The sequence below is a fragment of the Saccharothrix stipae genome, from assembly GCF_054781895.1.
The window spans coordinates 230,687-288,357 of sequence record NZ_BAAGTN010000002.1 but is presented as its reverse complement, the minus strand read 5'-3'; the positions used below and the strand labels follow the sequence as shown (position 1 = coordinate 288,357).

General features: G+C 72.0%; 45 protein-coding genes (2 of these 45 running past the window's edge). 22 read left to right on the top strand and 23 right to left on the bottom strand.

The window, feature by feature from the left end:
* The 3 genes in view from ACYVLT_RS04285 to ACYVLT_RS04275 are tightly spaced (at most 50 nt apart) and all read right to left on the bottom strand, a layout consistent with a single transcriptional unit that may run on beyond the window.
* A protein-coding gene (locus ACYVLT_RS04285) for an ABC transporter substrate-binding protein (RefSeq protein WP_461118769.1) crosses the window boundary here: on the bottom strand, positions 1-127 show its 5' portion. It extends 1,211 nt beyond the left edge of the window; the window shows 127 of its 1,338 coding nt (coding positions 1-127); its start codon is at positions 125-127; its stop codon lies beyond the left edge, outside the window.
* 50 nt (positions 128-177) lie between these two features.
* Complete coding sequence (locus ACYVLT_RS04280) at positions 178-1,098, bottom strand: carbohydrate ABC transporter permease (protein ID WP_461118768.1); 921 nt, start codon at positions 1,096-1,098, stop codon at positions 178-180.
* Positions 1,095-2,063 (bottom strand): carbohydrate ABC transporter permease, encoded by a 969-nt coding sequence (locus ACYVLT_RS04275; RefSeq protein ID WP_461118767.1) that lies wholly within the window; start codon positions 2,061-2,063, stop codon positions 1,095-1,097. The genes ACYVLT_RS04280 and ACYVLT_RS04275 overlap by 4 nt, the downstream gene beginning before the upstream one ends.
* Before the next feature lie 205 nt (positions 2,064-2,268).
* Between ACYVLT_RS04275 and ACYVLT_RS04270 the strand changes: the two genes are divergently transcribed.
* Together ACYVLT_RS04270 and ACYVLT_RS04265 are read left to right on the top strand one after the other, a co-directional pair.
* Complete coding sequence (locus ACYVLT_RS04270; protein ID WP_461118766.1) at positions 2,269-3,324, top strand: LacI family DNA-binding transcriptional regulator; 1,056 nt, start codon at positions 2,269-2,271, stop codon at positions 3,322-3,324.
* Positions 3,325-3,517: 193 nt separating this feature from the next.
* Complete coding sequence (locus ACYVLT_RS04265) at positions 3,518-4,822, top strand: MFS transporter (RefSeq protein WP_461118765.1); 1,305 nt, start codon at positions 3,518-3,520, stop codon at positions 4,820-4,822.
* A 119-nt stretch (positions 4,823-4,941) separates the two neighbouring features.
* On the opposite strand, the gene ACYVLT_RS04260 is transcribed toward ACYVLT_RS04265, so the two are convergent.
* Entirely contained in the window at positions 4,942-5,730 is a 789-nt protein-coding gene (locus tag ACYVLT_RS04260; RefSeq protein ID WP_461118764.1) for an IclR family transcriptional regulator, read from the bottom strand.
* A 185-nt stretch (positions 5,731-5,915) separates the two neighbouring features.
* Between ACYVLT_RS04260 and ACYVLT_RS04255 the strand changes: the two genes are divergently transcribed.
* Together ACYVLT_RS04255 and ACYVLT_RS04250 are read left to right on the top strand one after the other, a co-directional pair.
* A complete protein-coding gene (locus ACYVLT_RS04255) occupies positions 5,916-7,091 on the top strand; it encodes a 4-hydroxybenzoate 3-monooxygenase (protein ID WP_461118763.1) in 1,176 nt (391 codons plus the stop codon).
* Positions 7,092-7,648: 557 nt separating this feature from the next.
* Complete coding sequence (locus tag ACYVLT_RS04250; RefSeq protein WP_461118762.1) at positions 7,649-9,046, top strand: endo-1,4-beta-xylanase; 1,398 nt, start codon at positions 7,649-7,651, stop codon at positions 9,044-9,046.
* Between the two features lie 57 nt (positions 9,047-9,103).
* On the opposite strand, the gene ACYVLT_RS04245 is transcribed toward ACYVLT_RS04250, so the two are convergent.
* Entirely contained in the window at positions 9,104-9,349 is a 246-nt protein-coding gene (locus ACYVLT_RS04245) for a hypothetical protein (RefSeq protein ID WP_461118761.1), read from the bottom strand.
* Between the two features lies 1 nt (position 9,350).
* Entirely contained in the window at positions 9,351-9,770 is a 420-nt protein-coding gene (locus ACYVLT_RS04240) for a hypothetical protein (protein WP_461118760.1), read from the bottom strand.
* An 87-nt stretch (positions 9,771-9,857) separates the two neighbouring features.
* Here ACYVLT_RS04240 and ACYVLT_RS04235 point away from each other — a divergent pair, with 87 nt between their 5' ends.
* The 4 genes from ACYVLT_RS04235 to ACYVLT_RS04220 all read left to right on the top strand — a co-directional run bounded on the left by ACYVLT_RS04235 (position 9,858) and on the right by ACYVLT_RS04220 (position 13,248).
* Positions 9,858-10,199 carry a PadR family transcriptional regulator gene (locus tag ACYVLT_RS04235; protein WP_461118759.1) on the top strand — a complete coding sequence of 114 codons (342 nt, stop codon included), beginning with the start codon at positions 9,858-9,860 and terminating at the stop codon, positions 10,197-10,199.
* Positions 10,196-10,858, top strand: coding sequence for a permease prefix domain 1-containing protein (locus tag ACYVLT_RS04230; RefSeq protein ID WP_461118758.1), 663 nt, complete (start codon positions 10,196-10,198; stop codon positions 10,856-10,858). Before ACYVLT_RS04235 ends, ACYVLT_RS04230 begins: the two co-directional genes overlap by 4 nt.
* Before the next feature lie 243 nt (positions 10,859-11,101).
* Positions 11,102-12,508 (top strand): cellulase family glycosylhydrolase, encoded by a 1,407-nt coding sequence (locus tag ACYVLT_RS04225; protein ID WP_461118757.1) that lies wholly within the window; start codon positions 11,102-11,104, stop codon positions 12,506-12,508.
* Between the two features lie 362 nt (positions 12,509-12,870).
* Positions 12,871-13,248 (top strand): hypothetical protein, encoded by a 378-nt coding sequence (locus ACYVLT_RS04220; protein ID WP_461118756.1) that lies wholly within the window; start codon positions 12,871-12,873, stop codon positions 13,246-13,248.
* Between the two features lie 225 nt (positions 13,249-13,473).
* Here ACYVLT_RS04220 and ACYVLT_RS04215 read toward each other — a convergent pair whose 3' ends face one another.
* From ACYVLT_RS04215 to ACYVLT_RS04205, 3 genes are all read right to left on the bottom strand, one after another.
* Positions 13,474-13,776, bottom strand: a complete 303-nt coding sequence (locus tag ACYVLT_RS04215) for an Rdx family protein (protein WP_461118755.1) — start codon at positions 13,774-13,776, stop codon at positions 13,474-13,476.
* Between the two features lie 224 nt (positions 13,777-14,000).
* The gene (locus tag ACYVLT_RS04210; RefSeq protein WP_461118754.1) at positions 14,001-14,330 is read right to left on the bottom strand and encodes a hypothetical protein; all 330 of its coding nucleotides are present in this window, start codon (positions 14,328-14,330) and stop codon (positions 14,001-14,003) included.
* A gap of 57 nt (positions 14,331-14,387) precedes the next feature.
* Complete coding sequence (locus ACYVLT_RS04205) at positions 14,388-17,174, bottom strand: AAA family ATPase (protein WP_461118753.1); 2,787 nt, start codon at positions 17,172-17,174, stop codon at positions 14,388-14,390.
* Positions 17,175-17,266: 92 nt separating this feature from the next.
* On the opposite strand from ACYVLT_RS04205, the gene ACYVLT_RS04200 reads away from it, so the two are divergent.
* Entirely contained in the window at positions 17,267-17,872 is a 606-nt protein-coding gene (locus ACYVLT_RS04200; protein WP_461118752.1) for a phosphoribosylanthranilate isomerase, read from the top strand.
* A 94-nt stretch (positions 17,873-17,966) separates the two neighbouring features.
* On the top strand, positions 17,967-18,878 hold the full coding sequence (mmuM, locus tag ACYVLT_RS04195) for a homocysteine S-methyltransferase (RefSeq protein ID WP_461118751.1): 912 nt from the start codon (positions 17,967-17,969) through the stop codon (positions 18,876-18,878).
* Between the two features lie 4 nt (positions 18,879-18,882).
* Here mmuM and ACYVLT_RS04190 read toward each other — a convergent pair whose 3' ends face one another.
* Together ACYVLT_RS04190 and ACYVLT_RS04185 are read right to left on the bottom strand one after the other, a co-directional pair.
* The gene (locus ACYVLT_RS04190) at positions 18,883-19,632 is read right to left on the bottom strand and encodes an SDR family oxidoreductase (RefSeq protein WP_461118750.1); all 750 of its coding nucleotides are present in this window, start codon (positions 19,630-19,632) and stop codon (positions 18,883-18,885) included.
* A gap of 70 nt (positions 19,633-19,702) precedes the next feature.
* Complete coding sequence (locus ACYVLT_RS04185) at positions 19,703-20,542, bottom strand: alpha/beta hydrolase (RefSeq protein WP_461118749.1); 840 nt, start codon at positions 20,540-20,542, stop codon at positions 19,703-19,705.
* Positions 20,543-20,964: 422 nt separating this feature from the next.
* Between ACYVLT_RS04185 and ACYVLT_RS04180 the strand changes: the two genes are divergently transcribed.
* Positions 20,965-21,924: a cellulase family glycosylhydrolase gene (locus tag ACYVLT_RS04180; RefSeq protein ID WP_461119240.1), complete on the top strand. Its 960-nt coding sequence runs from the start codon at positions 20,965-20,967 to the stop codon at positions 21,922-21,924.
* Positions 21,925-21,974: 50 nt separating this feature from the next.
* On the opposite strand, the gene ACYVLT_RS04175 is transcribed toward ACYVLT_RS04180, so the two are convergent.
* Positions 21,975-23,402, bottom strand: a complete 1,428-nt coding sequence (locus ACYVLT_RS04175; protein WP_461118748.1) for a M14 family zinc carboxypeptidase — start codon at positions 23,400-23,402, stop codon at positions 21,975-21,977.
* Positions 23,403-23,507: 105 nt separating this feature from the next.
* On the bottom strand, positions 23,508-25,637 hold the full coding sequence (locus tag ACYVLT_RS04170; RefSeq protein WP_461118747.1) for an ATP-binding protein: 2,130 nt from the start codon (positions 25,635-25,637) through the stop codon (positions 23,508-23,510).
* 153 nt (positions 25,638-25,790) lie between these two features.
* Between ACYVLT_RS04170 and ACYVLT_RS04165 the strand changes: the two genes are divergently transcribed.
* Genes ACYVLT_RS04165 through ACYVLT_RS04155 form a run of 3 tightly spaced genes read left to right on the top strand, consistent with a single transcriptional unit; the run spans position 25,791 to position 28,594 of the window.
* Positions 25,791-26,708 (top strand): DUF6807 domain-containing protein, encoded by a 918-nt coding sequence (locus tag ACYVLT_RS04165; RefSeq protein ID WP_461118746.1) that lies wholly within the window; start codon positions 25,791-25,793, stop codon positions 26,706-26,708.
* Positions 26,705-27,472: a cupin domain-containing protein gene (locus tag ACYVLT_RS04160; RefSeq protein ID WP_461118745.1), complete on the top strand. Its 768-nt coding sequence runs from the start codon at positions 26,705-26,707 to the stop codon at positions 27,470-27,472. Before ACYVLT_RS04165 ends, ACYVLT_RS04160 begins: the two co-directional genes overlap by 4 nt.
* A gap of 15 nt (positions 27,473-27,487) precedes the next feature.
* Positions 27,488-28,594 (top strand): Gfo/Idh/MocA family protein, encoded by a 1,107-nt coding sequence (locus tag ACYVLT_RS04155; protein WP_461118744.1) that lies wholly within the window; start codon positions 27,488-27,490, stop codon positions 28,592-28,594.
* Positions 28,595-28,630: 36 nt separating this feature from the next.
* Here ACYVLT_RS04155 and ACYVLT_RS04150 read toward each other — a convergent pair whose 3' ends face one another.
* Together ACYVLT_RS04150 and ACYVLT_RS04145 are read right to left on the bottom strand one after the other, a co-directional pair.
* Entirely contained in the window at positions 28,631-29,149 is a 519-nt protein-coding gene (locus ACYVLT_RS04150; protein ID WP_461118743.1) for a hypothetical protein, read from the bottom strand.
* Positions 29,150-29,262: 113 nt separating this feature from the next.
* A complete protein-coding gene (locus tag ACYVLT_RS04145) occupies positions 29,263-30,090 on the bottom strand; it encodes an NPP1 family protein (protein ID WP_461118742.1) in 828 nt (275 codons plus the stop codon).
* Positions 30,091-30,356: 266 nt separating this feature from the next.
* On the opposite strand from ACYVLT_RS04145, the gene ACYVLT_RS04140 reads away from it, so the two are divergent.
* Genes ACYVLT_RS04140 through ACYVLT_RS04125 form a run of 4 tightly spaced genes read left to right on the top strand, consistent with a single transcriptional unit; the run spans position 30,357 to position 36,578 of the window.
* On the top strand, positions 30,357-30,803 hold the full coding sequence (locus ACYVLT_RS04140) for a YbaB/EbfC family nucleoid-associated protein (RefSeq protein ID WP_461118741.1): 447 nt from the start codon (positions 30,357-30,359) through the stop codon (positions 30,801-30,803).
* Positions 30,800-31,114, top strand: a complete 315-nt coding sequence (locus tag ACYVLT_RS04135; RefSeq protein WP_461118740.1) for a type VII secretion target — start codon at positions 30,800-30,802, stop codon at positions 31,112-31,114. The genes ACYVLT_RS04140 and ACYVLT_RS04135 overlap by 4 nt, the downstream gene beginning before the upstream one ends.
* Positions 31,111-35,673, top strand: coding sequence for a DUF6531 domain-containing protein (locus ACYVLT_RS04130; RefSeq protein ID WP_461118739.1), 4,563 nt, complete (start codon positions 31,111-31,113; stop codon positions 35,671-35,673). Before ACYVLT_RS04135 ends, ACYVLT_RS04130 begins: the two co-directional genes overlap by 4 nt.
* Positions 35,664-36,578, top strand: a complete 915-nt coding sequence (locus ACYVLT_RS04125; protein ID WP_461118738.1) for a hypothetical protein — start codon at positions 35,664-35,666, stop codon at positions 36,576-36,578. The genes ACYVLT_RS04130 and ACYVLT_RS04125 overlap by 10 nt, the downstream gene beginning before the upstream one ends.
* Before the next feature lie 111 nt (positions 36,579-36,689).
* Here the strand turns inward: ACYVLT_RS04125 and asnB are convergent, their stop codons facing one another.
* Complete coding sequence (gene asnB / locus ACYVLT_RS04120) at positions 36,690-38,525, bottom strand: asparagine synthase (glutamine-hydrolyzing) (protein WP_461118737.1); 1,836 nt, start codon at positions 38,523-38,525, stop codon at positions 36,690-36,692.
* Between the two features lie 564 nt (positions 38,526-39,089).
* On the opposite strand from asnB, the gene ACYVLT_RS04115 reads away from it, so the two are divergent.
* Genes ACYVLT_RS04115 through ACYVLT_RS04105 form a run of 3 tightly spaced genes read left to right on the top strand, consistent with a single transcriptional unit; the run spans position 39,090 to position 45,151 of the window.
* Positions 39,090-42,581: a DUF7379 domain-containing protein gene (locus ACYVLT_RS04115; protein ID WP_461118736.1), complete on the top strand. Its 3,492-nt coding sequence runs from the start codon at positions 39,090-39,092 to the stop codon at positions 42,579-42,581.
* Positions 42,582-42,614: 33 nt separating this feature from the next.
* Positions 42,615-44,057 carry a hypothetical protein gene (locus ACYVLT_RS04110; RefSeq protein ID WP_461118735.1) on the top strand — a complete coding sequence of 481 codons (1,443 nt, stop codon included), beginning with the start codon at positions 42,615-42,617 and terminating at the stop codon, positions 44,055-44,057.
* Positions 44,054-45,151 (top strand): hypothetical protein, encoded by a 1,098-nt coding sequence (locus ACYVLT_RS04105; RefSeq protein WP_461118734.1) that lies wholly within the window; start codon positions 44,054-44,056, stop codon positions 45,149-45,151. The genes ACYVLT_RS04110 and ACYVLT_RS04105 overlap by 4 nt, the downstream gene beginning before the upstream one ends.
* A gap of 18 nt (positions 45,152-45,169) precedes the next feature.
* Here the strand turns inward: ACYVLT_RS04105 and ACYVLT_RS04100 are convergent, their stop codons facing one another.
* Positions 45,170-46,462 carry a LacI family DNA-binding transcriptional regulator gene (locus tag ACYVLT_RS04100; protein ID WP_461118733.1) on the bottom strand — a complete coding sequence of 431 codons (1,293 nt, stop codon included), beginning with the start codon at positions 46,460-46,462 and terminating at the stop codon, positions 45,170-45,172.
* Positions 46,463-46,611: 149 nt separating this feature from the next.
* Between ACYVLT_RS04100 and ACYVLT_RS04095 the strand changes: the two genes are divergently transcribed.
* Positions 46,612-47,040, top strand: a complete 429-nt coding sequence (locus ACYVLT_RS04095) for a DUF4342 domain-containing protein (protein WP_461118732.1) — start codon at positions 46,612-46,614, stop codon at positions 47,038-47,040.
* A gap of 53 nt (positions 47,041-47,093) precedes the next feature.
* Here ACYVLT_RS04095 and ACYVLT_RS04090 read toward each other — a convergent pair whose 3' ends face one another.
* The 6 genes from ACYVLT_RS04090 to ACYVLT_RS04065 all read right to left on the bottom strand — a co-directional run.
* Positions 47,094-52,472, bottom strand: coding sequence for a LamG-like jellyroll fold domain-containing protein (locus ACYVLT_RS04090; RefSeq protein ID WP_461118731.1), 5,379 nt, complete (start codon positions 52,470-52,472; stop codon positions 47,094-47,096).
* A 301-nt stretch (positions 52,473-52,773) separates the two neighbouring features.
* Entirely contained in the window at positions 52,774-53,475 is a 702-nt protein-coding gene (locus ACYVLT_RS04085; protein ID WP_461118730.1) for a DUF899 domain-containing protein, read from the bottom strand.
* Positions 53,476-53,602: 127 nt separating this feature from the next.
* Complete coding sequence (locus ACYVLT_RS04080) at positions 53,603-54,127, bottom strand: hypothetical protein (protein ID WP_461118729.1); 525 nt, start codon at positions 54,125-54,127, stop codon at positions 53,603-53,605.
* A 163-nt stretch (positions 54,128-54,290) separates the two neighbouring features.
* Entirely contained in the window at positions 54,291-55,346 is a 1,056-nt protein-coding gene (locus tag ACYVLT_RS04075) for a branched-chain amino acid aminotransferase (protein WP_461118728.1), read from the bottom strand.
* A 32-nt stretch (positions 55,347-55,378) separates the two neighbouring features.
* Positions 55,379-55,747: a nuclear transport factor 2 family protein gene (locus ACYVLT_RS04070; protein WP_461118727.1), complete on the bottom strand. Its 369-nt coding sequence runs from the start codon at positions 55,745-55,747 to the stop codon at positions 55,379-55,381.
* A 102-nt stretch (positions 55,748-55,849) separates the two neighbouring features.
* A protein-coding gene (locus ACYVLT_RS04065) for a non-ribosomal peptide synthetase (protein WP_461118726.1) crosses the window boundary here: on the bottom strand, positions 55,850-57,671 show its 3' end. The gene runs 8,303 nt beyond the window's last position; 1,822 of the gene's 10,125 nt are visible here — the last part of the coding sequence; the start codon falls outside the window, past its right edge; the stop codon is at positions 55,850-55,852.

Sequence of the window (57,671 nt, the reverse complement as noted above, 5' to 3'; positions counted from 1 at the left end):
GCACGTCCTGCGGCGAGACCCGGTCCGGCGACCCGCTGTCGTCACCACCCGAACCGCAGGCGGCCAGGACGAGCGCGAGGGCGCCCGCGAGGGCGGTGAACACGGAACGACGGCGTTGTCTGATCACGGTGGGACCTTTTCCGGTGGCGGGACGGGTGAGCGGTGTGGCGGGACGGGTCATCCCTTCACCCCGCCCGCGGCCAGGCCCGACTGCCAGTACCTCTGGAGCAGCAGGAAGGCCGCGATGAGCGGGACGATGGTCAGCAGCGAGCCGGTGATCACGAGGTCGAACACGACGTCGCCGCCCGCCGTGATGGCCTGGGCGCTCCACGCGTTCAGGCCCACGGTCAGCGGGTACCAGTCCGGGTCCTTCAACATGATCAACGGCAGGAAGTAGTTGTTCCACGTCGCCACGGACGTGAACAGCAGCACGGTGACCAGGCCGGGCGCGAGCAGCGGCAGGCAGACCCGGAAGAAGATGCGGAACTCGCCCGCGCCGTCCAGGCGGGCCGCTTCCAGCAGCTCGTCCGGGATCGCGTCGGCGGCGAACGTCCACATCAGGTAGAGGCCGAACGGGGAGATCAGGCTGGGCACGATCACGGCCCACGGCGTGTTCGTCAGCTCCATCTGGCTGAACATGAGGAACGTGGGCACGGCCAGCGCCGTCCCCGGCACCGCCACCGCGCCGATGACCACGGCGAACACCGCGCGCTTGCCGGGGAAGTCGAACTTGGCCAGCCCGTAGCCGCCGATCGCGGCCAGCAGCGTGGCGCCGCCCGCGCCCACCACGACGTACAGGACGGTGTTGGACAGCCAGCGGACGAAGATGCCGTCGTCGTAGGAGAGCGTGCGGGTGATGTTGTCCCACAACGCGAAGTCGTCGCCGAACCACAGGCCGAACGACGACAGCAGGTCCGGCTGCGTCTTGGTGGCGTTGATGAACAGCCACGCCAGCGGCACCAGGGAGTAGAGGGCGACGAGCCCGGTCAGGGCGGTGAGCGGCAGGCTGCGCCGCGGCCTGCCCGCGGTGTGCGGCCGCGCCCGGCGCAGTGGCGCGACCCGGTGGCCGGCCGGCCGGGTGCGGGTGGGTGCGGTCATCGTGAGCCGTCCTTCCGCATGCCGCGCAACTGCACGAGGTAGGCCACGACCATCGTGATCACACCCATGACGATCGCCACGGTCGCCGAGTTGTTGTACTGCTGGCCCGAGAACGACAGCGAGTAGGCGTAGAGGTTGGGCGTGAAGTAGGTGGTGATCGAGTTCGGCACGAGCTTCTGGAGGATGGCCGGCTCGTTGAACAGCTGGAAGCTGCCGATGATCGAGAAGATCGTGGCGATCAGCAGGGCGCCGCGCAACGCGGGCAGTTTGATCGACAGGATCACCCGCAGCTGGCTCGCGCCGTCGATCTCGGCCGACTCGTACAGCGACCTGGGCACGACCTGCAGCGCCGCGTAGAGGATCAGCATGTTGTAGCCGATGAACTCCCACGTCACGATGTTGCCGATGGCCGCGAGGACCCACTCCGGCGACAGCGGGTCCGGCAGGGTGATGCCGAACGCCTCGTTGACGTTGCCGACCAGGCCGAACCGCGTGCCGTACATGAAGCCCCACATCAGGGTGGCGACCACCGCGGGCACCGCGTACGGCAGGAACACCGCGAGCCGGAAGAAGTTGCGCCCGTAGAGCCGTCCACTGTCGACGGCCAGCGCGACCAGCAGCGCCAGGAAGAGCATGAGCGGGACCTGGACGACGAGGAACAGCGACACCCGGCCGACCGCGGCCCAGAACTGCGGGTCCGCCAGCACCTGCCCGTAGTTGTCCAGCCCGACGAACGAGTTGCCGCCGACCAGGCGGTTGCGGAACAGGCTCAGGTAGATCGAGTAGGCGATCGGCGCGAGGAACACCAGCGCGAACACCACCAGGAACGGGCCGACGAACCGCCAGCCGACCCAGGAGCGACGCCGTCGCGCCGGCGTGGACCGCGTCGGGCCCGGCGAGGTCGACCCCGCCGGTGCCGTCCCGATGTCGTCGGGCACGAGCGTGGCGGGCTGAGGTGGTGCCACGGTGCTCCTCACTTCCCGCCGCGTCGTCGCGGACGGCTCGCAATGATGATGTTTGCGCAAACATCGACGGCTGTGCCGGTGTGCGTCTCGGGGTGGAGCGCGGGAGGTGGATTTCCTGCGATGCATGTTTACGCAAACATTTCGGCGCTATAGTGACAGCGCGGTGCCGTGGCGTCAAGGCTCGGCGCGGGAGGGAGTTGCTGGCGTGAGCCTGACCAGGTCGGCCGCCGACGTGCCACCGGATCCGCCCGCGCGGCCGACCCGACGGGTGTCCATGGCGGACGTCGCCCGCCGTGCCGGTGTGTCGGCGCAGACCGTGTCGCGGGTGTCCAACGGCCACCCCGGTGTCGTCGAGTCCACCCGGGAACAGGTGCTCGCGGCCATGCAGGAGTTGGGTTACCGGCCCAACAGCGCGGCGCGCGCGTTGAAGTACGGCCAGTTCCGCACCATCGGCGTCATCCTGTTCACGCTGTCGACCGTCGGCAACAGCCGGACGCTGGAGGCGATCGTCGACCACGCCGCCGAAGAGGGTTACGCGATCACGCTGATCCCGGTCGCCGTGCCCACCCGGGACGGCGTGCTCGGCGCGTTCACCCGGCTCGGCGAGCTCGCGGTCGACGCGGTGATCGTGATCATGGAGATCCACCTGCTCGACGCGGCGACGGTCAGCCTCCCGTCGGGTGTGCCGGTCGTGGTCGTGGACTCCGACGCCGACGACCGCTACAGCGTGGTGGACACCGACCAGGTCGACGGCGCCCGCCAGGCCGTGCGCCACCTGCTCGGCCTCGGTCACCGCACGGTGTGGCACGTGGCCGGGCCGGAGGAGTCGTTCGCGGCCGAACGGCGTGCGACGGCGTGGCGGACCGAGCTCGAACGGGCCGGGCGGCCGGTGCCCCCGCTCGCGCGCGGCGACTGGTCCGCCGAGTCCGGCTACCGCGCGGGGCTGCTCCTGGCCGACGAGCCGGACTGCACGGCGGTGTTCGCCGCGAACGACCAGATGGCGTTGGGGCTGCTGCGGGCGTTCCACGACCGGGGCAAGGTGGTGCCGGCGGACGTCAGCGTGGTCGGCTTCGACGACATCCCGGACTCCGGCTCGTTCGTCCCGCCCCTGACCACCGTGCACCAGGACTTCACCGAGGTCGGCCGGCGCTGCGTGGAACGCGTCCTGCGCCAGGTGCGCAGCGAACCCGTCGAGCCGGGCACGACGCTCGTGCCCACCCGGCTGGTCCTGCGAAACAGCACCTCCGCGCCGCCGGCCTGACCGACCCGGCGCTCCTCCTCCCCGTGGCACGGCGGTTCCGCGCTGCCCGGAAAACGATATTGGGCAGACTCTGGACGGCCGTCACGAAACTGCCGTATGTTCCCCGTCACGGGCTTGCGAGGCGAGGTTGCCGTCACCGGCGGTCGGGCCGAGCCGGCCGTCTACCGGCACTACACGTGAACCGGGGGCCACCATGTCGACCACGTCGAACGCATCGAACGTGCAACTCCGCCGCGCCGTCGCGTCGAGCTTCCTCGGCAGCGTGATCGAGTACTACGACTTCCTGCTCTACGCCACCGCGTCCGCCGTGGTGTTCAACAAGGTCTTCTTCTCCTCGCTCGACCCCGTGGTGGCCACCATCGCCAGCTTCGGCACGTTCGCCACCGGTTACCTGGCCCGGCCCCTGGGTGGTGTCCTGTTCGGGCACTTCGGCGACCTGCTGGGGCGCAAGCGGGTGCTGGTGCTGACCATGACGCTGATGGGTGTGGCCAGCTTCCTCATCGGGTTGCTGCCGACCTACGCCCAGGTGGGCGGGCTCGCGCCGGTCGGCCTGGTCCTCCTGCGCGTGGTGCAGGGCATCGCGGTCGGCGGCGAGTGGGGCGGCGCGGTGCTGATGTCCGCCGAGCACGCCACCCGCAGGCGCGGCCTGTGGGCCGGGTTCACCAACGCGGGCGCGCCGTGCGGGATGGTGCTGTCGACGCTGGCGCTCACCGGGACCGCCGCGCTGGTGGGCGAGCGGGCGTTCCTCTCCTGGGGGTGGCGGATCCCGTTCCTGATCAGCATCGTGCTGCTCGGCGTGGGGCTGTTCGTGCGGCACCGGGTGGAGGAGACGCCGGCGTTCCGCGCGGTGCGCGAGGTCGGCGTCAAGCGCCGGGTGCCGGTGCTGGAGGTGTTGCGCGACCACCCGCGCGTGCTGCTGCTGGGCATCGGGGTCGGGCTGGCCGCGTTCGTCGCGCAGTCCACGTTGACCACGTTCGTGCTGGCGCACGGCGTGGCGGCGGGTCACGCCCGCCAGACGGTGCTCAACGCGCTGACGCTGTCCTCCGCCTGCGCCGTGGTGGGCATCCTCGGGTGGTCGGCGGCGTCGGACCGGTTCGGCAGGCGGCCGGTGGTGGTGGCGGGCGCGATCGCGATGGCGGCGTTCGCGTTCGTCCTGTTCCCCTTGGTGGACAGCCGGAACACGGTGCTGCTGACCGTCGCGCTGGTGCTCGGCCAGGGCGTGATCCACCCGATGATGTACGGGCCGCTCGCGGCTCTCTACAGCGAGCTGTTCCGCACGGAGAACCGCTACACGGGTGCGTCGCTGGGCTACCAGGTGGCCGGACTGGGCGCGGGCGTCGCCCCGGTGCTGTTCGCCGCGATCCAACGGGCGAGCGGTGGCCAGGGGCTGACCCTCATCTCCCTCGTGATCGCCGGCTTCTGCCTGCTGACCGTCGTGTGCGTGCTCGCGTTGCAGGAAACCAACAAGCGCGAACTCCAACACCTCCCGACCCCCTGACCCCCACCCCTCACCTCCAGCCCGCGAGAGTCCTACCTCCAGCCCGCGCGTGTCCTACGTTCAGCCCGCGCGTGTCCTACGTTCAGAACGCGCGTGTCCTACGTCCGCGTACCCCGAGTTCAACGCTCGGGTGCGCGGACGGTGCGTTCCGCCTCGTCGTCCAGCCGTCGGGCGATCGCCTCGGCGGCGGCGCGCAGGTCCGGGACCAGCCGGTGCAGGTCCGGGCGCACCGAGCGGACCACGATGCCCAGCGCGCCCGCGGGCCGGTGGCCTTCGGCCGGGATGGCGACGGCCACCGAGCACGAGCCGAGCGTCATCTCCTCGTTGGTCAACGCGTACCCGCGATCGGCCGTCGTACGCAGATCGCGCAGCAACCGCGCGCGCTCGGTGATCGTGTACCGGGTGAAGCGACGCAGGGGACGTTCGACGTAGCTGCGCACGAACTCGCCGTCGGCACGGGCGAGCAGGGCCTTGCCGACCCCCGTCGGGTGCAACGGCAGCCGTGCGCCGATCCGCGAGACGACGGGCACCGAGCGGTGCCCGGACAGCTTCTCCACGTACAGCGCGTCGAAGCCGTCGTGCACGGCGAGGTGGATGTTCTCGCGGGTCGCCTCGTACAGGTCCTGCATGAACGGCAGGGCGATCTCGCGCAGCCGACCGGCCACCGGCGCCAACGTCGCGGCCTCCCACAACCGCAGGCCGATGGTGTAGTGCCCGGTGGTGTCACGTTCCAGCGCACCCCACGACACCAGTTCGGCGGTCAACCGGTGGACGGTGGCCAGCGGCAGGTCCGTGCGCCGGGCCAGTTCGGTGAGCCGGAGCCGCGGGTTCGCGGCGTCGAACACGCCGAGCAGCGCCAGCGCCCGCCCGGCCATCGAACGCCTGGGTGTGTCGCCGTTGACCGCCATGCCGGTTCTCCTAGACGTCGAACGCCGAACATCGAACGCCGAAAGTCAAACGCCAACGCGAGCAACGCGGCACCACGCCACGCCGGGCACCGAACGTAACCGCACCGCCGGCGGAAGTCGCCGCCACTTCCACCCAGTGGAAGTCGATCCTGGCGAACGGACCCGGGTCGCCCTTGGGTTGACCCATGCGAACGAGAGTCGGGATCCTCGGTGCCGGTCCGGCCGGACTGGTGCTGTCCCACCTGCTGGCCGAACGCGGCATCGAGTCGGTGGTCGTCGAGACGCGCGGCCGCGAGGCGATCGAGCAGACCATCCGCGCCGGTGTCCTGGAGCAGAACACGGTGGAGTTGCTGACCGCCATGGGCGTCGGCGCGCGGGCGTTGAGCGAGGGCGCGCGGCACGAGGGCGTGGAACTGCGGTTCGGCGGCCGCGGCCACCGGATCGACTTCACCGGGCTCGCCGGTCGCGCGGTCTGGCTCTACCCGCAGCACGAGGTGCTCAAGGACCTGATCGCCGCACGCCTGGCCGCCGGCGCCGACATCCGGTTCGGCGCGACCGACGTGGCGCTGCACGGCCTCACCTCCGACGACCCGGTCATCTCGTTCACCGACGCCGACGGCACCCCCGTCGAGCTGAGGTGCGACGTGATCGCCGGCTGCGACGGCTCCTCGGGCATCAGCAGGCGCTCGATCCCCGAGGCCGACCGCACCGACTACTTCCGGGCTTACCCGTTCGGGTGGTTCGGCATCCTGGCCGAGGCGCCACCGTCCTCGAAGGAGCTGATCTACGCCCACTCGGCCTGCGGGTTCGCGCTCATCAGCACGCGGACGCCGCAGGTGCAGCGGATGTACTTCCAGTGCGACCCCGACGAACGCGCCGAGGACTGGAGCGACGACCGGATCTGGGCCGAGCTGAACGCCCGGGTCGCCGGCGACGGCTTCAGCCTGGCCGAGGGCCGCATCTTCGACCGGGGCGTGATCCCGATGCGCAGCTACGTGTGCGAGCCGATGCGCCACGGCCGGCTCTTCCTGGCCGGGGACGCCGCGCACGTCGTGCCGCCCACCGGCGCGAAGGGGCTCAACCTCGCCGTGGCGGACGTCGCCGTGCTGGCCCGCGCGCTGGAGGTCCACTTCGCCACCGGGTCCACCGAGCCGCTGGACGCCTACGGTCCGACCGCGTCGCGCCGGGTGTGGCGGGCGCAGCACTTCTCGTGGTGGATGACCTCGATGCTGCACACCGACCCGGCCGGCTCGCCGTTCGACCTCAAGCGGCAGCTCGGCGAGCTGGAGCTGGTCACCTCCAGCACGGCCGCCGCCACGCACCTCGCCGAGGCCTACACGGGCTGGCCGATCGAGTTCTGAACGCACGTCCACGGGTGCGAATGGCGGATCGTCCTGCCGGTAACCGGAGCACACGATAACAGAAACTTGCGAATCTTATTTCGAAGAGTTTCGAAGCTTGCGTGGTATCGATCTTCTCGTCACGAGCGGTGTACCGGTATCGGTTCAGAGGCCGGAGAAAGGCATCTCAACAGGTCTTATGGTCTATCTCGCCGGCTGGTGGGCGATCGATTCAGGCCCGGTCTCACGCCTCCCGAACGACGTGTGGGCTGCTGTGCGTCAGCACTGCCCGATAGTTTCAGTGCTTGCCAGGCCTATCTGTTTCGGTTAATACTTCTAAAAGTTTCAGGCCGGACGCGGTCGGGTGCCGCCCCCGACGGTTTCCCCCTGCGCTGCGCACTCTCCGAGATCGAACCCACCGGCTGACAACCGTCGTTGGCGGGGAGGAATCCCGTGGCACCGGGCCCTCCTCGGCCAAGTGATCGGGTCCGGACCACCCCGCCCGGCGGTTCGGATCGCCCGACAACCAACCACCAACCACCTGCCGAACCCGCAGGTGCTCTCAGAAGGTGCGAAACATGAAGCTGACATCGAGGTCAGTGTTGCGAGCGGCTCTCGTGTCGACGTTGGTGACCGCCACCACGGGTGCCGCGGTGCTCCTGGCGACGTCGGCCAACGCCGGGACCACGCTCGGCGCCTCGGCGGCCGAGTCGGGTCGCTACTTCGGCACGGCCGTCGCCGCGGGCAGGATGGGCGACTCCACGTACATGGGGATCCTGAACCGCGAGTTCAACATGGTCACCGCCGAGAACGAAATGAAGATGGACGCGACGGAGCCGAACCAGAACCAGTTCAGCTACGCCAGCGGTGACCGGATCGTCAACCACGCCCGATCCCAGGGCATGCGGGTGCGCGGGCACGCCCTGGCGTGGCACTCGCAGCAGCCGGGCTGGATGCAGAACATGTCCGGCACCGCGTTGCGCAACGCGATGCTCAACCACGTGACGCAGGTGGCCACCTACTACCGGGGCAAGATCTACGCGTGGGACGTGGTGAATGAGGCGTTCCAGGACGGTAGTTCGGGTGCGCGTCGTGACTCGAACCTCCAGCGCACGGGCAACGACTGGATCGAGGCGGCGTTCCGCGCGGCGCGCGCGGCGGACCCGGGCGCGAAGCTCTGCTACAACGACTACAACACCGACGACTGGACCCACGCCAAGACCCAGGCCGTCTACCGACTGGTCCAGGACTTCAAGCAGCGCGGCGTGCCGATCGACTGCGTCGGCCTCCAGTCCCACTTCAACCCGCAGAGCCCGGTGCCCGGCAACTACCAGACCACGTTGTCGAGCTTCGCGGCCCTGGGCGTGGACGTGCAGATCACCGAGCTCGACATCGAGGGCTCCGGCTCCGCACAGGCGGCCAACTACGAGCGCGTCGTGAAGGCCTGCCTGGCGGTCGCGCGCTGCACCGGCATCACCGTGTGGGGCATCCGCGACACCGACTCCTGGCGCGCGTCGGGCACCCCGCTGCTGTTCGACGGCTCGGGCAACAAGAAGGCCGCCTACACCTCGACCCTGAACGCCCTCAACGGCGGCGGCTCCACCGTGCCCACGTCGACCACGACGTCCACGTCCACGTCGACCACCACCTCCACGACGACCACGACGACCACGACCAACGGTCCGGGTGGCTGCACCGCCACGGTGTCGCTCAACTCCTGGACCGGTGGCTTCGTCGCCACGGTGAAGGTCACCGCCGGCTCGTCGGCGATCAACGGGTGGACGGTCACGACCAACCTGCCGTCCGGCGTGTCGGTCACCAACGCGTGGAGCGCCGACCGCAGCGGCAACTCCGGTGCCGTCCAGTGGCGCAACGTCAGCTACAACGGCCGCGTCGCGGCCGGGATGTCGACCGAGTTCGGCTTCCAGGGCACGGGTTCGGCGTCGGGCATCACGCCGACCTGCGCCGCCAGCTGATCAGGTAGCGCACAGCCCGGTGCGGTGACCACGCGGTCACCGCACCGGGCTGTCGGCTCAGCCGGCCCGGCGGATCCGGCGCAGCACGAGCAGCCCGCCCACACCCGGGACGACCGAGCGCCACCGGACGCCGGCGGGCACGCCCGGGAGCAGCGCGGTGAGCGCGATCACGACGAGGTAGGCGGTGCCGTGCACCGGACCCGTCAGCGACGTCACCGGCTTCGCGTGCACGGTCACCAGGTTGACCAGCAGGGCCGCCAGGGACAGCAGCTCGACCCCGGCCGCGATCCGCAACGCGCGCACGTCACGCCCCCGTCGTCGAACCGGGGCGCACGATCATCAGCACCACCACGGTCGCCCACAGCAGGTTGAACACGCCGGTCGTCATGGCGAGCCGCTTCGCCACCCCGGTCACGCCGTCGAGCATCCGCCGCTGGGCGGGCAGGATCGCCAACGCCAGCAGGGCCGCCGCGATCGCTGTCAACACCACCGACACCAGCAGCCACGCGTCGCCGAGCACGCCCAGGCTCGCGCCGGTGGCGACGCCGAAGACCGGCACGGCGACGCCGACGACGGTGTAGGTGCGGCACGTCCGGTGCAGGAACACCGCCGTCCCGGTCGGCGACTCGCGCGCGAGGCGGGGGAACAGCGAGGCGGCCACGGCGATCGGCCCGACGGCGAGGATCGCGGCGATGACGTGGACCGAGAGCAGCAGCTTGGTCACCAGGGCTCCTTGGTACGTAGGCAGACAACATATGTCGGCTGCCAATAGGTACCACATCTACCTAACCGGTGTGTAGGCTGCCAACCCATGAAGGCGGACGCGGTGCGCGGGCACCTGGACGCGATGTTGCTGGCGGTGCTCGAACCGGGGCCGCTGCACGGCTACGCGGTGATCACGGCGGTGCAGCGACGCAGCGGTGGCGCGTTGGAACTGCGCACCGGCACCGTCTACCCGGCGCTGAACCGGCTGGAGCGGCTGGGGCTGCTGCGCAGCCGCTGGCAACCCGTGTCCGACCGGCCGCGGCGCTGCTACGAGCTCACCGACGCGGGACGGCGCAGCCTGTCCGCCGCGCGCTCGACCTGGCAGGAGTTCACCGCCGCGATCGGCGCCGTCCTCGACCTGACCGCGTCCGCGAGGCCGGTCACGTGAGCATCGCGGAGCGCGTCGACCCGGTCGAGGACTACGTGGCGGCGCTGACCACGTCCCTGCACGGTCCGGCGCGGGCGAAGGCCGCCATGATGCGCGAGGTCCGCGACGGCCTCGCGGACGCGGTGGAGGCGCAGACGCGTTCCGGTGTGCCCCACGACCGGGCGGCCCGCCGCGCGGTGCGGGACTTCGGTGCGGCGGACGAGATCGCGCCGTCGTTCCAGCGCGAGCTGACCATCGCGCAGACCCGTCGCACCGCCCGCGTCGCCGCCGTCGCCGTGCCGGTCCTGGTGGTGTGCCAACTCCTGGTGCACACCGCCGCCGGCGACCCGGACTGGCGCCTGGGCGCGCTCGCCGCGCACCTGGCGGCGGTGGCGACCGCCGCCGGCCTGCTCGCCGTGACGGCGTTGACGGCGACCGGTCCGCTGACCCGCCGGCTGCCCACCCCGCACCGGCTGCCGTCGGTCGTCGCGTGGACGGCGTCCGCCGCCGCCGTGGGCATGGCGCTCGCCGCCGTCGCGCTCGTGGTCACCTCGGCCCTGTCGACCGAGTGGCTCCTGACGGCGTTCGCCGGCGTGCTCGCGATCGCGGCGCACGGTGTGGTCGCCGCGTCGGCTCGCGCGTGCCGTCAGTGCGCGAGGGCGGGGGAGGGGCGCGTGTGACCTGCGCCCTTGGTGACCGGACCGGATCGGTCGCCTGACCGGCGTCGAGCCGGCCGTCGCCACCGCGTGTCAGGTGGACCGTCGCCGCTTCAGGGGTGCAAGCAGGCGTTCGGCGATTACAGTCGGTTACCACGCTGTGCCACTCTGCGAGACGGGGTCTATACGTCCGCTCATGTTCCGGTGTACGTTCCCGGCGGGTCTGGGAGCGCTCCCAGACGGTCGAACGAGATGAGGAGGGGCTCAGTGAAGCGCTCCACCGCAGTGCTTGCGGCTTGCGCGGTCGCCTTCGGTGCCGCGGCGACGACGTTGCTGCCGAACGCCGTCGCCGCCGCCCAGGGTTGCAAGGTCGACTACACCGTCACCAGCCAGTGGAACGGCGGGTTCCAGGCCAGCGTCAAGGTCACCAACCTGGGTGACGTCGTCACCGGGTGGTCGCTCGGCGTCACCTTCCCGAACAGCTCCCAGCGGGTCACCCAGGGCTGGAACGCCACGTGGACCCAGTCGGGCTCCACCGCCACCGCCACCAACGTGGACTGGAACCGGACGCTGGGCACGGGCGCCTCGACGGACCTCGGGTTCGTCGGCGCGTGGTCGGGCAGCAACCCGACGCCCACGTCGTTCACGCTCAACGGCGTGGCCTGCACGGGATCGACCACGTCGACGTCGACCACGAGCACGACCACCACGACGACCACCAACCCGCCGGTCGGCCGCACGCCGGTCGAGATCAACGGTCAGCTGCGGGTCTGCGGCGTGAACCTGTGCAACCAGTACAACCGCCCGATCCAGCTACGCGGCATGAGCACGCACGGCATCCAGTGGTTCGACAAGTGCTACAACAACAACTCGTTGAACGCGCTGGCGAACGACTGGAAGTCCGACCTGTTCCGCATCGCGATGTACGTGCAGGAGCAGGGTTACGAGACCAACCCGAGCGGGTTCACCAGCCGCGTCAACAGCCTGGTCGACATGGCCGAGGCGCGCGGGATGTACGCGATGATCGACTTCCACATCCTCACGCCGGGTGACCCGAACTTCAACCTGGAGCGGGCGAAGACCTTCTTCGCCGCCGTGGCGCAGCGCAACGCGGCCAAGAAGAACGTGATCTACGAGATCGCGAACGAGCCGAACGGCGTGAGCTGGGCGTCGATCAAGAGCTACGCCGAGCAGGTCATCCCGGTGATCCGCGCCGCCGACCCGGACGCCGTGGTCATCGTCGGCACCCGGGCGTGGTCGTCGCTGGGCGTGTCCGAGGGCTCCAGCGAGACCGAGGTCATCAACAACCCGGTGAACGCCACCAACATCATGTACGCGTTCCACTTCTACGCCGCCTCGCACAAGGACAACTACCGCGCCGCGGTCAGTCGGGCCGCGTCGCGGCTGCCCCTGTTCGTGACGGAGTTCGGCACCGTCCTGGCCACCGGCGGCGGGACGTTCGACCGGGCCAGCACGGTGGCCTGGCTGGACCTGCTGGACCAGCTCAAGATCGGCTACGCGAACTGGACGTACTCGGACGCGAACGAGAGCAGCGCCGCGCTCCGTCCGGGCACCTGCAACGGCGGCGACTACTCCGGCAGCGGCGTGCTGACCGAGTCGGGTTCGCTGCTCAAGAGCCGGATCAGCACCTCGGACAACTTCCCGACCAGCTGACCGTTCCGACGAAGTGGACGGGGCCCCGCGCACCACCGCGGGGCCCCGTTCGTCGTGCGGTGCCATCCGGACGACGCATACCGCTCAACGGCAAGAAGGGCTTTCGCCGGCCGCATCGGGCCTGCGTCCGCGAATTGCACAACGCGCATAGCTCCGATCTGGTGGACAGAACAGTGCACCCCTGCCGCACTGTGACCCCATTTTTGCGGATCGGAAGAATCCGAGACCGGTCGAAACTGTCACTCGGTTGGAATATTTAGTCGATGTTTAGTCCTACGTCAACGGTCGAGCTTAGTGTCCACCTGCACATCGGATGCCGGTCATGACAGGCAACTACTCGGGTGACATCAAGGGGGAAGTACATGAGCAAGCTCAAGGTCTTGTTGGGTGCGCTGATCGCGATGGTGGCACTCGTTTTCGGGGCTGCACCGGCAAGCGCTTACACGACGCCGGCGACCCACGGAAGCGACTACGCCGAGACGCTCGGCGTCAACGACGACATCATCCAGGTCTGCGACCGCGAGGCCGACGGTCATGGGGTCTACACCGAGTACTACCTGAACAACGGCAGCTACCACAAGCGCGGTGACAGCAACGGCAGTGCGTCGCCGTGCGCCAAGGACGACTGGACCGCCACCGCGTACTGGGTGGCTCGGTACCGGGTGTGCGAAGACACCGTCGGATGCTCCGGCTACAGGTACACCGACGGTCTCGGCGGCAACGCCGTGCGAAAGGGCTGACCCGCTCTCAACCGCGCCTCCGCGCAATTGTCGCTTGCCCGGCGGTCAGGGATTGAATTGTTCACAGGTGCCCCGAATTCGTGCAGTCGGGGCACCTGTGAACCCAAGTCCTCGCTCGCAGGATAATGGTGTTCACATGATCGCCCCGGCTCACACGGTGGTGCCGATCTCCGTCTTGAGGTTGGCGAAGAACGAGGTCGCGGCGTACTTACCGCTGACGACGGCCTACTCCCGAGGTGCCGTGCGGTGGTGGTCGGAGTGGCCGAGGTTGCGGTCGGGGGCGATGTGGTCGCGCACGAGTTGCTTGAGCGCGGCCAGTTCGGGGAAACCGCCCTGCTCCTTGCGCGACCACAGGGTCTCGCCGTCGAGCCGGACGTCGAACACGCCGCCCGTGCCCGGTACCAGCGCGACCTCGCCCAGCTCGGTGGTGAACGTGGTCAGCAGCTCCTGCGCGGTCCAGCCCGCGCGCAGCAACCACCGGCACTGCGTGCAGTACTCGATCTCCAGGCGGGGCTCTCGTGCGGTCACCGGCCCAGTATCGCCGGCGGCGCCGCCCGTCGGCGAGGCGGGCGGCCGAGGTCACACGGGGGAGACCCGATGACGCGGACAAAGGTGTCGCAGGGCCGGTGCCACCCCCCCAGGTGTGACACCGGCCCCAGCCGGCGGAAGAAAAGGCGGGCAGTCCCACCTTCCGCCGGCATGACCGGCGGTGGACCGCGGGCCCCCAGTGCCCACCACCGCCGGGAGCACCGTCATGAGGGGCGTGCCGACTCCAACCCGGGCGTCCCGATGGCCCGGTCCCAGGGCACCGCGGTGGCTTCGACGATGCGCTCGAACGACACCCCCGCCCGGCCGAACACCCGCTCCAGCGCCTCGACGCCGTCCGCGGCGAAGACGCAGAAGTAGCTGTCGTCGCCCGGTACGGCGAGACAGCACCTGATGGTCACGGGCACGGCGCACAGGTCGGCGGCGGCGCGCACCGCCGTCATCGCGGCGGCGACCTCGCGCGGGTTCGCCGCGTACAGGTAGCACTCGGCCAGGAAGAGCCTGGTCGGCTGCCGCTCCACTCCGGTGACGGTCATGGCGCAACCCTGGCCCCCGCACCCCCACCGGCGAATCGGGGAGCGACCCCACAGTTGCTACTCCTCGGGCGGGCGCAGGATGTCCAGCGCGGCCAACTCCCGTCGGGTGCGCACACCGGTCTTGCGGTAGATACGGGTCAGGTGCGCCTCGACCGTCTTCGCGGTCACGTACGCCGCGCCCGCCACCTCCCGGTTGCTCAGCCCGGCGGCCACCAACCGCGCGATGCGCAGCTCCGTGGCGGTCAGCTCGTGCTCGTCGCCGCGCCGCAGGCCGAGCCGGGCCAGCTCCGCGTCGACCTCGTCGACCCACGACACCGCGCCCAGCCGGTCGAACCCGCGCCGCGCCGCCAGCAACGCCTCGCGGGCCGCGAGCTTCATCCGACGCCGCCGCAGCACCCGGCCGCGCACCAGGTCGGTGCGGGCGTGCTCGAACGGCATGGGCAGCCGGTCCAGCGCCGCGGCCGCGGCCGCCAACGCCTCCTCCGCGCCCTCCGCGTCACCCCACGCCATCCGCACGAGCGCCCGCGACCTGGCCGCGACCACCGTGATCCACGGCCGGGGCGCGCGGTCGCGCCGCTGCTCCAGCTCGGCCAGCAGCCGCGTCGCCTCGGCCTGCTCGCCCAGCTCCACCACCGCCTCGACCAGGTCCCCGTACAGCGAGCTGACCGGGAAGTCGGCCATGCCCACCTCCGCGCACAACGCCACCGCCGCGGCCAGGTGCTCACGTGCCGCGGCGGGCTCGTGCCGGGACAGCTCGGTGAACCCGAGCACGGCCAGCTGGTGCGCCGCGACCCACGGGTCGTCCAGCTCGGTGGCCACGTCCAGGCCGCGGCTCGCCGCGTCGCGCGCCTGCTCCCACCGGCCGCGGTGCGCGTCCACGAGCGCCCCGGTGTAGAGGGCGTAGGCGAGCCACGGCCGCTGCCCGGTCTGCTCGGCCCCCTCCACGGCCTCGGCCGCCCGCTGCCCGGCCCGTGCCCAGTCGCCGAGCCAGACGTCCAGCTCCGCCAGGTGGACGAGCTCGTGCACGGCCACCGACTCGTCCTCGCGCTCGACCTCCTCGCGGTGGGCCGCCTCGATCCGCTCCCGCCCCTGCACCGGGTCGAGGTACTTCGCCAGCACCCGCAACGTGCTGCGGGCCATCCGCGCCTCGCGGGTCTGGTTGGTCGGCGACACCATCGCCGCGCCCCGGTGCACGTCGTCCATGAACAGGCCCACCCCCGCCAGCAGCCGGTAGTAGGCGCTGGCGATCAGGATGCACGCCACCAGGTCGGTCGGCGCCTCGTCCTCGTGGCCCTGGATCGCCTCCAGCGCCTGCTCGGTGTTGCGCCACCGCAACCGGGTGTCGTGCTGGCAGAACAACGACCGGCGCAGGTAGGCGGTGGCGCGCAGCACCGGGTCGTCGCCGACCTGCGTCAACGCCCGGTCGGTCAACGCCGTCGCCTCGACCGGACCGTCCTCGAAGAACGCCACGAACGCGAGGTCGAGCAGCACCGCCGCCCGCTCCGGGCCCGCCGGGACGTCCTCGACGTCGAACGCCCCCACCAGCTTGCGCGCGCCCGCCGCGTCACCGGCCAAGTACCGGCACACCACGGCCGACGCCAGCCAGACCGCCCGGCGCCGAGGGTCGGACGCGTGCGCACCGGCCAGCTCCCACAGCCGTGCGGCGGTGTTCGGCGCGTTGCGCGCCTGTGCGTTGCGCGCGGCCGCGTCCAGCGCTTCGGCGACCTCGGCGTCCGGCCCGTCGGTGCTCAACGCCAGGTGCAGCGCACGGGTCTCCGGGTCGTCGACGACCTCGGCCAACCGGCGGTGCACCCGCCTGCGCCTGCCGCCGGACGCGGAGGAGAACAACGTCGAGCTCAGCAACGGGTGGGTGAACCGGATCGCGCCGGACACGATCTCGATCACGCCGTGGTCCTCCGCGTCGGCCAGCGCGGCCTCGGCCAGGTCGGGGTCGTCCAGCGCCCGGCACACCAGGTCCACGGTCGGCTGCGACAGCGCCGCCGCGCACAGCAACGCGTCCCGGCTGTGGTCCGGCAGCGCGGCGAGCCGGTCGGCGAGCAGTTCGCCGACCGCCCGCGTCGTGGGCAGCGGGAGGCCGACCGCGTCCACCGCGCCGGGGTCGGGCAGCGCGCGGGCGATCTCCAAGGCGTAGAACGGGTTGCCGCCGCTGGCCTGCCGCAGGCGGATCAGCGTGGGCCGCGGCAACGGCGTGCCGAGGCGCGAGCGGACCAGCCGGTGCAACGCGCCGATGCTCAGCCCGGTCAGCCTCAGGTGCGCCAGGTCCTCGCGGTCCGCCAGGCCGAGCGGGACGTCGCCGTCGGGGGAGCGGACCGCCAGCACGACCGCGACGTGCTCCTCGACCAGGCGGCGCACCACGTACTCCAGGACGGCGGCGCTCGACTCGTCCAACCACTGCACATCGTCCACGGCCAGCAGCACCGGCGCGGTCGCGGCCATCGCCCGCACGACGTTGAGCACGGCCACGTGCACCGCTCGCGGATCGCCGGGTCCGTCGTCCGCGTGCCGGCGCAGCAGCGCGACTTCGAGCGCCGTGCGCTGCGGACCCGGTAATCGGTCGAGCACCGCGTCGTCCACGCGGTCGAGCAGGTCGATCAGGCCGCCGTAGGACAGCCGCGCCTCCGGTTCCGCGGGTCGGGAGCACAGCACGGTGTGCCCGCGGTGCTCCGCTTCCCGCACCGCGTGCTCCCACAGCGCGGTCTTGCCGATGCCCGCCTCGCCGGACACGACCAGGCACGCGGTCGCCTCCCGGGCCCGGTCGAGCACCCCGGCGACCACCGCGACCTCGGGCTCGCGCCCGACCACTTCCCGAACGGCCCCTCGCACGCCCGTGCCACCTCCCCGCGCGGTGAACCGCGACACCTGACAGTCCATCACGCGGAACCGGGCGTGAGGAGTTCACCGCTACTGTCTGCGGCATGTACGTGAAGTTGTGCGGGTTGCGCACCGAGGCCGACGTGGCCGCCGCCGTGGACGCGGGAGCCGACGCGGTCGGCTTCGTCCTCAGCGCGAGCGTCCGGCAGGTCGACCTCGACACCGCGCGCCGGCTGGTGCGCGAGGTGCCGCCGCACGTGCTCGCGATCGGCGTCTTCAGCGGAGTGGCGGCGCCGGACGTGCGTCGGCTCGCGGAGGAGTCGGGCATCGGGGCCGTCCAGTTGCACGGCGACTACCCGCGGTCCGCGTTCGAGGAGGTGGCCGCGGCGGGGGTGCCCCTGGTCCGGGCGGTCGCCCTGAAGCCGGACACCGACGTGCGGGTCGGCGCTTACGGCGAGCGGATGTTGCTGCTCGACTCGCCCCGGGCCGGTTCCGGGCACCGGTGGGACCTGGCCGCGCTCGACGGCGCCCGGCCGGAGGGCCGGTGGCTGCTGGCCGGCGGCCTCGGCGTGCACGACGTCGCCGAAGCCGTGGCCCGGGCGCGGCCGTGGGGCGTGGACGTGTCGAGCGGCATCGAGTCGACCCGCGGCGTCAAGGACCACGGGCTCATGAGGGAGTTCGTCGCCGCCGCCCGCGCCACGACCGCCTGACCCCGGGCGCACCGGCCGGATGCTCGTGGCGGGGTGCCGTCCGGGCCGCCGGGTGCCGCCGGTGACGTCCCCGTGGTGGGGGTACGGTCGGGGCGTGGCAGCTCAGTCCTCGGTGGAATCCCTGGCCGACGCGCTGGCCCGACGGGTGGTGGTGCTGGACGGCGGCCTGTCGACCGCGCTCACGGCCGCCGGGCACGACCTGTCGGACTCGCTGTGGTCGGCGCGCCTGCTGGCGGCCGACCCGGACGCGATCACGGCCGCCCACCTGGCCTACTACCGCGCGGGCGCCGAGGTCGCGATCACGTCCAGCTACCAGGCGACGGTCGAGGGCTTCGCCCGGCGCGGGCTCGACGCCGCGCGGACGGCCGACCTGTGGCGCGACAGCGTGACCCTCGCCCGCCGCGCCGCGTCCGAAGTGGACGGACGGCGGTGGGTGGCGGCGTCGGTCGGCCCGTACGGCGCGATGCTCGCCGACGGCTCGGAGTACCGCGGCCGGTACGGCCTCGCGCCGAGCGCGCTGGAGTCGTTCCACCGACCCCGGATCGAGGTGCTGGCCGAAGCAGGCGCCGACGTGCTGGCGGTCGAGACGATCCCGGACGTCGAGGAGGCGGAAGCGGTGCTCCGGGTGGTCGCCGGGTCGGGCGTCCCGCTGTGGTTGTCCTACAGCGCCCGCGGCACGCGGACGTGCGCCGGCCAGCCGTTGACCGAGGCGTTCGAGGCCGTGCGCGGGGTGGCGGAGGTGATCGCCGTCGGCGTCAACTGCTGCGACCCGGCCGACGTGGCCGAGGCGGTGGCGATCGCGCGGCGGGTCACCGGCAAGCCCGTCGTGGTCTACCCCAACAGCGGCGAGAGCTGGGACGCCACCACCCGGAGCTGGACCGGCTCCCCGGCCTTCGAGCCCGCGCGCGTGGCCGGGTGGGTCGAGGGCGGCGCGCGGCTCGTCGGCGGCTGCTGCCAGGTCGGGCCGGGGATGATCGCGGAACTGGCCGCCGCGGTGCGGGGCTGACCGGTCAGCCCCGCCCGATGAACGGCATCGTCGTCGCCATCACCGTCATGAACTGCACGTTGGCGTCCAGGGGCAGGCCCGCCATGTAGCGGACCGCGTCGGCGACGTGCGCGACGTCCATGGTGGGCTCGGCGGCGATCGAGCCGTCGGCCTGCGCGACGCCGTGCGCCATCCGCTCGGTCAGCGGCGTGGCGGCGTTGCCGATGTCGATCTGGCCGCAGGCGATGCGGTGCCGGCGGCCCTCCAGCGAGATCGACTTGGTCAGCCCGGTGATGGCGTGCTTGCTCGCGTTGTAGGCGACGGCGCCCGGTCGCGGGGCGTGCGCGGAGATCGAGCCGTTGTTGATGATCCGACCGCCCTGCGGGTCCTGGTCGCGCATCACCCGGAACGCGGCGCGGGCGCACAGGAACGAGCCGGTCAGGTTCGTGTCGACCACCTCGGACCACTGCTCGACGGTGAAGTCCGCGAACGGCGTGGCGGCGACGTTGGTCCCGGCGTTGTTGAACAGCACGTCGACCCGCCCCCACCGCTCGCGGACCGCGTCGAAGAGCGCGTCGACGGAGGCCTCCACCGTGATGTCGGTCGGCACGACCAGGACCGCCTCGGCGGGCGCGCCGTCGGCCGCCTCGGCCAGCCGGTCCGCACGTCGTCCGGCGAGCGCGACCCGGTGACCGGCGTCGAGCAGCGCGCGGGCGACCACGCGGCCCACACCCGAGCCGGCGCCCGTCACCACTGAGACCTGCTGCTGCTGCACCCCGGCAGCCTAGCCGGCCTGACCGGTGCCCACCGCGACCGCCGCGGTGGGCACCGGTCCGCGCTCGTCGTCAGCCGAGGTTCTTCCGCATCACGTCCCAGTCCGTGCCGCACAGGCCGCAGTCGCCGCCCACGAACTGGGCCTTGCTCGCCGGGTCGCCCTTGAGCTGCCACTTCAGCCAGTGCCCGCCGACCCGGCCGAACTCACCGCCGTTGGGCTGGTCGAACGTGCCGAAGTGGCCGACGTCCAGGTTGCCCATGAACGCGGGCAGCCCGGCGGGCAGCCGTCGCCAGTCGTCCATCGCGTTCTCGTAGGCGATGTCGGTCGGTCCGCCGATGAAGTACGCGATCGGCACGCGCAGGCGTTGCAACAGGTGGTTCTGCGAGTCGTTGAGCAGCCCGCTGTTCCACAGCACGGTGGTGGTCAGCCTCGGGTCGGCGGCCACCTCGTAGGTCTCGATGCCGCCGCACGACTGGCCCATCACCGCGATCTTGGTGGTGTCGATCCTGCCGTAGTACTTGCCGGTGCGCCGCGAGTTCTCCGCGATCGCCCAGTCGATGGAGTCCAGGAGCATGTCCGAGTCGGTCGAGCCGGACCCGCCCGGACGGCCGTTCGCGATGACCAGGAAGCCGTGCGAGGCCCACTCGGTGAGGATGTTGCGGAACCACGTGCCGTCCGCGCGGCACGCGCCGTTGCCCCAAGCGACGATGGGCAGCTTGACGCCCGAGGGCAGGGTGTCGGGTCGGTAGATCGTGTGGTCGGCCAGCCGGAAGGTCGTCTCGTAGCCCGCGGAGTAGGGGCCCGACCCGCCCGTTGCCGACGGTGGCGCACCGGACCCGGCCGCCGCACCGGCCGTGCCGGTCGTCGCGGTCAGCACGCCGGCCAGGGGCGAGGACGCTGAGAATCGCACTGCGCAATCGCATGGGTTTCTCCATCGGTCCGAGGGTGGGTTCGTGCGGCGTGGTCCGGAATCTGGCGCACGGAACCGGTCCACTGCCAGCGGGCGGGCGCGGGACCGGCGAAACCACCGATGTCCCGCCGTCGGCGCTCGCGCGGGCCCGGAGCCGCCGCCCGTCACCGCGCCGGTGGTCGCACCCACGGGGTGCCGGCCGTTGCCGATGGGTGGTAGCACGAGTGGAGCGGGCGGCTTAACCGATTCACTTTCGGACTTCAGGCGATCCGGGACTCGGTCGGGTGGTTGACACTTAACCGGTTAACTGATTGCATTCGCCTCCGAACCGAGTGCGCCCGCCGCCCGGTCGGTTCGACTGTCAACGATGTCAACGACGACATGGTGAGGTGGACGTGGTCAAACGACGGGTTTTGATCGCCGTGGCAACCCTGCTCGCGGCGCTCGCCCCACTCCTGAGCGCACCCGCGGCCTCGGCCGCGAACGGCTTCTACGTCGGCAACGGGCGGTTGTACGACGCGAACGGCAGCGAGTTCGTGATGCGCGGGGTCAACCACGCGCACGCCTGGTACCCCGACCGGACGTCGCGGGCGCTGTCGGACATCAAGGCGCTGGGCGCCAACACCGTGCGGGTCGTGCTGAGCACGGGCGCCCGGTGGACGCGGACCAGCGCGTCGACGGTGTCCACGATCGTCTCGCAGTGCCGGTCGAACCGGTTGATCTGCGTGCTCGAAGCGCACGACACCACCGGTTACGGCGAGCAGAGCGGCGCGGTGAGCCTGAACAGCGCGGTGGACTACTGGCTGGGCGTCAAGAGCGCGCTCGTGGGCCAGGAGCGTTACGTCATCATCAACATCGGCAACGAGCCGTACGGCAACAACAACTACGGCAACTGGACCAACGACACCCGCAACGCCATCTCCCGGATGAGGTCCAACGGCTTCACCCACACACTGATGGTGGACGCGCCCAACTGGGGCCAGGACTGGTCGAACACCATGCGCAACAACGCGTCCTCGGTGTTCAACGCCGACTCGCAGCGCAACACCGTCTTCTCGATCCACATGTACGGCGTGTACGACACCGCGTCCGAGGTGAGCTCGTACCTCAACGCGTTCGTCAACGCCCGGCTGCCGATCGTGGTGGGCGAGTTCGGCGACAACCACTCCGACGGCAACCCCGACGAGAACGCCATCATGGCCACGGCCCAGTCGCAGCGGATCGGCTACCTCGGCTGGTCGTGGAGCGGCAACGGCGGCGGCGTCGAGTACCTCGACATGGTCAGCGGCTTCAACCGCGCGAGCCTGACCAGTTGGGGCAACCGCATCTTCAACGGCGCCAACGGCATCCGGTCGACGTCACGGCAGGCCACGGTCTACTGAGGACCGCACGGGGGACCGGCGTCGACGAGGGCGGCGGTCCCCCCGCCGGTTCACCAGTCGGCGGCGCACTCGCCCAGGTCCACCTCGACCGCGGTGCCCCGGCGTGCCGTGACGCGGGTTTCCTGGAGCACCTCGCCGTCGGGACGGGCACAGGTGAGGGTCCAGGCCTCCTCGTGCGTGGTGCCGTCACGGGCCGGGCGCACGGAGGGGTTCACGTGCCAGGTGAAGGCGCCGTGCGCGGTGGCGGTCGAGGTCAGGTCGCTGGTGAACGCGGTGCCGTCGCGGGCGGTGGGCTGTTCGAAGGACTTGCGCGCGGTGAGGACCGCGCCGTCGGGTGCGGTGCCGGTGAGCACGGCGTGGTGGGCGGGATCGGCCGCGGCCTCCACCGCGATCAGCACCGATTCCCGAAAACCGGGGTAGGGTCCCACGACCGCGGTCGGGAACGGGTCGTGCGAGCGGTCGCCGCCGAGCTCCACGTCGAAGCCGAGGCCGCCGGTGGTGTAGTAGGACCACTCGACCACCGTGCCACTGGCCTCGTACAGGTCGCCGCCCGGCACGCTCGGGTAGCCGTTGGCGGCCGCCATCGCCTCGCCGACGCGGGCGTAGAGCGGTTCGTCGGCGGTCGCGGAGGTGGCGCGCTGGTACGGCGGGCGCAGCGTCAACGCGGCGTGGGTGTGCACCGAGACCAGTCCGGTCACCTGGTGCGCCGACACGAGGTCGCGGACGTTGCGGGTCTCGGGTTCGGAGAACGGCCCGGTGCCCCGGTAGTCCTCCTTCGTGCGCAGGCCGCTGGAGCCCGAACCACCCCAGTTGACGCCGTAGTTGCGGTTGAGGTCCACGCCGAAGTCGGCGTTCGCCGCGCACTCGGCCCGGGCGACCTCTTCGCGGGTGTCGTCGACCCGGCAGCTCCGGCGCTTGTCCTCCACCTCCAGGTCGCGCGACACCGCGTACCCGTCGGGGTTGACCACCGGCACCACGACCACCCGCACCCGGTCGAGCAGGTCGGTCACGCGCCGGTCGCGCCCGTGCAGCTGGGCCAGCTCGGCCGCGAACTCCACCACGACGTCCACGCTCGGCCACTCACCCGCGTGGTGACCTCCCAGCAGCACGAACACCGGGGCGAAGTCGTCCGCGCGACCCAGCTCGACACCGGTGACCCGGGTGCCGAGCGGCGTGCGGTGGGGCAGCACCAGCGGGCGCACGATGTCCGGCCTGCGGGACACCAGCAGGTCCAGGTCCGCGCCGACGTCACCGGGCCGCCGGTAGTCGTTGCGACCGCCGGGCAACGCCGACGCGCCCGGCGGGTGCAGCTCCCGTGCCAACGCCTCGGCCGCCGCGACGGGATCGGCCAAGGTCGGCCGCGGTGTCGCGGAGACCGACGTGCCCACGACTGCGGGTGTCGACGGCGCCGGGGCGCACGCGCCCAGTGCCACCAGCACGGCGACCGCCGCGGTCGCACGGGCGACGGGAAATGTCACGGGAGGTTCCTCACGGTGTCGGCGGTGGCCGACACCGTAATCCCGCGCCGGTGGTCGATCACCCCGTTTTCCCGTCGACCCCGGTCGGTGCGCGGTGCGGGCGAGTCACGTGCTCGGATCGGTGTCGGCGGAGGAGTCGAGGCGGCGCCGCACCGCGTCGGCGCCTGGCGCGCCCAGTTCTTCGAAGATCGTGACCGCGTCCCGCCACGCGCTCCGCGCTTTCCCGTGCTCACCCACCCGGTGCAGGACGTCGCCGATGTCGGTCGAGGTGCGGGCCACGTCGAACCTGTTGTCGAACTCGCGGTGCATCGACAGCGCGCGTCGCAGGTGTTCGAGTGCGAGCTCCACGTCGCCGGATCCGGCGTAGGTCAGTCCCAGGGTCCGCTCCGCCCGTGCCACCCTCCACACGTCGTCCAGCTCGCCGGCGATGCCCAGGCTCAGCCGGCAGTGGGCGATGGCGTCCGCCCAGTGTCCTTGGCGCCGCAACACCTCGGCGACGTTCGCCAGGACCGTTGCCTCGATGCCGCGGTTGTGGATGGCGCGGAAGGTGTCGAGCGCTTCTCGGAAGCGGCTCAGCGCCGGGTCGAGATTGCCGCGCCCGAGGTGCGCGTTCCCGAGTCCGTTCAACGCCGATCCGAGGAAGTAGCCGTCGCCGACCTCGCCTGCCAGCCGCATCATCCGGCTGAAGTGCGTGGCGGCCTCGTCGAACCGTTCGAGGTCCAGCGCGAAGTCGGCGAAGTTGTCCAGCACGTACAGCTGTCCCCGCACGTCCGCGAGCGACTCCGCCGCCGCGAGCGCGGAGTGCAGGATGTCGATGGCGTCGGCCCAGGGCAGCTTCCACAGCATGTCCGTGAGCATCGCGGGCAACTGCCACGCGAGGGCGCGTTCACCGGATCCCGCGGCACCGCGCATGGCCGCCAAGAGGTTGTCCTGCTCCGTCTCGTACCACCTCAACGCGGCCGCGCGGCCGTCGAAGACCGGCATCGGTCCGGCCGGGCCCGAAGCCTCGATCCGCACGTGCTGCCGATTGGGGTAGACGATCCGGCTCGCCTCCACCGCGGCGTGGAGGTACCAGGAGAGCACCCGTCGCAAGGCTTCTCGCCGCACGTCGGGCCGGTCCTCGGCGACGACCAGCTCGGCCGCGTAGACGCGGAGCAGATCGTGGAACCGGTACCGGCCGCGTGCGCTCCGGCCGAGCAGGTGCAAGCCCGACAACCCGTCGAGCAGGCGTCGCGTGTCGCGGACGGGGAGGTCGGCCAGTGCCGCCGACGCCGAGACGTCGAACTCGGGTCCGGGGTGGAGGCCCAGCAGCCGGAACAGCCTCGCGGCGTCCGGGGTGAGGGCTCGGTAGGACCACGAGAACACCGAACGCACGGCGGTCGCTTCGTCGTCGTCCGCGGCGAGGACGTCCAACCGCTCGCGCTCGGCGGTGAGCTCCTCGTTCAGGTCGGCGACGCTCAGGCTCGACTGCGCGGCCACGCGTTCGGCCGCGATGCGCAACGCCAGCGGTAGCCTGCCGCACAGCTCGGCGAGCTCCGCCAACGCCCGTGCGCCCGCCTCGGCGCCTTTGTCGCCCAGGCGGTCGTGCAGGAGCTCGACCGCCTCCGCCGGCGGGAGGGCGTCGATCGTGACGCGTCGCCCGCCGGTGCGGGCGATCAGGCCGGACAACCTGCCCCGACTGGTGATCACCACGGTGCAGGACGGTGATCCCGGCAGCAGGGGGAGCACCTGCGCGGAGCTGCCGGCGTTGTCCAGGACGACCAGCACCCGCCGGCCGGCGACCAGCGAACGGTACGAACCGGACAACGCCTCGACCTCCCGGGGTACGCGCTCGGCCGGGAGTCCCAACGCCCGGACGAACCCGTCGAGCACCTGCTCGGGCGCCATCGGCCGGCCGGGATCGTAGCCCCGCAGGTTGACGTACAGCTGCCCGTCCGGGAAGCGGTCGCGAACCCGGTGGGCCCAGTGCACGGCCAGCGCGGTCTTGCCGACACCTGGCGCGCCGGCGATCGCGGTGATCACCACCGCGGTCGACCCGCCGTCGACGTCGAGCAACGAGTCGAGCCGCGCGAGGTCGTCGACCCGGCCGGTGAAGCCGGCGACGTCCGGCGGCAGCTGGTGGATCCCGGCGGCAGCGGGCGACGGGTGGACGTGGACGTCACCTCCGACATGGCCCACCTGCACCGCGGTCCCGACATCGCCGTGCACGGTGTTGCGGATGGGATCCTGGCTCATCGGTCACCTCGGTCTTCCGGGGGGCGGAACGGCCGGTTCGGTCACGGGGTTCCAGCGTCCCGCACCGGTACGGCGATTCGCGTTGACGTGCCGCGCTCGGGGCCCGATACTGACTGGAAAGCGCTTTCCGAGCGGTGATCCGGGAGACTGACCTTGAGCGCACTCGTGGTCCGGCACGACGTCGGTTCCTCGCTGACCATCGGTGACGGTGAGGTCGACCTCGTCCGCTACACCTACGTGCCCGACACGCCGGGGCTGGAGTCGCCCAAGCCGTTCCTGCACCCGGTGCGCACCCGGGCCGGACGGCTGGTGAGCCTGTTCCGGCCGCACGACCACGTGTGGCACAAGGGCATCGCCTGGTCGCTGCCCTTCGTCGGCGACGAGAACTTCTGGGGCGGCCCGACCTACGTCCACGGGCGGTCCTACGTGCAGTTGGACAACAACGGCACCCAGCAGCACCGGCGCGTGGTCGACACCGGCTCCGACGAGCAGACCGCCTGGTTCACCCACGAGTTGGACTGGATCACCCAGTCCGGGCGGACCGTGATCACCGAGCGTCGCACGATCACCGCCGTCCTGCTCTCGGCCGCGGCCTGGGCGTTGACCTTCGACACCGCGATGACCAACACCTCCGGCGAGGCCATCGCGTTCGGCTCGCCGACCACCCGCGGCCGGGAGAACGCCGGGTACGGCGGGTTGTTCTGGCGCGGCCCGCGCTCGTTCACCGGCGGGGACGTCGTCACGCCCGACGGGACGGGCGGCGACGAGCTGCGCGGCAGGCGCGGTGAGTGGATGGCCTTCGCGGGCCGGCACGACGGCGACGACGCGGAGTCCCTGGTCCTCGTGGTCGACCACGAGGCCAACCCGAACCACCCGCCGCGCTGGTTCACCCGGTCCGCGCACTTCGCCTGCCTCAACCCGGCGCCGTTCTTCAGCGAGGAGCTCGTCGTCCCCGACGGTGACACCGTGCGGTTCCGCTACGGCACCGGTGTGGCCGACGGCGGCGCGCGGGACGCGAAGGCGCTGGCCGACTCGGTGCGCGACGTCCTGCGCCGGGCGGAGCGGGCGTGAGCACGTTCCCCGGCGGGACCTCGCTGTCGTTCCTCGACGTCTACGACGACGCCGCGCCCGACGGGGTCGTCGGCGGCAGCCCGCACCTGCACCTGGCCTCCACCGAGTGCTACGTGGTCGTGGGCGGGACGGGCGAGCTGCACGCGGTGACCCTCGACGGCTGCCACGAGATCCCGCTCGGCCCGGGTTCGGTCGTCTGGTTCACGCCCGGCACGATCCACCGCGCGGTGAACCACGGCGGTCTCCAGGTGGTCGTGCTGATGGACAACGCCGGACTGCCCGAGGCCGGTGACGCGGTCATGACGTTCCCGCCCGACGTCGTCGCCGACCCCGACCGCTACCGCGCCGCGGCGACCCTGCCGCACCGGGCGACGGAGGCCGAGCGCGCCGCCGACGCCCGCGCGCGCCGTGACCTCGCGGTGGAGGGTTTCACCCGCATCCGGGACGCGATCCGCGCCGGTGACCAGGCTCCGCTGCGGGAGTTCCACGCCGCGGCGGCCGCGCTGGTCCGCGGTCGGGCCGGGACGTGGCCCTCGATCGTGCGCGACGGCCCGCTGAGCCAGGCCGAGGCCGGTCTCGCGGTGACGAGCGACCTGGCCGTCGGCGCGGCGCGGCACCTGGAACGGGCGACCGTGTTCGGATCGCCCCGGCCCGGGTCCGCCTCGGAACGGGTGTTCGGCATGTGCGGACGTCTGCGCACCCACGACGTGGGCAACGCCGTGCCGTACGCCGCGGTCGTGCGGACGCCGGGGTCCGCAGTCTGAGGAGGAGCACCTCTCGTGACCACTCGCACCTACACCTGCGCGATCGTCGGCACCGGGGCGATCGCCACCGCCCACGCCGAGGCGGTCACCCGGCAGCACGGCCGGGCGCGGCTCGTCGGCGCCGTCGACCTCGACCCCGACCGGGCGTCGGCCTTCGCCGCGACGTGGGACGTGCCCACCCACCCGAGCCTGGCCGACCTGCTCGACGCCCGGCGGCCCGACCTGGTCCACCTGTGCACGCCGCCCGGTTCGCACCTGCCCCTGGCACTGGAGTGCCTGGCGGCGGGCGCGTCACCCCTGGTCGAGAAGCCGCCGGTGTTGTCGCTGGCCGAACTCGACCGCCTGCGGGCCGCCGAGGCCGCGGCGGGGGTGCCGGTGGCCACCGTGTTCCAGCACCGGTTCGGCTCCGGTGCGGTCCGGTTGCGGCGCCTGGTGGCCGAGGGCGTGCTGGGCAGGCCGCTGCTGGCGTCGGCGAACACCCTGTGGTTCCGCGACGACGACTACTTCGCGGTGCCGTGGCGGGGCAAGTGGGAGCTGGAGGGCGGCGGGCCGACGATGGGGCACGGCATCCACCAGTTCGACCTGCTGCTGTCGATCCTCGGCCAGTGGCGCAGCGTCACCGCGGTCGCGGCCCGCCAAGCCCGGCCGACCGACACCGAGGACGTGTCCGCCGCGCTCGTGCGGTTCGACTCCGGCGCGGTGGCGACCGTGGTCAACTCGGTCGTCTCGCCGCGCCAGACCAGCCAACTCCGCTTCGACTTCGAGCGGGCGACCGTCGACCTGGAGCACCTCTACGGCTACTCCGACGCCGACTGGTCGTTGACCGCCGCGCCGGGCGCCCCCGACGTGGTGTCGGCGTGGGCAGGGGACCCGCCGGACACGCCGAGCGGCCACACCGCCCAGTTCGCCGCCGTGCTCGACGCCCTGGACGCCGGCCGGACGCCACCGGTCTCCACCGCGGACACCAGGGTGACCATGGAGTTCGTGGCCGCCGTGTACGCCTCGGCGTTCACCGGTCGGACGATCGGCCAGGGCGAGATCACCGAGGGCGACCCGTTCTACGACCGCATGGCCGGCCCGGGCGCGCCCTGGCCGGCCACCGCCGGTCCCACCCCGGACTGACCGGGAGGACGGGCTGATCAGGTGCGGTCGCGGTGCTCAGGACCGGTGCACGGTGAGCGTGGTCGGACCCGTCACGCTCGCCACCCCGCCGGTCAGGCACTGGGCGAGGTTCGGCGTCACCAGGGTGATCACCTGCTCCGCACCGGCCGGCGCGAACCCGCCGGCGGTGATCACCCCGGTGTTGACGACCACGACCTGGCCGGCCACGGCGCTCGACGTGACGTTGTACCGGAACTCGCTGGGCGTCACCGTGCCGCCCCACGTGAACGTGCGCAGCGCCGACCCGGAGTCGAACAGCACCAGGCAGGACGCGGTGAGGCCGAACGTCTCGGCGTAGGTGGCGGTCACCGCGTTCGCGTGGGTGCAGGTGGGGTAGACGCCGCTGACGGTGATGGTGGTCGGCCGCGCGGTGAGGGTGAGCGGCGGGTCGAAGGTGGTGACCTCCGTGCCGACGCACGTCTGCTCCAGGGTCGCGGCGTGCGCGGGTGCGGCGGACAGCGCGGCGCAAGCCAGCGCCGCCGCCGCGGCGAAGCGGATCAGTCGTGACGGTCTCATGGTGGAGCCTCCTCGGTGAGCGGGCGGTGCGGCACACCGTCAGTCCGCCGAGGACGCGTCACCGTTAGCCGCCCGGCCGCGCGCTCGGCACGCCCACCCGAATGGCCGCCGGGTCAGGGCCGGTCCGCGAACGCCGCGAACGGGACGCCGCTCGGCTTGGCCTGGGCGAGGTTGTGCTCGAACGCCCCGTCCTTGATCGCCAGGCTCGCGCTGCCGAAGTTCGCGTTCACCAGGACGTCCCGGACGCCGGCGGGGAAGTGGTCCCAGCCGACCAGGTCCGGGTACTGCCAGGCGCCGTAGTGGTTCTCCGGCTGTTCGGTCGCGCCGGCGAGGCGGAAGCAGTGCGTGCCGAGCCCGTCCTTGTGGTAGACGATCTTGGGGTGCGTGCCCTCCCAGGCGACCTGGTCACGCGGGTAGGTGGAGTACTTGCCGTGCGCGGAGGTGGAGACGTACCGCGCCTGGTCGTCGTTGACCCACACGATCACGTGCTCGATGTCGTGCCGGTGGCCGCAGCAGTCGATGCCGGGCACGGCCTGGTCCTTCTCGAAGTACAGGTCGTAGAGGTAGGCGCACCAGCCGCCGTCGCACTTGGAGCGCGAGTAGGAGTTGGTGTTGTCCAGGTCGGACCGGTCGCGGCACTGGCCGTTGAGCGCGCCGGAGTTCTTCAGGCCGGTGGCCACCGCGCCGGTCGGGGAGATCGCCGGGGTCGGGTAGCAGCCGTCGGTGTCGTAGTCGAACGCGGGCTGCCACTTGCCGTCGGCGGGCGCGAAGCTCGCAGGCAACGCCCGCGGTGGCTCCGCCCACGCCGCCGCGGGCACGAGCACCGCCAGCAGCACGGCGACCGGCAGCGCGTGCAGCAGCCTCGCGGTGGTCCGCCGCGTGCGTGAGGTGGTGCGGGTCGGGTCCGTCATCCGGGCGGTCACGACGACCTTGCCCTCCATCCGGTGTCGAGTGGCAGGAGGCGGCGGAGTCGGCCGGTGTCGCGGAGATCATCGGCCGGCACCGAGGTTCCAGGCCGGGGCCGGGGCCGTCAACCCGCCGATGGTCGCGGCGAGGCGAACAGCGGGCGAACACCTCGGTGCGCCATTCCCGGCGAAGGTGGAATTCCGCTGCGCCAACCGAGTGAGGGTTGCGCGAAGACGGTGTTTCCGGCGGCCGACTGCGAGCAGCATCGTGGTCCGGATCCCCTGGTCGGAGGGAGAGGTTCATGACGGACCCGTTGGCGGCCACCGAGCGCGCCATCGACCAGTGGGAACGCGACGCCGAGCAGAAGGCCGCCCGCTACCAGGCGATGGCCCAAGAGGTGCAGCGCGTGTCGATCACCGAGTCCGCGGCCGGCGGTGCGGTCGGCGTCACCGTGGGCGCCAACGGCATCCCGACGGCGGTGACGATGACCGACGGCGTCCGCAAGCTGGCTCCCGACGCGATCGCGGCGGCGGTGATGGAGGCCATGACCAAGGCGCAGTCGCGCTACCCGGAGCAACTGGCGGCGATCATGGCCGAGACCGTGGGCGACGACTCGACCACCCGGCACCTGGTGGCGCAGGCACGGGCCAACTTCCCGTCGGCCGAGCCGGACGTGCCGCGCCGGCCACCGCCGCCACCGGATGACGGCGACTTCAGCGGCGAGTCGTTCCTGACGGACGGTCGATGATGGCCGGCGGGTACGGGGTCCTGGTCGGCGAGCTGGAGGTGCACGCCGGGAAGGTCGACGCGCTGGCGCGCCGGTTGCAGGCGGCGGTGGACGCCGCCAGGCAGGTGACCATGTCCGACGAGGCCTACGGCGTGATCTGCCGCCCGTTCGCGATGTTGCTCCAGCCGTTCGAGCAGAAGGGCGTCGACGCCTTGGCGAAAGCGGTGGAGACGATCACCGAGGTGGCCACCGAGGTGCGTGCGACGGCCGGTGACTACGGCGCCCAGGAGACCGCCGAGGCGGCCGCGTTCGACGGGGTCGACCGCCGGTGACCGGGGACCTGGTCGCCGCGCCGCGGGACACCACGAACGCCATCACCGGCATCGGCATCCTGGAGGCCGCCGACGGCCTGGCCCAGGGCGTCGCGAGCGGTGACTGGGTGGCGGGCGGGCTCGGCGCCGCGGGCGTCGGCCTCGAAGTGCTGAGCATGGTGGTCGACCCCATCGGCACGCTCGCCTCCTACGGCGTGTCGTGGTTGATCGAGCACGTCCAACCGCTCAAGGAAGCACTGGACTGGCTCGCGGGCAACCCGCCGGTCATCCAGTCGTTCAGCGAGACCTGGGGCAACGTGGCGCGCGAAGTCGCCGCGATCGCCCAGGACTTCGTCAACGAGTCGCGCAGCGGCACGGCGGGCTGGAGCGGGTCGGCGGCCGACGCCTACCGGGCGCACTCGGCCCGGGTGGCCGACGCGGTGGCGGGCGCGGGCTCGCTGGCGGGCGGCATCTCCGCCGGCGTGATGATCATGGGCGAGGTCGTGGCGGCGGTCCGCGAGATGGTCCGGGACATCGTGGCCGAGCTGATCGGCCGGCTGATCGCGTGGGCGCTGGAGGCGGTGGCGACGCTGGGCCTGGCCACGCCGGTCATCGTCGGCCAGGCGATCACCGCGATCTCCCGGGTGGTCAAGAAGATCGGCGACCTGATCCGCAACCTGATCAAGACGATCGGCAACGTCGCGCCGCGGATCCGGTCCGTGATGGGCAAGCTGGACGAGATCATGGCCGCGCTGGGCAAGCTGGGCCGCAAGGCCGACGGCCCGAGCCCGACACCGAGGACGCCCGACGGCCCCGGCACGACCGTTCCGTCCGGCACCACGAGCCCGTCCGGCACGACCAGCCCATCGGGCACCACGAGCCCGTCCGGCACCACCAGCCCGTCGAGCACGACCAGCCCGTCGACCACGCCCGACGTGCCGCCCGCGAAGCCGGACAGCCCCACACCGGACGGCACGACGCCCAACGGTGACGCACCGACCAGTCGCGGCCCGGCCAAGCCCGACGGCGGCAAGCCCACCGACGGCAACGACGGCGGCAGCGGCCAGCGCTCGGACGGCAACGGCGGCTGCGACGGCAAGGGCGGCGACCCGGTCGACACCGTGTCCGGCCAGATGATCACCAACGCGGTCGACGTCGACCTGCCCGCCCTGCTGCCCCTGCTCCTGCAACGCGCGTACGCCTCGGGCTACCAGGGCGGCCGGCTGCACGGCCCCGGCTGGTCGTCCACACTGGACCAGCGCCTGGAGCTCGACGACCGCCACGTCCGCTACTTCGGCGACGACGCGCAGCTCCTGCGGTACGAACGCCCCGAGCGCCCCGGCCTGCGCGGTATGCCGAACGACGGCGCGCGCTGGGCGTTGACGTGGGACCGCGAGGCCGACACCTACCGGGTCGAGGATCCCAAGACCGGCCGGGTGCGGCACTTCGGCCCGAACCCGGCCGACCCGCGCGTCCGCCCGATCACCGCGCTCACCGACCGCAACGGCAACCGCATCGACTACGAGCGTGACGCCGACGGCCTCCCGACCGGGGTCGTGCACTCCGGCGGCTACCGCGTCACGGTGGACACGGTCCACGGCGACGCCGGTCCCCGCATCACCGCCCTGTGGCTCGGCGCGGACAACAGCGCGCTCGTGCGGTACCGCTACGACGAACGCGGGCGGATGGTCGAGATCATCGACACCACCCACCTGCCGTACCGCTACGAGTACGACGAGGCCGACCGCGTCACCGCGTGGGTCGACCGCGAGAACTACCGCTACCGCTACACCTACGGCCCGGACGGCCGGGTGGTCCGGGGCGAGGGCGACGGCGGTTTCCTGTCCGCGACCTTCGACTACGACCTGGCCGGCCGCAAGACCACCGTCACCGACAGCCTCGGCCAGGCCACCGTCTTCCACTACGACGAGCACAACCACGTCACCGAGGTCGTCGACCCGCTCGGCAACGCGGAACGGACCGAGTACGACCGGTTCCACCGCCTGCTGTCCCGCACCGACGCGCTCGGCCGCACCACCCGGTACACGTTGGGCTGGGACGGTGACACGGTGCGCGTCGACCGCCCGGACGGCACCGCGGTCACCGCCGAGTACAACGAGCTGCGGCTGCCGGTGGAGGTCGTCGGACCGGACGGCGCGCGCTGGCGCTACACCTACGACGAGCGCGGCAACACGCTCACGCAGACCGACCCGACCGGCGCCGTCACCACGCACACCTACGGCGAGCGGGGCGAACCCCGCACGATCACGGACGCGCTCGGCGGCACCACCACCATCGTCACCGACGCGGCGGGCCTGCCGGTGGCGGTGACCGATCCGTCCGGCGCCTCCGAGACCTACCAGCTGGACGCGCGTGGCCGGTTGACCCGGGTCACCGACCCGCTCGGCGCGGTCACCACGATCGAGTGGGGCGGCGCCGACACCCCGTCCCGGTACACCTACCCGGACGGCACGAGCCAGACCTGGACCACCGACGGCAACGGCGACGTGATCGCCATGACCGACCGGGACGGCTCGACCACCCGGTACGAGGTGGGGCCGTTCCACCTGGTGTCCGTGCGCGTCGACCCCGACGGCACCCGGCACGTCTTCGACCACGACACCGAGCTGCGGCTGACCGGGGTCACCAACGCGCGCTCGCTCACCTGGCAGTACACCTACGACCCGGCCGGCAACCTGGTGCGGGAGCTGGACTTCGACGGCCGCGCCACCTCCTACGAGCACGACGCGGCGAAGCGGCTCGTCCGGCTGACCAACGGCGAGGGCGAGGCGATCGCGATCACCCGCGACGTGCTCGGCCGCCCGGTCGAGCAGCGCACCGACGACGGCGCGGTGACGGCGTTCGGCTACGACGCGGCCGGCCGGGTGCTCACCGCGACGAACGCGGACGCCGAGGTGGTCTTCACCCGCGACCCCGTCGGCCGACCGCTGACCGAGACGGTGAACGGCCGCACCCTCGCCTCGACCTACGACGCGCTGGGCCGCCGCACGTCCCGCACCACCCCGACCGGCCACCGGTCGGTCTGGGAGTACGACGCCGTCGGCCTGCCCACGTCGCTGACCACCGGCGCCACCCGGATCGCGTTCGCGCACGACGCCGCCCGCCGCGAGGTGTACCGGTGGCTGAGCCCGGACATCGCGGTGGCCAGCTCGTGGGACAGCTCCGGCCGGCTGGCCTCCCGCCACCTGATCGGCCTCGAAGGACCGGACGGCCGCCGCGAGGCCCGGCCGCGGTACGGGCGCGGCTGGACCTACCGCCCCGACGGCGTGCCCGACTCGGTGCAGGACAGCTTCGACGGGCACCGCCGGTTCGACCTCGACGCGCGCGGCCGGGTCACCGCCGTGCGCGCGGCGACGTGGACCGAGAACTACGCCTACGACGAGGCGGGGAACCTCGCTTTCGCCACGGACAGCCGTGCCGCCGACTCGCCGTCGGCCGGGCCGAGGTCCACCTCCGGCACGCTGGTGCGCCGCGCGGGCCGGACGCACTACGACCACGACGCGCAGGGCCGCGTGGTCCGCGCGGTGCGGCACACGCTGTCCGGCGCGCGGCAGGAGTGGGCCTACCGGTACGACCCGCGCAACCGGCTCGTGGAGGCCGTCACCCCGGCCGGGCAGCGGTGGACCTACCGGTACGACCCGCTGGGCAGGCGGATCGGCAAGCGCCGACTCGACGCCGCCGGCGTGGCCGTCGAGGAGGTCGTGTTCCACTGGGACGCCCAGGTCTTGGCGGAACAGGAACACGTCGTGGCCGGCACGCCGTTCGTCGCCACCACGACGTGGGACCACCGGCCCGGCACGTGGACGCCGGTCAGCCAGGAGCGCCGCACCACGGCCGCGTCCGCGCCGCAGGACGTGATCGACCGCCGGTTCCACGCGATCGTCACCGACCTGGTCGGCACGCCGACCGAGCTCGTCACCACCGACGGCCGCGTCGAGTGGCGGCAGCGGTCCAGCCTGTGGGGCGAGGACCGGCAGCCGATCGGCACCGACGGCGCCGAGTGCCTGCTGCGGTTCCCCGGTCAGTACCACGACCGCGAGACCGGGCTGAACTACAACTACCACCGCTACTACGACCCGGCGACGGGCAGCTACACCACCCCGGACCCGCTCGGCCTCGACGCCGCGCCGAACCACCACGGGTACGTGGACAACCCGCTGGCCATGCTCGACCCGGTCGGCCTCATCACCCGCGACCGCTACCTGCGCCTGGACCGGGACGGCTGGTCGAACTACACGCTCAGCGACTCCAACGGCACGGTGTACTACTCCGGCCAGTTCGGCCCGGACGCCACCCAGGCCGACGTCGAGGCCAGGCACGCGGCCAACCACAACCGGTACGACCCCGCCAACGGCGACACGATCTCGGTCGTGCCGGGCACGCGCACGTACGGCGAGTCCAGCCTCATGGAGCAGCGACTGGCGGAGCAGTACGGTACGGTCATCGGCCGGGACGGCAACAACTACCGCGGCAACCGGCAGAACCCCATGGGCGAGGACCGCTTGGCCGAGTACGAGGAATACGAGCAGCGCAAGACCAACGGGTTGGGATGTCCGTGAACGACGCCCCACTTCCCGACGACGTGCTGGACGAGGCGGTGTCGGGCTTCGCGGAGGTCGCCGCCCGGTTCGCCGAGGAGATCGGCGGACCGCCCACGCTGGCGGAGTTCCTGGAAGTCCTCGGGTGGGCGATCCCGACGAACAGCGACGCCGTGGACGGCACGTTCACGCAGCCGTTGAAGCTGGCCGCGACCGTGCGGGGCAACAAGCGCTACCGCGGCGAACGACCGTCCCGCGTGCCCGAGTTGAACGACGGCGTCTTCGAGGACGCGCGCGACCACGTCGGCGTCGTGGCGGCGCGGATCAACGCCGCGAGCGGCGCGCCGGTCACACCGGGGCAGTTCGCGTCCGCCGTGCTCCAGGTGCTGCGGACCGGGCGGGTCGGGCTGGCCGACGTCGGCGGTGACGAGGTGCGCAAGCTGGTCGCCGAAGGGGTGGGCAAGCGCGCGGTCAAGCTCACGCCGGGCGACGTGCTGGCGATACCCGTCCCGGACGGCTACCGGCTGGCCGTGGTGATCACGCGCAACCGGTTCGGCACCGCGATCGGGCTGTTCGAGGGCGTGTCCCGGGACGGGCGGCCCGGCGCGGACCTCCTGCGCTCGCCCCGCAAGCACCCGGTGTACACCGAGGAGAGCCTGGCCAAGAACGGCACGTGGAAGGTCGTGGACCACGACGAGGGCCTGCTCGACCTGTTCCCGGCCGATCCGGAGGTCTTCCACAAGCCCGGCGCGTGGCCGGGCATCGACACCGGTGAGTTCGGCGCCGCGGAAACCGCCGACGGGCCGCTGCGGATGATCGACGAGGCCGAGGCGCGCGAGGTCGGCCTGCTGGACGGCGGCTACCGGCAGACGCGGCCGGCCGGGTTCCTGCAGAAGGTCCTGGGCGAGGAGACCGACACCCGCTAGCCGGAGCACGCCGTCGGCAGGTCGTGGGCGGCGGCTCGGATCGGCATTGGCCCGGATCGGTGGCGGCACGGGCCGGGCCCGGTCCGCCACCGATCCGGACGTGCTGGGGCGCTAGGGGAGCGCGAGCTCAGGGCGGTAGACGTCGAGCCACACGGCGAAGTCGAGGGCTCGCTCCAGGCCCAGCCGCGTGAGCCGGGCCATCCCGGCCGAGTCCTGGGTGCTCGCCCGTTCGAGCCAGTCCCGGCTCACCAACCCGAACACGTCGTGGTCCCGGCGCGTGAGCAGTTCCTTGGCCTGCACCTGCAACTGCCGCGCGTAGTAGGGGTCCTGGGTGGACGGGTACACGCTCTTCGGCCGCCAGGCCACCGACTCCGGCAGCACGTCCTTGACCGCGCCGCGCAGGAGGCTCTTCTCCCGGCCGTCGTAGTGCTTGAACGACCACGGCGCGTTGTAGACGTAGTCGACGAGCCGGTGGTCGCAGAACGGCACCCGCACCTCCAGCCCGACCGCCATGCTCAACCGGTCCTTGCGGTCGAGCAGGAAGCGCAGGAACCGGGTGAGGTGCAGGTGGATCATGATCCGCATGCGGTACTCGTGGTCGTCCTCGGCGTCGTGCCGCTCGACGTCACCGACGGCGGTGTCGTACCGGTCGCGCCGGTACTCCTCCAGCTTGAGGTCGTCCAGCAACCCCTGGTGCAGCCCGGTGCCGTCCTTGTCGAGCGGGCCGACGCTGACCGCGATCCACGGGAACGCGCGGGCGCGCTGGATCGCGGGGTCGTGCATGTGCCGGTAGCCGCCGAAGATCTCGTCGGCCGACTCGCCGGACAGGGCCACCGTCGACCGCTTCCGGATCTCCTGGAACAGCAGGTACAGCGAGAAGTCCATGTCGCCCAGGCTGATCGGCACGTCGCGCGCGGTGAGCGCGGCCTTGCGGACCTCCGGGTCGGCCAGCGTCTTCGGGTCGAGCACGATGTCGGCGTGCTCGGACCCCACGTGGGTCACCACGTCGTGCACGAACGGCGTGTCCGGTGTGTCGCGCAGCTCGTCGGGCTTGAAGTTCTCGGTCTGACCCATGAAGTCGACCGCGAAGGTCCGCACCCGCTGCTCGCCCAGGTGCCCCGCGGCCAACGCGGTGAGCGTGCCGGAGTCCAGGCCGCCGGACAGCAGCAGGCCTAGGGGCACGTCCGCGACGAGCTGCCTGCGCACGGTGTCGTCGAGCAGCTCGCGGACCCGTCCGACGGTGGTCTCCAGGTCGTCCTCGTGCCCGCGGGTCTCCAGCCGCCAGTAGGTGCGCTCGCGCACGCCGTCGACGTCGACCGTGACCACCGTGCCCGGCTCGACCTGCCGCATGTCCGACCAGATCGAGTGGCCCGGCGTGAAGGCGTACGACAGCGCCTCGCGCAGGCCGTCCGCGTCGACCACCCGCTTGGCCAGCGGGTTGGCCAGGATCGCCTTGGGCTCCGAGCCGAACAGGATCCCGTCGGCGGTCCGGTGGTAGAACAGCGGCTTGATCCCGAGCCGGTCGCGGACCATGACCAGCTTCCGCTCGCGCGCGTCCCAGATCGCGAACGCGTACATGCCGTTGAGGCGGTCGGCGAGGGCCGCACCCCAGCGCAGGTAGCCGCGCAACACCACCTCGGTGTCGCTCGCGGTCGTGAACCGCTCGCCCGCTCGGACGAGTTCCTCGCGCAGCTCGACGTAGTTGTACGCCTCGCCGCTGTAGACCAGCGTCACGTCGCCGTTCGGCGTGCGCACCGACATCGGCTGCTTCCCCCCTGGCAGGTCGATCACGGCGAGCCGCCGGTGGCCGAGCGCGGCGTGCCGCTCGACCCACGTGCCGGACGCGTCCGGCCCGCGGCAAGCCATCGTCCGGGTCATCGCGTCGAGGATCTCCCGTTCACGGGTGAGATCGCGGTCGAACGAAACCCAGCCGGTGATTCCACACATCTGTCAGCCTCCTGTTGTTTGCGGATTGGCGTCGGCCTTCCCACCGTTCGCCCGAATGGCCACGGCCGGTGGAGGACCGGCTTACGACGAATTCCGCAACGTCCCGGCCGCCTGATCGCCGAACACGGCGAAGGTGACGACACCGGGAGGTGCTTTGCTGACGTGCTCGTGGTCCGCGCGCGCAGCTATTCCCCATCGCTGCGACCGTTCATCCCCCGTGCGGGCCACACCACAACAGTACATTCCCCTAGCCGAATGGGTAGTATTCGTACCCCTGGAAAGCGTCATCCGCGCGGATCGGTGCGGTGGCCCGCAAAGGGTGCGCGGTTATCGGGTCGAATTCGACTCGACATCGCATCAATGGGAATTCACCGTTTCGGTGCACACGCACCGGTGGGTCCGACGGGTGCGGGGTGCCACCGGTTGCAGTGCGCGATCGGACCGCGTTCGATGGCATGCCCATTAGCCCGAACGGGCGAAACCGGTGCGTCCGTCGTCACGGCGCGTGGGGCCGGCGCGATATCGCGGACACAGGTCGGATCGCCCGACGGGGAGGTGGTCGTGATGGCCGAGTGGTCCTCGGACGACAACAGGCTCAGGATCAGGCACCCGGCCGCGGTCGCGGTCTCGACGGCGGCCCGCCCGGCGCGTCGAGGCCGGGCCCGCCAGGCCGCCGCCCTGCCCGACCACCTGGTCGAGGCGCTGGCCGGGCAGGGCCTCGCGCTGGTCCACCCGCCGGTGTCGGTGACACCCGCCGGCAAGCGGTCGCCGTCCGGTCGGGCGACGATCTCGGTCGCCGTGGCGTCGGACGAGGACGCGGTCACGCTCGTCGAACAGGACGGCGTCTACACGTGGCAGCTGCCCGAACGCGTGCCGACCGAGCGCACCAGGTCGGTGGCGGGGGAGCGGGTCGTCACCTTCGAGCTGGACTTCCGCGCCGCGGCCCCGCCGGCCCGGCGACGCGGCGTGATCGGCGACTGGGTCGTCGGCCCGGTCAAGGCCTACGTGTTCCGGTTCGTCGCGCGCAAGGTCGCGGGCCGGGTAGTCGACCACCTCGAACGCGACATCACCCCCGGCCTGGTGCTGATCACCTCGCCGGACCCGCGGACGTGGCGGCACGTGGACGGCATCGGGCGCGCCGGGCTGCCGCCGGACCGCACCGCGCGGATCCTGCTGCTGGTGCACGGCACGTTCTCCAGCACCGTCGGCTGCTTCGGCTCGCTGGGCGCGTTCCCGTGGGGGCGTGAGTTCCTGACCAAGGCCTTGGCCCGCTACGACGCCGTGCTCGGCTACGACCACCCGACGTTGAGCGTCGACCCCGGCGCGAACGCGAGCGACCTGCTGCGCGACCTGCGCTCGGCCGACCGCGACCAGCCGGTCGAGGTGGACGTCGTGTGCCACAGCCGGGGCGCGCTGGTCGCGCGCAGCCTCGTGGAGGACGTGCTGCCGCAGGCCCGGATGCACCCCGGCCACGCCTGCGCGGTGCACCGGATCGCGTTCGTCGGCGGCGCCAACGGCGGCACCGCGATGGCCGAACCCGCGAACTGGCACGCCCTGGTCGACCTCTACACGAACCTGGCGCTGGCGGCGGGCGCGGCGGCGGCGTTGGTGCCCTCGACGCAGGTGGTCGCCGCGGTGCTGGGCGGACTCGTGCGCGGGCTCGGCGCGTTCGTCAAGTACCTGGCGTCCTACGCGGCCGACGACGAGGACGGCGGTGTGCCGGGCCTGGCCGCGATGCGGCCGACCGGGTCGTTCGTCCGCAAGCTCAACGGCACGCAGCCCGGTCAGCCCGCGCCGTCGGACACGCCCTGGTACGTGGTCACGACCGACTTCGAGCCCAAGCTCGGCGGCGGTGCCAAGGAGCTGCCCGGGCGGTTGCTCGCCGTGCTCGCGGACGGCGTGGCGGACCGGCTGATGGGCAAGGCCAACGACCTCGTGGTGGACACCGCGTCGATGTCGGCCATCGACGCGGAGGTCGGCGGTTTCGTCAAGGACGGGCACCACTTCGGCCGCAACGGCATCGTCTACCACACGGTCTACTTCACCCGGCCCGAGGTGTGCGCGGCCCTGACCACCTGGTTCGGCATGGCCGAGCCGGTCGTCTCGGCGCGGGGCGCGGTGGTCGGCCCGACGCTGCCGATCGCGGCCAACGAGCACATCGCGGTGGTGGGCGCCGCCGAACGAGCGGTCACCGCGCACGAGTGGATCGCCGCGGTGGCGCCGGACTACGTCCTCGTCGACAGGGGCGGGGACATGTACGCGTTCGCCGGGGAGGAGTTCATGGCCCGGCTGTCCGGCGGGCAGCGGTCGGTGGGTGCCGGGCTGCCCACGCGTGCCGCCAACCGCACCCGCAGCCTGCCCGCCGGCGCGCCCTACCGGGCCATCGCGGGCGCGGCACCCGGTCCGGTGGTGCTGCGGGCCGCGGGACCGGTCGCCATCGTGCCGAAGCCCGCGGCGCCGAAGTCGCTGGAAGAGCTCCTCGCCGGCGTGCCGCCCGAGCCGAGGACCAAGCCGCGCAAACGTCGGCCGGACAAGGCGACCGCGCACTTCGGCGCCGACATGCCGGACGAGGTCGAGGTGGGGTCGCAGGCCGTCGTCCGCTGCACCGTCTCCCGCACCGCGCTCACGCCCCGGCGCCGGGTGAGCGACACCGACAGCAGCACCGTGGAGCCGGACCGGCCGATCGTCCTCACCGCGATCGGCAAGGCGCACGCCGAGGTGCTGGACCCGCAGCGGCGGAAGGTGGTGCTCCCCGAGCGCGGCCGTGAGCTGGAGGTGGAGTTCACCGTCCGGCCGACGCACGCGGGCCAGGGCGAGATCTGGGTGGAGGCCAGGCAGGGACCGGTGACGCTGGTGACGTTGCGACTCAACCCGACCTTCACCGACGGCGCACCGGCCACGCCGCGCCGCACGTCGGCCGAGGCGGTGGTCGCCACCGACGTCCCGAGCACGTGCGTGCGGCAGGTCCTGCGGATCAGGGAGGTGCAGCACGGGCCGTACACCCACTACGAGTACGAGCTGGACGCCAAGGGCGTCCCGGGCCAGGGCCACGTGTACAGGTCGCTGCCGCTGTCCGGCGGTGCCGAGACCTACGTCCGGAGACTCCACGAGCGGATCGAGCAGCGTTGGTTGTCGAACCGCGATGACGTGGAGGCGTTCCGCAGCGACCTGTGCGACGTGGGTGGCGACCTGTTCGACCAGCTGTTCCCGGCGGCGATGCGGGAGGTGTTGTGGGAGCACCGGGAGAAGCTCCGCAACCTCACGGTGTTGACGACCGAGCCGTACATCCCGTGGGAGCTGGTGCACCTCAAGGACGGACCGACGCTGCCCGACAACGGATCGTGGTTCCTCGGTGAACACGGCTTGGTGCGCTGGCTCTACGGCGGTTGGCCTCCCGAGCAGCTGCACTGCCGGCGGAACAAGGCGAGGTACCTCATCCCCGACTACCCGCCGGAGTCGCGCCTCGCCCTGCCCGCGACGGCGGACGAGGCGGCGTTCCTCGGCGAGGCGCTCGGCGCCGAGCCGGTCGAGGCGAGGCACCGGACGGTGGTCGACCTCCTCGGCCAGGCGGGGGCGTTCGACGTGCTGCACTTCGCCGGCCACGGCATGGCGGACCACGACCGGATCGACGACGCGAGGATCCTGCTGACCGGCCGGGTCGAGGGTGGTGAGTACATCGACGAGTACCTGACCGCGACCACCGTCCGGCAGCGGGCGCGGCTCGGCAACGGCGCGAAGAACCAGCCGCTGGTCGTGCTCAACGCGTGCCAGATCGGTCGCCAGGGCCGTCAGCTGACCAGCCTGGGCGGCTTCGCGTCCGCGTTCATCGAGCGCGGCGCGGCGGCGTTCGTCGGCAGCCTGTGGCAGGTGGGCGACCAGCCGGCGAAGGACTTCGCGACCGCGCTGTACCGGGAGCTCCTGGCGGGTAACACGCTGGCCGACGCCACCTCCAAGGCCCGCGCCGCCGCACGTGCCGCCGGCAACGCCACTTGGGCCGCGTACGTCGTGTACGGCAACCCGTGCGCGACCTTCACCTACGGGAAAGCCAACCGCTGACCGCGGACCCGTTGTGCGGGAAGGACGTGCGTCATGGCCACCCAGAGCGAATCCTCGGCCCGACCACTGCCGCGGCCGACCGACGGCCCGTACGAGTTGTCCTACGAGAGCCTGTTCACCGAGTCGTTGAACCAGGTGATAGCCCGTCCGGAGATCGCCGCCCAGTTCGAGTTGCTGCAGAACCAGTCGGACTTGACCAAGGCGGTCCAGCGGCAGCGAGAGGTGATCAGGGCGAGTGTGGAGAGCCAGGTGTCGAAGGCGACCCGGATGGTCGACCAGCTCCACAGCCACCTGGTGGCCCTGGTAGCGGCGGACGACCGCAAATTGGCTCAGCTTGAGCACGCCGCGACGGTGAGCCGGATCTTGCTGGCGCTTGAGGTGGACGCCCGCAACGACAAGGCCGCTCTCGCCACGCTGGTCGCCTACCTGGCGGCGGTCGAAACGTGGCTGAGGCAGCCGGACTACCGACCACCGCCGAACCCGCCCGATTCTCCGGCCAAGGCAACGTTGTCCGCAGACGTCCTCTACTCCCGGCGCGGCAGGGTGATCGGAGAGCTCGCCACCCGTCAGGTCCTGCTGCTGTGGGACGCGCGGGAGCTCGCACGTCGGCGCCCGGTGTTCCGCTCCCTCGAGGCTGAGTTCGAGGCGCAGAAGCGCGAGGTCACGGAGGCGGTCGAGGCTATCGTGCTGGCGACGGTGCTCACCGAGTTGAACGCCGCCCTGCAAGGTGCAACCGCGTCCACGATGATCGTGAAGGAGCCCGACAACCTGCGCCGGAGCCTCACCGAGGAACGGATCGTGTTGACACCGGCCTTCATGGCGCTCGACCGGATGATGCGGTCCCGGGAAGAGGCCAGCTTCGGGATCGCAGGGCCTCGTGGCGTCGGCAAGAGCGCCTTGATCGAGTACTTCACGACCACGCAGGGAATGCCCGGGGCAGCCTCCCGCAGGCTGCGGCTCGGCGTGAACGTGCCTGCTCCGGTCAAGTACGACGCGCGGGGGTTCGTCCTGCACCTGCACGCCAAGTTGTGCCAGATGGTGATCGACAGACATGCGTTGCACCGGGAGGCGGAGCTGGACGCAAGTCCCCCTCCCCGAATCGGGCCGGTGACCGCCCTCCTGCTCTCCGCCGCAGGGGCGGCCGCCGTGGTCTCGGCTCTCGGCGCGATGTTCGTCGCGGTCCGCGACCGGCTCTCCACCGGAGGCGACGTGGTGGCGGACGTGGGCGCGCTAGTCCTGCTCGTGGCGGCGCTGACGTGCTCGATCGGCGTCGCGCGGATCGCCGGAAGACCCACCGCAACCTCTTCACCGATGAGGTACCAGGTGGTCGGCTCCTCTGCCCTGGCCGGGGTTGGGCTGGTCCTCTCCTGGCGTACGGCGCCTGGCGACCAGGCGGGACGTTGTTCCTCGGCGGTGTCGCCCTTCTTGTGCTCGGGGTTTCGCTCAACCTGCTGTCGAGCCGCAGCCGCCACGTGATCGAGTCCCCGGACGCGTACATCGATGAGCTGAGTGTCAAGGCCCAGGAGCAACTCGACCGGATCCGGGTGCAGGAGAGCCACAGCGTCGAGCGCTCGGTGACCGTGAAGCTCAGCGGGTCGGCGTTGCCGATCGGTGTCGACGCCGGCGGCAAGAGGGGGACAACCCGGCAGGACCGTCCAATGGGGTACCCGGAGCTGGTCGAGAACCTCAAGGAATTCCTGAAACTCGTGCGGGTGAGGTACGAGGTGGTCGTCGGTGTCGACGAGTTGGACAAGCTGCGGTCGGCGGAGGAGGTGGAGAACTTCCTCAACGAGATCAAGGTGATCTTCCGGACGCCGGGCTGCTACTTCCTGGTGTCGGTGTCGGAGGACGCGGCGGCCGGGTTCGAGCGCCGGGGTGTTCCCTTCCGCGATGTGTTCGACAGCTCGTTCGACGACGTGCTGTCGATGTCGTACCTGGACTTCCCGTCGGCGCGGAAGGTCCTCTACGGCCTGCTGCTCGGCTGGACCCAGCCGTTCGTGGCGCTGGCGTACGTGACGTCCGGCGGCCTGGCCCGGGATCTCATCCGCAGCACCAGGGAGATCGTCGACCAGTGCGACTCGGACAACCGGGTCGAGCTCGCCGCGGTCGCGTCGCGGATGTGCCGCCGGGAGGCGGAGGCGCGGCTGCGGGCGGTCCGGCACGAGCTCATGCGCGACCCCGACGACCCGCGGCGCATCGACCTGCTCATCCGGGTCGCCGACTACTCCTTCACCGACGCCACCGCGGCCGACTTCCACACCCGCCACCAGGAGCTGGCGCGGTGGGTGGGCGAGCAGCAGGCGGAGGCGGCGGGTGCCGTGTGCCTGGCGCGCGAGCTGGCGGCGGTGATGTTGTTCGCCGCCACGGTGATCGAGTTCTTCGACCCGTCGGTGATCGCGGACCGGCTGGGCCGGGCGGAGGTGCCGCCCGGCGGGCGGCTGGCGGTGCCGGCGTCGGCCCGGCAGACGCTCGCGGCCAACCCGCGGATGTCGTTGGCCGGCCTCGACCGGTTCCGGACCGCGTGGCGGCTGGACGACCGAGGACAACGCCGGGACACCGCGGCGGCCTGACCCGGCCGGCATGTGGCCTCAGCGCGCCGGGCGTGGGGGAGCGGTGCTGTCGCGGACGATGAGCGTGGTGGCCAGTTCCACCCGCGTGCGGGAGGGCTGCCGCCCGGCGGCCAGGGCGAGGACGAGTTCGGCCGCGGCGGCGCCCATCTCGACCATGGGTTGGCGCACGGTGGTCAACGGCGGTCCGCACCAGCGCGCGGCCGGGATGTCGTCGAATCCCACCACGCTGAGGTCGTCGGGGATGCGCAGGCCCGCCTGCCGGGCGGCCTCGTAGACGCCCAGCGCCTGCAGGTCGTTGCCGCACACCACGGCCGTCGGCGGATCGGGTTGGCGCAGGAGTTCGCGGGCGTGGTTGAGGCCGTCCTCGAAGGCGAACCACTGCCCGATGCGCACCAGCCGCTCGTCCAGGGGTGCGCCCTGGTCGGCCATCGCCGCCCGGACGCCGCCGAGCCTGGCCCGCGCGCACAGCCGTTCGGCCGGTCCCGCGATGACCGCGATGCGCCGGTGGCCGAGGTCGAGCAGGTGCCGTGCGGCGGCGATCCCGCCGCTCCAGTTGGTCGCGCCGACCGACGGCACCGGGTGCTCCGGCTCGCCGGTCGGGTCCAGGGCGACCAGCGGGATCCCGCCGGTGGCGAGCAGCCCGTGCTGCTCGGAGCTGACGCCGAGGTGCACGGCGATCACCCCGTACGGCTGGCGGGACAGCAGGTCGCGCGCCCAGGACCGACCGGCCGACGCCTGGTGCGCGGTGTCGGTGAACCCGACGGCCAGTCGGTGCTCACCGGCGACCCGCTCCACGCCGCGCATGATCTCGACCGCCAGGTAGCTCTGCATCCCGTAGAAGACCACCTCGACGTTCGGCGCCCGCACCACCGCCTCGGGCCGTCGGTACCCGTGCTCGCGCAACGCCTCCTCCACCCGGCGCCGCGTCGCCGACGCCACGTCCGGCCGCCCGTTGAGCACCTTCGACACCGTCGGCGCGGACACGCCCGCCAACCGCGCCACCGCCGCCACGGTCAGCTCACCCCGGCGCGGCCCGCGCTGACGCACACCGTCCAGCCCGTTCGCCGCCGGTGGGACGACCGGGCGGTCGTCGGCCCTCGGGTGGCGGATCGCGTCCACCTCGCCGAGCAGGCGGGCCCGGACCTCCTCCGCCTTCCGCTCCGCCCCGTGCCCGGCCGGCACCGTCTCGGTCAGGTAGCGCCGCTTCCCGGTGCCCGGATCGACACCGGCGTACACCCGCACGCGCAACGACCCGCTCGGCAGCCGCTCGACTTCACCGCGCGGCTGCCGGCGCGCACCAGGGACACCCATGGAGCCACAGTACCGAAAACATGGCTCCACACGATGGCCGGATAGCTCCACGGGCGGCCCGTCACCCTCCGGTCCGGCCTGGTCCGGCAGCGTGACTGGATCGGACCGGCGGGCAGGCGGGAGGATGGTCGGTGAAGGGGGTAGTCGACATGACGGAGCAGGACGGTCGTGGGGCGCCGGGGATCGAGGCGCTGACCGACAAGATCAGGCAGCTCGTGCACGAGGGGAACACGCGCCGGGTGGTGGTGCGCAACGGTAAGGGCGAGCCGGTGCTGGACATCCCGGTGACGGCGGGGGTGGTGGCCGCCGTGGCGGCGCCGGTGGTGACGGCGGTGGCCGCGTTCGCCGCGCTGGCGGGTCCGTGGTCGCTGAACGTCGAGCGCCCGGCGGACGCGCCGACCGACGCGACGCAGGCCGAGGACGCGCCGACCGACGCCAGGCCGACCGACGCGACGCCGACTGATGACGCGCCGGCCGAGGACGCGCCAACTGAAGGCGTGCCGACCGAGGACGCGCCGCAGGCCGGCGGAGATCGGTCCGACACGCCGCAGGCGGACAAGCCGCCCACGGGCGGCTGATGGCGAAGAGGGGGTGGGCGCACGATGGCGCCCACCCCCTCACTCACCTGTCGTCACAGCTCGGCACGCGGCGGGAAGTCGTTGACCGCGTCCGCGAGGTACTGGGCGAGCCGGCTGTGGTACGCCCCGTTGGCCAGGCCGTCGGTCAGGTACTGCGCCGCGACCCGCCCCGGATCCGCCGAGTCCCGCACCGCGTCGTCGAAGTCGACGACGTAGTCCGCGCCGAAGTCGGCGAAGTGGGTCAGCATCTCCTGGTTGAGCTGGCGGCGCTGCACCTCCCGCGGGTCGCTCGCGGCCAGTCCCAGGGGTGGGATGGTCGTGAGGATGACGTGTACCGGCGTGCCGTCGGGACGCTTGGTGCGCTTCAACCCCTCCGGGTGGGCGGCGCTGATCAACGCCGTCAGGCCGCCTCGGACCTCGGTCGCCGACACACCGCGCAGCAGGCTGTTGGCACCGCTCGCGACCAGCACCGTCCGCACGTTCGGCGCGTCGAGCGCGGTGCGGTACAGGTCGGTCCGGACGCTGCCCGCGCCGATCGCACCGGACTCCGGGTAGGTGCCGAAGTCCCGCTGGGCGTGGGCGAACGTGACGTCGTTCGGGCTCAGCACCCGCTGGTGCACCCGCACGTCCATGATCGACCCGTTGAAGAAGTTGTCCTCCTGGCTCGCGTCGCGGGCCCGGCCGATGGTCAGCGGACCGTTCGTCGCGAACGTGGTGACGCCGCTGATCGAGTCCTGGAGCGTGCCGTCGACGTAGAGCCGCATCATCCGGCTCTGCTGGTCGTAGGTGGCCGTCAGGTGGTACCAGGTGTTCAGCACGGGCTCGTTGTCCGAGTGCGCCAGCCAGGTGGTGTGCTGCGCCGCGTCGGCGCTGTAGACGCCGAACATCCACCGCCGCTGCGCCGCCGAGTACTGGAGGAAGAAGGTGTTGTACGCGCCGCCGTCCTGGCTGACCACGGTCTGGTAGACGTCCAGGGAGCGGAGCTTGGCCCAGGCCGAGACGCTGAAGCTGCGATCGGTGTGCAGCACCCGGCCCGCGGTCTTGAAGTGGCCGCTGGTGCCGTTGAACTGCGGCACCGTCCCCTTCTGCGGGTCGGCGACCCAGGCCGTGCCGCCCGCGGCGGTGGCGTTGGCGCCGCCCGCGTGATCACGGGCGGTGGTGCCGGTGCCCTCGGTCATCCGCCACCGACCGGTGTCCGGCACGCCCGAGCGGCCGGCGTTGACCAGGCCGCCCGGCAGGGTCGCACCGACCCCGGCGAGCTTGGCCGGCAACTCGTCGACCCAGGTGTTGCGCTGCCCGCTGCCCGCCGGGGCGGTCGCCGACAACTGGTCGCCGAGCACGGCCACGGTCCCGTGGCCGAGGTCCGCGGTCGACACGTCCAGCCCGGCCACGTAGTAGCTGCCGTTCAACGCGGTGGTGAACGGCGCACCGGTGGTGTCGTTCACCGCGTTGCCCGAGGCGAGGTGGACCGGCGCGGTGGCGTTGCCGTGCACCGGTGCGGTGGCCACCGCACCGGGCAGGTGGATGCTCACCACGAGGTTGCCGTTGCCGCCGGTGGGCAGCGACACCGGGTCGCTGTGCACCTCGGCGCCGGCGGGCAGCGTGACCGACGCGTTGCCGCGGAACTTGAGCGCCGTGGTCGCGGCGGTGGCGGCACCGGCGCCGATCTGGGCCGCCACGGTGGCGGCGTCGATGGTGACCGGGTTGTTGCTCATCGAGTTGGACACCTTCACCCGCACCTGACCGCCCGTGACGGTCGGCCGCAGCACGGTGCGCAACGTCTTGTCGGCGAACCCGTGGCCACCCGGCGGCACGACGGCCGCGTTGGCCGGCGCGGCCCAGGCGCCCACCCAGCCGGCCTCGACCGGCCGCGGCGCCATGGACATCACGTGCAACGCGGGCTTGTCGCAGAGGAACGACGTGCCGTAGTTGGGCAGCGTGATCGACTTGATCGTCTTGGTCGGGTCGGTGGGCAGGAAGATCGGCGTGAGCACCGGCTGGTACTGCGCCTGGGTCGTCGTGCCGACGAGCCGGTACGGCAGGGTGATGCCGGTCGGCTCCCACCGCAGGTGCACCCAGTCGCCGAGTTCGGGCACCGCCGGGTTGGACGTGCTGCCGTCGGTGTAGGTGATGGTGCCCGACCGGGACGGCGCGGTGCCGCAGGTGCTGAACGCCAGCAGGCCGACGGCGCTCGCCTTGACCTGCTGCGCGGCCGGGAACGGGATGGTCTGGCCCATGGCCACGACGTTGTCGTTGCCCGACGTCGCCGCAGGCATGGCGAACGCCGCGCCGCCGATCACCGCGGTCGTGCCGGGTGCCAGGCCCGCCGCGGCCAGCGTCTGCGCCGAGATGGAGCCGCGGGCGAAGTCCGCGGCCGCCGCCGTCGTGCCGTCGCTGCCGATCGCCTTGTTGTTCATGGCGTGGGTGAAGCTCGCCAACGTCACGTTGTTGATCGGCTGGATGGAGAGGTGGTCCAGGCCGAACGCGTAGCGGTTGCCGGTGGAGGCCGGGTTCGTGCCGACCGCCGCGAACGTGAGCCGGTGCCAACCGGACGTCATGTGGATGCCGCTCAACGGCTGGAAGTGCGCGGTCCGGGTGGCCGAGTAGCCGTCGATGGGCGTGGTGTCGGTGTTCGCGATCGGCACGTCGTCCAGCAGGACCGTGTACTTGCCGTGGTGCGGCGCCTTGATCAGCCCGGCGGCCAGCGCGTAGTCCGCCTCGACCGGTGCCAGGATTTGCAGGGTGGTCGAGTGGGTCGTGCCGGTGCCGCCCATTTCGAGGTGACCGCCGTGCAGCGTGGTGCCGCAGCAGTCGGGGACGCCGACGTGGAAGTAGTTGCTCTGCGGCTGGAGGAACTCGGCGTCGAGCCGGGTGGTCGGCACGAGCTGGATGTAGTCCACCAGGGCCCGGATCATGGCATCGGTGGAGGCGGGGTTCCTGGTCATCTGCACCTCCAGCACGTGCGTGCCGCCGGTCAGCCGGAGGCCGGCCAGGCGCACCCGCTTCGGCGTCCGGTCGGGACCCGTCGGCGTGCCGTCCTGGGAGACCTGGAGCAGCGGCCTGCCGTCGAGGGAGAACGAGAGCTTGCCCAGGGGGCTCATCGTGGACCCCGCGTCGGCGGTGCCGACCACCACCTCGTAGTCGCCGTCTCCCGGAGCGGTGACGGAGGTGTGGAACCGCGTGTTGTCCGTGGTGGTGGTCAGGAGCTTGTAGACGCCGCCCGAGAACAGGTAGTTCTCGTAATTGGCCTGGTGGACGCTGCTCGGGGCGGAGAACTGGAGCCGTTCCGCCTCGTAGGTCGCCTGCGGCGGCGCCGGGACCAGGGTCGGCGGCAGGTAGAACGTGTACGCGCCGGACTCCGGCGATAGCCGGTGCGCGTCGTCGAAGCTGCGCACGTGCAGCGTGTGGTAGCCGGGGCTCAGCGTGCCGGGCACGGTGATGGTCGCCGGGCCGGGTCCGGCCGGGATCCAGCCACCGGAGTTGCCGAAGGTCTGGTTGTGGTTGCAGTCGTCGGGCTTGGGCGCGCGTTCGGTGCCCGAGCCGTCGAACATGTAGGTGAACCCGACGACGTTGGACGCGCCGTTGGCGTTGAACGTGAACTTCCCCGCCTGGTCCGGCGCGGGCCCCCAGTAGTCGGCGGGGTAGTCGTCACTGGTGATGACGGGTTTCTGGGTGATCGGTGCGCTGCGCGTGGTGAACCGCAGCCAGTCCGACCACGGACCCGCCCACAGGTTCTTCTCCGCGTCGCCGGGGAACTGGTTCTTCACCGCGACCCGGTAGTTGTGCACACCGTCGGGCAGCGCCTTGTTGGTGGTCCACCTGCCCTGGGTGCCGGAGGCGACGACCACCGGGCTGTCGGCGGTGTCCGCCTCCAGCACGGTGCCGTCGATGTTGTAGGCCTGGAAGTACAGGCCGACGTTGAGCGGCGGGTTGTTGTTGTCGGTGGCGGTGGCGTGCAGGGTCGGGCGCGCGGTCGGCACGACCACCTGGTTGCGGCAGGTCACCGCGTCGGCGATCCAGAGGCCGTTCGCCACGTTGGGCGGGAACGAGAAGACCACGTCCAGGTGCGGGTTGTTGGCGAACTTCTTCCAGTTCAACCGGTCGCCCTCGTCCGACGAGATCAGCCCGAGGTGCAGGTCCGGCCAGTTGCCGTTGACCACGGCGTTGATGCCGCCGATGACGTCGAACGGGACGTTCGCCGCGCCGCCGCACTGGTCGCCCGCGTTGGACGACTTCGTGGTCGTGCGCCAGCCGCCCGGACCCGGCCAGCGGGTCGCGGAGCTGATGGGGTCGGTGACGTAGACGTCGACCGGCTCCGCGGTGCAGGACGTGCCGTGCGTCTGCGTGGCATTGAACGTCGCGCTGTACACGACCGGCTTGACGCCGCCGTTGCGCGCCTGGAGCTCGGTGGTGTTGAACTTGAAGAACGACCGCGCGACCCAGCTGCCGCCGCATCCGTTCCAGTTGCCGCACAGGCCGACCTGCGCGTCCATGGCGGCGTTCCAGTAGTACCAGCCGTTGTCGGTGACCTCGGCCCACGCCTCCTTGTACCGCGACATCACGGGGTCGATGTAGACGGGGTACTCCACGTCCTCGCCGGTCAACGCCTCCGCGTCCGGCTTGACCGTCAGCTCCACCTCGGTGGGCGCCGCGTGGTCCGGGGAGACGACCGCGGTCGTGACGTCCAAAGTGGACACCTTGCCGCCGCCCGGGTCGGTCGGGGTGGGATCCGGCCCGCGCTTGGCGTCCTTCGTGGAGTCCCACATGACCGGCGTCGAGCCCTGGAAGACGACCTGGCCGGTGCCGTCCACGGCGCTGAGGACGTCGTGCTCGTCGGTGCGCATGGTGAGGTTGGTGGTGTTGGCCCGCAGCTTCACCGCGGCCAGCTCCGGGTTGGCCGCGGCCTTCGCGTCGCGGACCACGAGCACCTCGGAGTACCCGGTGGCGTTGGCGGTGAGCTTCAGGTCCACGCCCGGCATGACGTCGGGGTAGGTCGCGCTCGAACCGTCCACGACGGGCTCGGGCAGCGGTTTGGGCCAGCTCAGGGTGAACAGCTTGTCGCCCTCGCGCATGGTGACCAGCGGTTCGTCGCCGCCACCGGAGAACGACAGGCCCGTGCTGGTGGCGGCGGTCTCCAGCGTGCCGTCGGCGGCCCGGGTGAGGGAGGTGTCGACGTCGCGCCACTGCCCGTCCTTGCGCGCCCGCACGGGCCGCGAGTGCGATCGCAGGGTGAACGTGCCGTCCGGGTTGGCCAGCACGGCGGTGGTCTCGGTGAGCTCGTCCGCCACGGGGACCTGCTTGCCGGTGCGGCGGGCCTCTGCGGCGGCGGTCTGCTCGGCCGGTGCCGGTGGTGCCTCGGCGGCCGCGGGAGCGGGTTCGGCCGCGGCGGTGATCGGGGTGGCGCCACCGAGCACCACCGACCCGGCGATCACGGTCGCGAGCAGACCGTGACCCCGGGTTCTCCGGCGCAGGGCGGAATTGGGTGAACTGCGGCGCACTTGTCCCCCCCGGACGTTTCGAAGTCGAGCGCGGAATCAGCGCGCCGGACCATAACCGCCGCCGCTCACCTGCGGAAGGGTCTGCGATATCACCGGAGTTATGGGCTCGGGTACGACTGTCCCGCGGCGGGACAGCGCCGGCACGCCTTCGTCGAGGGCGTTCCGCGACCGGGGGCGATGATCTCTCATTCCGCCGCCGAGCGGGCGGTGCTCGACGCCGTCGAGCGCCTTGTCCTCAGTGGCAGCAGTTGTCGTGCGCGGCCGGTTCGGCGGGGCGGTACTCGTCGTGCCAGTTCCACCACTCGTACGGCGGGGTCTGCGGGTAGCCCTCGGGCGAGTCCTCCCACTCCTCCTGCCGGCCGAGCGCGGTCACGTCGAGGTAGCTGAACGTGCTGCCCAACGCCTCGTCGCCGCGGCCGTTGACGAAGTACGTGCGGAAGACGCGGTCGCCGTCGCGGATGAACGCGTTCGTGCCGTGCCACTCGTCCACGCCGAAATCGGCGTCGAAGTCGTCGAGCACGGTGTACCACGGCATGGTCCACCCCATCCGGTCCTTCAACCGGACGATGTCCGGCTGCGGCGCGCGCGAGGCGAAGGCGAGGGTGGTGTCGCGGGCGTTGAGGTGGGCGAGGTGGCCGACCTGGTCGGCCGTCACCAGCGAACAGCCCCGGCAGGCGTGGTCGGGCCAACCGGACACACCGGGCTCGAAGAACGCGCGGTAGACGATCAGCTGGCGGCGGCCCTCGAACAGGTCGAGCAGGCTCGCCCGACCACGCGGTCCGTCGAAGGCGTACTCCTTCTCCACCGCCGACCACGGCATCCGACGCCGCGCCGCGGCCATGGCGTCCCGCGCCCGGGTCAGCTCCTTCTCCTTGACCAGCAGCCGTTCGCGTGCTTGCGCCCACTCCTGCGGGGAGACGATCGGAGGAGTCTTCATCACGGGTGTCCACCTGACCTCTCGCGAGTAGCAACCATTCAGTTGCGACGCTATAGCAACCAGGTGGTTGCGTCAATGAGAGGAGCGCTTGGCGTCGGTGCGCGGACGGGAGCGGCCCGGCGGGCGGTCAGACCCCCACGGTGAGGGCGCCGAGCAGCGTCAGCCGGGAGATCCCGGTGGTGGCGCAGCTGATCGGGTCCGGGTTCAGGGCGGTCAGCTGCATCTTCGCCGGTTCGGCGGCGAACGTGCCGGAGCCGATCGAACCCAGCAGCACGATGACGATGTTCGCGCCGACCCGGCTGGACGTCCTGTTGTAGGAGTACGTGCTCGCCGCGACGGCCGGATCGGTCCACGTGAAGACCCGCGTGCCGGCGCCCTGGTAGAACAGCGAGGTGCAGGTGTAGTCCGGCAGGGTGGCGGTCTCGGTGTAGGTCCCGGTGGCGGCGGAACCGCTGGTGCAGTTGAAGAGTTGGCCCTGGACGGTGACCGTGACCGTCTTCGGCGTGTTGGTCACCGGTGCGCTGAACGCCACCACCTCGTTGACGGCGCACACCTGCTCGACGACCGCGTGCGCCGTCGGCGCGACGCCGGACGACGCCGCCGCGGCCAGGCAGACGGCGGCGGCGCTGGAGAAGACCTTGTTCCGGTTCATCCGCGAACCTCCTGCTGGGGGACCGGCCGGGCCGGTCCTCGGTGGCGTGCCACCGGTCATATCGCCTGGTGCGGCGGTGCGTTACCGCGCGATTGCCGAGAGTCACCCGAACGGCGAAGGGCGGGCCGGGTCGTGGGTGGACCCGGCCCGCGGCGCCCGTCGGTCAGCACACGCGGTGCAGCCACCCGTCCACGTCCGGCACGCGGCCGTGCTGGAGGTCGACCAGGGCGGTGCGCAGGGCACCGGTCACGGGACCCATCTCGCCGTCGCCCACGGTGAAGTCGCCGTCCACGTCCCGCACCCGACCCACCGGGGTGACGACCGCGGCCGTGCCGCAGGCGAACACCTCGGTGATCCCGCCCGCCTCGCACTCGGCCCGCCACTGGTCCACCGACACCGGCCGCTCGGCGACCCGGTAGCCCAGCCGGGAAGCCATGCGCAGCAACGAATCACGGGTCACGCCGGGCAGGAGGGTGCCGGTCAGCGGCGTGGTGAAGACCTCCGCGCCGGGCCCCGAGCCGCGCACGAAGAACAGGTTCATGCCACCCATCTCCTCGACCCAGCGGCGCTCCGCCTGGTCCAGCCACACCACCTGCTGGCAGCCCGCCTCCTGCGCCTTGCGCTGCGCCACGAACGACGGCCCGTAGTTCGCCGCGCACTTCACGTCGCCCGTGCCGCCGGGCATGGCCCGCGCCTGGTCGCGCGACACCAGCACCGACACCGGGCGCACCACGTCGCCGAAGAACCCGCCCGCGACGAACGCCATCACCAGGAACAGGTACTCCTCCGACGGCCGCAGCATGAGGTTCGCGTCGGTGCCGAACATCAGCGGGCGCAGGTAGAGGCTGTGGTCGGGGTGGTCGGACAGCTCGGCGTGGTCGGCGGCGACGAGCCGGTCCACGCCGTCGACGTACAGCTGCTCGGGCAGCGCGGGCATCGCGAGCCGGGCGGCGGACCGGTTGAAGCGGCGCGCGTTCTCCCACGGCCGGAACACCGCCACCGAGCCGTCCTGCTGCCGGAACGCCTTCATGCCCTCGAAGATCACCTGGCCGTAGTGCAGGCCGAGGGTCGCCGGGTGCAGCGACAGGTTCTCCATCGGCAGCAGGTCGCCGTCGTGCCAGCCGAGGTCGGGGGAGTACTTGAGGCTGTACAGGTGCGGGGTGAACGCGGCGCCGTGGCCGGGGGACGCGGCGGCGGGCTTGTGCAGCAGAGAGGTCATGACGGTGCTCCGATCGGGGAGGGGAGGCGGGATCAGACGAGAGGGGCGAAGAAGAACGTCTCGCGCTTGCTGAAGCGGCCGTCGGCGGCGAGGGTGAAGAAGTCGGCGTAGCGCAGGCTGGTCCGCGTGCCGTCGCGCAGCACGCCCTCGAACGACCCGCGCACGGCGACCTGGTCGTGCTCCAGCACGACGGACTCGACGCGGTGCTCGCCCTCCTTGATCACCCGCACGTGGGTGTAGAAGTGGGCGACGCCCTCGTGGCCGGCCACCGGCGGGTAGCCGGGGCGGTGGTAGGTGGTGTCCTCGGTGAACATGGCGACCAGCGCGGGCACGTCGCCGGTGTCGACGAACCGGTAGAAGTCGTGGACGAGGGCGGCTTCACGGGTCAGGGCTGCGGTCATGGCGATCTCCTCGGGTTTCGATGTCCTCTGGCCGGGTTCCGGAGTCGTTTTCCGGGGTCGTTTTCCGGGGTCGGTCGTCGGGGTCGGTTGTCGGGATCGGGTTCAGCGGTGGGTTTCCAGGTGGGCGGCGAGCACCGCGCCGACGGTGGCCAGTGGGCCGGGTCGGGTCAGGTCGCCGTGCCGGCAGCCGACCGCGTGCACGTCGACGTCGCCGGTGACGTGCACGCGCCAGGCGGCGGGCACGGGGGACAGGTCGGTCTTGTCGGCGGTGGCGGCGAAGAACAGCACGTCGCCGTCGAAGCGGGCGGTGGTGCCCTCGCCCATCAGGGTCAGGTTGTCGGCGAACACCTCGGCCAGGTCGGCGAGCCGTGCCGGCACCACGTCGGCCAGCGGCCCGTCCGCCACACGTGCGGCGAAGTCCGCCACGGACACGGGAGCGGGCTCGGCCGGGTAGCCGAGGGAGCGCAGCAGCGCGGCCAGCACCCGCGGGTCGCGGGCGGAGTGGACCTCGCCGGTGGGCGCGGTCGGGTAGCCGTCCAGCAGCGCCAGCGTGGCGACCTGCTCGCCCTCCTCGCGCAGGGCGGCGGCCATCGCGTGCGCCACGCCCGCGCCGAACGACCAGCCGAGCAGGTGGTACGGCCCGGTCGGTTGCACGGCACGCACCTGGTCCAGGTAGTCCTTGACCATCTCGGCCAGGCTCGTCGGCCGTGCCTGCGGCTGGGACAGGCCGCGGGCCTGCAACGCGTACACGGGCCGGTCGGGCAGGTGCGGCAGCAGGCCCGCGTACACCCAGCCGACACCGGCCGCCGGGTGCACGCAGAACAGCGGCGCGGCCGAACCGTTGGCGCGCAACGGGAGCAGCACGGCCGAACCCGTGTCCTGCGTGAACTCCGGGTCATCGGCGGACCCGTCGTGCAGCCGTCGTGCCATCGCGGCGACCGTGGTCGCCTCGAACACCGCCCGCACGCCCAGCCGCACGCCGAACTCGGCGCCGATCCGCGCCACGAGCCGCGTCGCCAGCAGGGAGTGCCCGCCCAGCTCGAAGAACCCGTCGTCCACGCCCACCTCAGGCACGCCGAGCACCTCGGCGAACAACGCCGCCAGCGTCTCCTCGGCCGGTGTGGACGGCGCGCGTCCGACGGCCTGGACGACCGGTGCGGGCAGCGCCTTGCGGTCCAGCTTGCCGCTCGGGCCGACCGGGACGTCGTCCAGCACCACCACGGCCCACGGCACCATGTGCTCGGGCAGCCGTGCCGCGGCGTGCGCCCGCAGCTCGGACTGCTCCGGCACCCGGTCGCCCGCGACGACGTAGGCGACGAGCCGCAGGTCGCCGGGCGCGTGCTCACGGGCCACCACGGCGGCGCGCACGACGTCCGGGTGGTCCTGGAGGACGGCGGCGATCTCGTCCGGCTCGATCCGCAGGCCGCGGATCTTCACCTGGTCGTCGGCGCGGGACAGGTACTCCAGCACGCCCTCGCCGCACCACCGCACGACGTCGCCGGTTCGGTAGAGCCGCGCGCCCGGCGTGAACGGTGACGCGACGAACCGCTGCGCCGTCAGCCCCGGCCGCGCGTGGTAGCCGCGGGCCAGCTGCACGCCGGCCAGGTACAGCTCACCGGGCACTCCCGGCGGCACGGGCCGCAACCGCTCGTCCAGCACGTGCACGCCGGTGTTCCACACCGGACGTCCGATCGGGACGGTGGCCGTGGTCTCGTTGCCGTGCACGGCGTGCGCGGTCACGTCCACCGCGGCTTCCGTCGGGCCGTACAGGTTGTGCAGCCCCGCGTCGGACACCGCGGCGAACCGGCGGGCCAGCGCCGTCGGCAAGGCCTCGCCGCTGCACACCACCCGCACGAGGTCGGCGCACCGTTCGCCGGAGCCTTCCAGGTGCGCGACGAACGCGTCCAGCATCGACGGCACGAAG

What these genes read in the sequence shown, in the direction of transcription:
- ACYVLT_RS04135 (WP_461118740.1), top strand. Translation starts at nt 30,800, where the DNA reads ATGATGGCCGGCGGGTACGGGGTCCTGGTCGGCGAGCTGGAGGTGCAC.
- ACYVLT_RS04145 (WP_461118742.1), bottom strand. Translation starts at nt 30,090, where the DNA reads ATGGAGGGCAAGGTCGTCGTGACCGCCCGGATGACGGACCCGACCCGC.
- ACYVLT_RS04265 (WP_461118765.1), top strand. Translation starts at nt 3,518, where the DNA reads ATGTCGACCACGTCGAACGCATCGAACGTGCAACTCCGCCGCGCCGTC.
- ACYVLT_RS04260 (WP_461118764.1), bottom strand. Translation starts at nt 5,730, where the DNA reads ATGGCGGTCAACGGCGACACACCCAGGCGTTCGATGGCCGGGCGGGCG.
- ACYVLT_RS04075 (WP_461118728.1), bottom strand. Translation starts at nt 55,346, where the DNA reads ATGACCTCTCTGCTGCACAAGCCCGCCGCCGCGTCCCCCGGCCACGGC.
- ACYVLT_RS04140 (WP_461118741.1), top strand. Translation starts at nt 30,357, where the DNA reads ATGACGGACCCGTTGGCGGCCACCGAGCGCGCCATCGACCAGTGGGAA.
- ACYVLT_RS04080 (WP_461118729.1), bottom strand. Translation starts at nt 54,127, where the DNA reads ATGAACCGGAACAAGGTCTTCTCCAGCGCCGCCGCCGTCTGCCTGGCC.
- asnB (WP_461118737.1), bottom strand. Translation starts at nt 38,525, where the DNA reads ATGTGTGGAATCACCGGCTGGGTTTCGTTCGACCGCGATCTCACCCGT.
- ACYVLT_RS04235 (WP_461118759.1), top strand. Translation starts at nt 9,858, where the DNA reads ATGAAGGCGGACGCGGTGCGCGGGCACCTGGACGCGATGTTGCTGGCG.
- ACYVLT_RS04095 (WP_461118732.1), top strand. Translation starts at nt 46,612, where the DNA reads ATGACGGAGCAGGACGGTCGTGGGGCGCCGGGGATCGAGGCGCTGACC.
- ACYVLT_RS04150 (WP_461118743.1), bottom strand. Translation starts at nt 29,149, where the DNA reads ATGAGACCGTCACGACTGATCCGCTTCGCCGCGGCGGCGGCGCTGGCT.
- ACYVLT_RS04100 (WP_461118733.1), bottom strand. Translation starts at nt 46,462, where the DNA reads ATGGGTGTCCCTGGTGCGCGCCGGCAGCCGCGCGGTGAAGTCGAGCGG.
- ACYVLT_RS04085 (WP_461118730.1), bottom strand. Translation starts at nt 53,475, where the DNA reads ATGAAGACTCCTCCGATCGTCTCCCCGCAGGAGTGGGCGCAAGCACGC.
- ACYVLT_RS04250 (WP_461118762.1), top strand. Translation starts at nt 7,649, where the DNA reads ATGAAGCTGACATCGAGGTCAGTGTTGCGAGCGGCTCTCGTGTCGACG.
- ACYVLT_RS04170 (WP_461118747.1), bottom strand. Translation starts at nt 25,637, where the DNA reads ATGAGCCAGGATCCCATCCGCAACACCGTGCACGGCGATGTCGGGACC.
- ACYVLT_RS04200 (WP_461118752.1), top strand. Translation starts at nt 17,267, where the DNA reads ATGTACGTGAAGTTGTGCGGGTTGCGCACCGAGGCCGACGTGGCCGCC.
- ACYVLT_RS04255 (WP_461118763.1), top strand. Translation starts at nt 5,916, where the DNA reads ATGCGAACGAGAGTCGGGATCCTCGGTGCCGGTCCGGCCGGACTGGTG.
- ACYVLT_RS04110 (WP_461118735.1), top strand. Translation starts at nt 42,615, where the DNA reads ATGGCCACCCAGAGCGAATCCTCGGCCCGACCACTGCCGCGGCCGACC.
- ACYVLT_RS04210 (WP_461118754.1), bottom strand. Translation starts at nt 14,330, where the DNA reads ATGACCGTCACCGGAGTGGAGCGGCAGCCGACCAGGCTCTTCCTGGCC.
- ACYVLT_RS04280 (WP_461118768.1), bottom strand. Translation starts at nt 1,098, where the DNA reads ATGACCGCACCCACCCGCACCCGGCCGGCCGGCCACCGGGTCGCGCCA.
- ACYVLT_RS04115 (WP_461118736.1), top strand. Translation starts at nt 39,090, where the DNA reads ATGGCCGAGTGGTCCTCGGACGACAACAGGCTCAGGATCAGGCACCCG.
- ACYVLT_RS04220 (WP_461118756.1), top strand. Translation starts at nt 12,871, where the DNA reads ATGAGCAAGCTCAAGGTCTTGTTGGGTGCGCTGATCGCGATGGTGGCA.
- ACYVLT_RS04070 (WP_461118727.1), bottom strand. Translation starts at nt 55,747, where the DNA reads ATGACCGCAGCCCTGACCCGTGAAGCCGCCCTCGTCCACGACTTCTAC.
- ACYVLT_RS04125 (WP_461118738.1), top strand. Translation starts at nt 35,664, where the DNA reads ATGTCCGTGAACGACGCCCCACTTCCCGACGACGTGCTGGACGAGGCG.